The 56,370-nt window shown below is 58.5% G+C and carries 55 protein-coding genes (2 of these 55 only partly in view); 25 read left to right on the top strand and 30 right to left on the bottom strand.

Annotated elements, in window-relative coordinates; genetic code table 11:
* The 7 genes from ABLN87_RS08015 to ABLN87_RS07985 form a co-directional block, all read right to left on the bottom strand.
* A protein-coding gene (locus tag ABLN87_RS08015; protein ID WP_353008852.1) for an adenylate/guanylate cyclase domain-containing protein crosses the window boundary here: on the bottom strand, nt 1–983 show its 5' portion. It extends 322 nt beyond the left edge of the window; 983 of the gene's 1,305 nt are visible here — the first part of the coding sequence; the start codon lies at nt 981–983; its stop codon lies off the left edge, out of view.
* 50 nt (nt 984–1,033) lie between these two features.
* A complete protein-coding gene (locus tag ABLN87_RS08010) occupies nt 1,034–2,263 on the bottom strand; it encodes a DNA recombination protein RmuC (RefSeq protein ID WP_353008849.1) in 1,230 nt (409 codons plus the stop codon).
* 57 nt (nt 2,264–2,320) lie between these two features.
* Nucleotides 2,321–4,177 carry a DNA mismatch repair endonuclease MutL gene (mutL, locus tag ABLN87_RS08005; protein ID WP_353008848.1) on the bottom strand — a complete coding sequence of 619 codons (1,857 nt, stop codon included), beginning with the start codon at nt 4,175–4,177 and terminating at the stop codon, nt 2,321–2,323.
* 290 nt (nt 4,178–4,467) lie between these two features.
* Nucleotides 4,468–5,397, bottom strand: a complete 930-nt coding sequence (locus ABLN87_RS08000; RefSeq protein ID WP_353008846.1) for a metal ABC transporter permease — start codon at nt 5,395–5,397, stop codon at nt 4,468–4,470.
* A complete protein-coding gene (locus tag ABLN87_RS07995) occupies nt 5,394–6,599 on the bottom strand; it encodes a metal ABC transporter permease (protein ID WP_353008843.1) in 1,206 nt (401 codons plus the stop codon). The genes ABLN87_RS08000 and ABLN87_RS07995 overlap by 4 nt, the downstream gene beginning before the upstream one ends.
* Nucleotides 6,600–6,602: 3 nt before the next feature.
* Nucleotides 6,603–7,406, bottom strand: a complete 804-nt coding sequence (locus ABLN87_RS07990; RefSeq protein WP_353008840.1) for a metal ABC transporter ATP-binding protein — start codon at nt 7,404–7,406, stop codon at nt 6,603–6,605.
* 3 nt (nt 7,407–7,409) lie between these two features.
* Nucleotides 7,410–8,363, bottom strand: a complete 954-nt coding sequence (locus ABLN87_RS07985) for a metal ABC transporter solute-binding protein, Zn/Mn family (protein WP_353008838.1) — start codon at nt 8,361–8,363, stop codon at nt 7,410–7,412.
* Nucleotides 8,364–8,565: 202 nt separating this feature from the next.
* Here ABLN87_RS07985 and deoC point away from each other — a divergent pair, with 202 nt between their 5' ends.
* From deoC to ABLN87_RS07965, 4 genes are all read left to right on the top strand, one after another.
* Nucleotides 8,566–9,564, top strand: coding sequence for a deoxyribose-phosphate aldolase (deoC, locus tag ABLN87_RS07980; RefSeq protein WP_353008835.1), 999 nt, complete (start codon nt 8,566–8,568; stop codon nt 9,562–9,564).
* A gap of 10 nt (nt 9,565–9,574) precedes the next feature.
* On the top strand, nt 9,575–11,908 hold the full coding sequence (locus tag ABLN87_RS07975) for an aldehyde dehydrogenase family protein (RefSeq protein WP_353008833.1): 2,334 nt from the start codon (nt 9,575–9,577) through the stop codon (nt 11,906–11,908).
* A 24-nt stretch (nt 11,909–11,932) separates the two neighbouring features.
* Nucleotides 11,933–12,748, top strand: coding sequence for an SDR family oxidoreductase (locus tag ABLN87_RS07970; protein WP_353008830.1), 816 nt, complete (start codon nt 11,933–11,935; stop codon nt 12,746–12,748).
* Between the two features lie 88 nt (nt 12,749–12,836).
* A complete protein-coding gene (locus ABLN87_RS07965) occupies nt 12,837–13,571 on the top strand; it encodes a Crp/Fnr family transcriptional regulator (protein WP_353008828.1) in 735 nt (244 codons plus the stop codon).
* A gap of 3 nt (nt 13,572–13,574) precedes the next feature.
* Here ABLN87_RS07965 and ABLN87_RS07960 read toward each other — a convergent pair whose 3' ends face one another.
* The 7 genes from ABLN87_RS07960 to ABLN87_RS07930 all read right to left on the bottom strand — a co-directional run bounded on the left by ABLN87_RS07960 (nt 13,575) and on the right by ABLN87_RS07930 (nt 22,038).
* Nucleotides 13,575–14,879 (bottom strand): M16 family metallopeptidase, encoded by a 1,305-nt coding sequence (locus ABLN87_RS07960; RefSeq protein ID WP_353008826.1) that lies wholly within the window; start codon nt 14,877–14,879, stop codon nt 13,575–13,577.
* Nucleotides 14,876–16,216 carry a M16 family metallopeptidase gene (locus ABLN87_RS07955; RefSeq protein ID WP_353008824.1) on the bottom strand — a complete coding sequence of 447 codons (1,341 nt, stop codon included), beginning with the start codon at nt 16,214–16,216 and terminating at the stop codon, nt 14,876–14,878. The genes ABLN87_RS07960 and ABLN87_RS07955 overlap by 4 nt, the downstream gene beginning before the upstream one ends.
* 79 nt (nt 16,217–16,295) lie before the next feature.
* Nucleotides 16,296–16,811 carry a DUF3035 domain-containing protein gene (locus ABLN87_RS07950; RefSeq protein WP_353008821.1) on the bottom strand — a complete coding sequence of 172 codons (516 nt, stop codon included), beginning with the start codon at nt 16,809–16,811 and terminating at the stop codon, nt 16,296–16,298.
* Nucleotides 16,812–16,860: 49 nt separating this feature from the next.
* Nucleotides 16,861–17,337 (bottom strand): signal peptidase II, encoded by a 477-nt coding sequence (gene lspA, locus ABLN87_RS07945; RefSeq protein ID WP_353008819.1) that lies wholly within the window; start codon nt 17,335–17,337, stop codon nt 16,861–16,863.
* On the bottom strand, nt 17,337–18,926 hold the full coding sequence (purH, locus tag ABLN87_RS07940; protein ID WP_353008817.1) for a bifunctional phosphoribosylaminoimidazolecarboxamide formyltransferase/IMP cyclohydrolase: 1,590 nt from the start codon (nt 18,924–18,926) through the stop codon (nt 17,337–17,339). The genes lspA and purH overlap by 1 nt, the downstream gene beginning before the upstream one ends.
* Nucleotides 18,927–18,948: 22 nt before the next feature.
* Nucleotides 18,949–20,688 carry a heparinase II/III family protein gene (locus tag ABLN87_RS07935; protein WP_353008814.1) on the bottom strand — a complete coding sequence of 580 codons (1,740 nt, stop codon included), beginning with the start codon at nt 20,686–20,688 and terminating at the stop codon, nt 18,949–18,951.
* Nucleotides 20,689–20,778: 90 nt separating this feature from the next.
* Nucleotides 20,779–22,038 (bottom strand): RsmB/NOP family class I SAM-dependent RNA methyltransferase, encoded by a 1,260-nt coding sequence (locus ABLN87_RS07930; RefSeq protein ID WP_353008813.1) that lies wholly within the window; start codon nt 22,036–22,038, stop codon nt 20,779–20,781.
* 88 nt (nt 22,039–22,126) lie between these two features.
* Here ABLN87_RS07930 and ABLN87_RS07925 point away from each other — a divergent pair, with 88 nt between their 5' ends.
* Nucleotides 22,127–22,309: a DUF1674 domain-containing protein gene (locus tag ABLN87_RS07925; RefSeq protein ID WP_353008810.1), complete on the top strand. Its 183-nt coding sequence runs from the start codon at nt 22,127–22,129 to the stop codon at nt 22,307–22,309.
* 4 nt (nt 22,310–22,313) lie between these two features.
* Here ABLN87_RS07925 and ABLN87_RS07920 read toward each other — a convergent pair whose 3' ends face one another.
* Complete coding sequence (locus ABLN87_RS07920; RefSeq protein WP_353008808.1) at nt 22,314–23,168, bottom strand: LysR family transcriptional regulator; 855 nt, start codon at nt 23,166–23,168, stop codon at nt 22,314–22,316.
* Nucleotides 23,169–23,267: 99 nt separating this feature from the next.
* Between ABLN87_RS07920 and tmpA the strand changes: the two genes are divergently transcribed.
* Nucleotides 23,268–24,404 carry a 2-trimethylaminoethylphosphonate dioxygenase gene (gene tmpA / locus ABLN87_RS07915; protein ID WP_353008807.1) on the top strand — a complete coding sequence of 379 codons (1,137 nt, stop codon included), beginning with the start codon at nt 23,268–23,270 and terminating at the stop codon, nt 24,402–24,404.
* Nucleotides 24,401–24,991 (top strand): (R)-1-hydroxy-2-trimethylaminoethylphosphonate oxygenase, encoded by a 591-nt coding sequence (tmpB, locus tag ABLN87_RS07910; RefSeq protein WP_353008806.1) that lies wholly within the window; start codon nt 24,401–24,403, stop codon nt 24,989–24,991. The genes tmpA and tmpB overlap by 4 nt, the downstream gene beginning before the upstream one ends.
* 60 nt (nt 24,992–25,051) lie before the next feature.
* Here tmpB and dapB read toward each other — a convergent pair whose 3' ends face one another.
* Complete coding sequence (dapB, locus tag ABLN87_RS07905; protein ID WP_353008805.1) at nt 25,052–25,861, bottom strand: 4-hydroxy-tetrahydrodipicolinate reductase; 810 nt, start codon at nt 25,859–25,861, stop codon at nt 25,052–25,054.
* A 91-nt stretch (nt 25,862–25,952) separates the two neighbouring features.
* Here dapB and rbfA point away from each other — a divergent pair, with 91 nt between their 5' ends.
* The 7 genes from rbfA to ABLN87_RS07870 all read left to right on the top strand — a co-directional run bounded on the left by rbfA (nt 25,953) and on the right by ABLN87_RS07870 (nt 31,269).
* Nucleotides 25,953–26,348, top strand: coding sequence for a 30S ribosome-binding factor RbfA (gene rbfA / locus ABLN87_RS07900; RefSeq protein WP_170453633.1), 396 nt, complete (start codon nt 25,953–25,955; stop codon nt 26,346–26,348).
* Nucleotides 26,345–27,088: a phosphodiester glycosidase family protein gene (locus tag ABLN87_RS07895; protein WP_353008802.1), complete on the top strand. Its 744-nt coding sequence runs from the start codon at nt 26,345–26,347 to the stop codon at nt 27,086–27,088. Before rbfA ends, ABLN87_RS07895 begins: the two co-directional genes overlap by 4 nt.
* 54 nt (nt 27,089–27,142) lie before the next feature.
* On the top strand, nt 27,143–28,048 hold the full coding sequence (gene truB, locus ABLN87_RS07890; RefSeq protein ID WP_353008800.1) for a tRNA pseudouridine(55) synthase TruB: 906 nt from the start codon (nt 27,143–27,145) through the stop codon (nt 28,046–28,048).
* A 21-nt stretch (nt 28,049–28,069) separates the two neighbouring features.
* On the top strand, nt 28,070–28,573 hold the full coding sequence (locus ABLN87_RS07885) for a DUF1643 domain-containing protein (RefSeq protein WP_353008799.1): 504 nt from the start codon (nt 28,070–28,072) through the stop codon (nt 28,571–28,573).
* Between the two features lie 95 nt (nt 28,574–28,668).
* The gene (locus ABLN87_RS07880; RefSeq protein WP_353008797.1) at nt 28,669–29,688 is read left to right on the top strand and encodes a calcium-binding protein; all 1,020 of its coding nucleotides are present in this window, start codon (nt 28,669–28,671) and stop codon (nt 29,686–29,688) included.
* A gap of 143 nt (nt 29,689–29,831) precedes the next feature.
* Nucleotides 29,832–30,101, top strand: coding sequence for a 30S ribosomal protein S15 (rpsO, locus tag ABLN87_RS07875; protein ID WP_170428415.1), 270 nt, complete (start codon nt 29,832–29,834; stop codon nt 30,099–30,101).
* A gap of 433 nt (nt 30,102–30,534) precedes the next feature.
* Entirely contained in the window at nt 30,535–31,269 is a 735-nt protein-coding gene (locus ABLN87_RS07870; protein WP_353008793.1) for an N-acetylmuramoyl-L-alanine amidase, read from the top strand.
* Nucleotides 31,270–31,436: 167 nt separating this feature from the next.
* On the opposite strand, the gene ABLN87_RS07865 is transcribed toward ABLN87_RS07870, so the two are convergent.
* A complete protein-coding gene (locus ABLN87_RS07865; RefSeq protein ID WP_353008790.1) occupies nt 31,437–33,038 on the bottom strand; it encodes a BCCT family transporter in 1,602 nt (533 codons plus the stop codon).
* A gap of 189 nt (nt 33,039–33,227) precedes the next feature.
* Nucleotides 33,228–33,992, bottom strand: a complete 765-nt coding sequence (locus ABLN87_RS07860; RefSeq protein WP_353008788.1) for a DUF3299 domain-containing protein — start codon at nt 33,990–33,992, stop codon at nt 33,228–33,230.
* Nucleotides 33,993–34,274: 282 nt separating this feature from the next.
* Between ABLN87_RS07860 and pnp the strand changes: the two genes are divergently transcribed.
* The 4 genes from pnp (at nt 34,275) to ABLN87_RS07840 (ending at nt 39,646) form a co-directional block, all read left to right on the top strand.
* A complete protein-coding gene (gene pnp / locus ABLN87_RS07855; RefSeq protein WP_353008786.1) occupies nt 34,275–36,422 on the top strand; it encodes a polyribonucleotide nucleotidyltransferase in 2,148 nt (715 codons plus the stop codon).
* 228 nt (nt 36,423–36,650) lie between these two features.
* The gene (locus tag ABLN87_RS07850) at nt 36,651–37,541 is read left to right on the top strand and encodes a DMT family transporter (protein ID WP_353008785.1); all 891 of its coding nucleotides are present in this window, start codon (nt 36,651–36,653) and stop codon (nt 37,539–37,541) included.
* A 211-nt stretch (nt 37,542–37,752) separates the two neighbouring features.
* Nucleotides 37,753–38,757, top strand: coding sequence for a Hint domain-containing protein (locus ABLN87_RS07845; protein ID WP_353008783.1), 1,005 nt, complete (start codon nt 37,753–37,755; stop codon nt 38,755–38,757).
* A 199-nt stretch (nt 38,758–38,956) separates the two neighbouring features.
* Complete coding sequence (locus ABLN87_RS07840; protein ID WP_353008781.1) at nt 38,957–39,646, top strand: outer membrane protein; 690 nt, start codon at nt 38,957–38,959, stop codon at nt 39,644–39,646.
* 137 nt (nt 39,647–39,783) lie between these two features.
* On the opposite strand, the gene ABLN87_RS07835 is transcribed toward ABLN87_RS07840, so the two are convergent.
* A complete protein-coding gene (locus ABLN87_RS07835) occupies nt 39,784–40,434 on the bottom strand; it encodes a peroxiredoxin (RefSeq protein ID WP_353008779.1) in 651 nt (216 codons plus the stop codon).
* Nucleotides 40,435–40,647: 213 nt separating this feature from the next.
* On the opposite strand from ABLN87_RS07835, the gene ABLN87_RS07830 reads away from it, so the two are divergent.
* On the top strand, nt 40,648–42,087 hold the full coding sequence (locus tag ABLN87_RS07830; RefSeq protein ID WP_353008777.1) for an aldehyde dehydrogenase family protein: 1,440 nt from the start codon (nt 40,648–40,650) through the stop codon (nt 42,085–42,087).
* 55 nt (nt 42,088–42,142) lie between these two features.
* Here the strand turns inward: ABLN87_RS07830 and ABLN87_RS07825 are convergent, their stop codons facing one another.
* Nucleotides 42,143–42,577, bottom strand: coding sequence for a glyoxalase superfamily protein (locus tag ABLN87_RS07825; protein WP_353008776.1), 435 nt, complete (start codon nt 42,575–42,577; stop codon nt 42,143–42,145).
* Nucleotides 42,578–42,754: 177 nt separating this feature from the next.
* Nucleotides 42,755–43,606, bottom strand: coding sequence for a bifunctional helix-turn-helix domain-containing protein/methylated-DNA--[protein]-cysteine S-methyltransferase (locus ABLN87_RS07820; protein WP_353008774.1), 852 nt, complete (start codon nt 43,604–43,606; stop codon nt 42,755–42,757).
* Between the two features lie 118 nt (nt 43,607–43,724).
* Here ABLN87_RS07820 and nth point away from each other — a divergent pair, with 118 nt between their 5' ends.
* Both nth and ABLN87_RS07810 read left to right on the top strand, forming a co-directional pair.
* A complete protein-coding gene (gene nth, locus ABLN87_RS07815; RefSeq protein WP_353008773.1) occupies nt 43,725–44,369 on the top strand; it encodes an endonuclease III in 645 nt (214 codons plus the stop codon).
* The gene (locus tag ABLN87_RS07810) at nt 44,366–45,355 is read left to right on the top strand and encodes an adenosine kinase (protein WP_353008772.1); all 990 of its coding nucleotides are present in this window, start codon (nt 44,366–44,368) and stop codon (nt 45,353–45,355) included. The genes nth and ABLN87_RS07810 overlap by 4 nt, the downstream gene beginning before the upstream one ends.
* Nucleotides 45,356–45,405: 50 nt before the next feature.
* Here the strand turns inward: ABLN87_RS07810 and trhA are convergent, their stop codons facing one another.
* Together trhA and ABLN87_RS07800 are read right to left on the bottom strand one after the other, a co-directional pair.
* Nucleotides 45,406–46,053, bottom strand: coding sequence for a PAQR family membrane homeostasis protein TrhA (trhA, locus tag ABLN87_RS07805; RefSeq protein WP_353008770.1), 648 nt, complete (start codon nt 46,051–46,053; stop codon nt 45,406–45,408).
* Between the two features lie 90 nt (nt 46,054–46,143).
* The gene (locus ABLN87_RS07800; RefSeq protein ID WP_353008769.1) at nt 46,144–46,629 is read right to left on the bottom strand and encodes an RNA pyrophosphohydrolase; all 486 of its coding nucleotides are present in this window, start codon (nt 46,627–46,629) and stop codon (nt 46,144–46,146) included.
* A gap of 136 nt (nt 46,630–46,765) precedes the next feature.
* Here ABLN87_RS07800 and ABLN87_RS07795 point away from each other — a divergent pair, with 136 nt between their 5' ends.
* Nucleotides 46,766–48,793, top strand: coding sequence for an NADPH-dependent 2,4-dienoyl-CoA reductase (locus tag ABLN87_RS07795; protein WP_353008768.1), 2,028 nt, complete (start codon nt 46,766–46,768; stop codon nt 48,791–48,793).
* 6 nt (nt 48,794–48,799) lie between these two features.
* Here ABLN87_RS07795 and ABLN87_RS07790 read toward each other — a convergent pair whose 3' ends face one another.
* Nucleotides 48,800–49,408: a LysE family translocator gene (locus tag ABLN87_RS07790; RefSeq protein WP_353008767.1), complete on the bottom strand. Its 609-nt coding sequence runs from the start codon at nt 49,406–49,408 to the stop codon at nt 48,800–48,802.
* A gap of 73 nt (nt 49,409–49,481) precedes the next feature.
* Nucleotides 49,482–49,922 carry a DUF4399 domain-containing protein gene (locus ABLN87_RS07785; protein ID WP_353008766.1) on the bottom strand — a complete coding sequence of 147 codons (441 nt, stop codon included), beginning with the start codon at nt 49,920–49,922 and terminating at the stop codon, nt 49,482–49,484.
* A gap of 226 nt (nt 49,923–50,148) precedes the next feature.
* On the opposite strand from ABLN87_RS07785, the gene ABLN87_RS07780 reads away from it, so the two are divergent.
* Nucleotides 50,149–51,054 (top strand): LysR family transcriptional regulator, encoded by a 906-nt coding sequence (locus ABLN87_RS07780; protein ID WP_170533810.1) that lies wholly within the window; start codon nt 50,149–50,151, stop codon nt 51,052–51,054.
* A 51-nt stretch (nt 51,055–51,105) separates the two neighbouring features.
* Here ABLN87_RS07780 and ABLN87_RS07775 read toward each other — a convergent pair whose 3' ends face one another.
* On the bottom strand, nt 51,106–52,023 hold the full coding sequence (locus ABLN87_RS07775) for a LysR substrate-binding domain-containing protein (RefSeq protein WP_353008765.1): 918 nt from the start codon (nt 52,021–52,023) through the stop codon (nt 51,106–51,108).
* 99 nt (nt 52,024–52,122) lie between these two features.
* Between ABLN87_RS07775 and ABLN87_RS07770 the strand changes: the two genes are divergently transcribed.
* Entirely contained in the window at nt 52,123–53,085 is a 963-nt protein-coding gene (locus ABLN87_RS07770) for a sodium-dependent bicarbonate transport family permease (protein WP_353008764.1), read from the top strand.
* Here ABLN87_RS07770 and ABLN87_RS07765 read toward each other — a convergent pair.
* The 4 genes from ABLN87_RS07765 to ABLN87_RS07750 are packed head-to-tail and all read right to left on the bottom strand — an operon-like array spanning nt 53,078 to nt 55,995.
* Nucleotides 53,078–53,980 (bottom strand): OmpA family protein, encoded by a 903-nt coding sequence (locus ABLN87_RS07765; RefSeq protein WP_353008762.1) that lies wholly within the window; start codon nt 53,978–53,980, stop codon nt 53,078–53,080. The two genes, ABLN87_RS07770 and ABLN87_RS07765, sit on opposite strands and share 8 nt — an antisense overlap.
* Nucleotides 53,977–54,549, bottom strand: a complete 573-nt coding sequence (locus tag ABLN87_RS07760) for a peroxidase-related enzyme (RefSeq protein WP_353008760.1) — start codon at nt 54,547–54,549, stop codon at nt 53,977–53,979. The genes ABLN87_RS07765 and ABLN87_RS07760 overlap by 4 nt, the downstream gene beginning before the upstream one ends.
* A gap of 16 nt (nt 54,550–54,565) precedes the next feature.
* Nucleotides 54,566–55,276, bottom strand: coding sequence for a GNAT family N-acetyltransferase (locus ABLN87_RS07755; RefSeq protein WP_353008758.1), 711 nt, complete (start codon nt 55,274–55,276; stop codon nt 54,566–54,568).
* Nucleotides 55,273–55,995 (bottom strand): competence/damage-inducible protein A, encoded by a 723-nt coding sequence (locus ABLN87_RS07750; RefSeq protein WP_353008757.1) that lies wholly within the window; start codon nt 55,993–55,995, stop codon nt 55,273–55,275. Before ABLN87_RS07750 ends, ABLN87_RS07755 begins: the two co-directional genes overlap by 4 nt.
* A gap of 49 nt (nt 55,996–56,044) precedes the next feature.
* Between ABLN87_RS07750 and sfsA the strand changes: the two genes are divergently transcribed.
* A protein-coding gene (sfsA, locus tag ABLN87_RS07745) for a DNA/RNA nuclease SfsA (RefSeq protein ID WP_353008756.1) crosses the window boundary here: on the top strand, nt 56,045–56,370 show its beginning. 391 nt of this gene lie beyond the right edge of the window; the window shows 326 of its 717 coding nt (coding positions 1–326); its start codon is at nt 56,045–56,047; its stop codon lies off the right edge, out of view.

The following is a 56,370-nucleotide window of genomic DNA, read 5'->3' as shown; positions in this document are numbered from 1 at the left end:
CAATCGCGCATCTCGTGTGATAGCCCCAGCCCGCATCGCAAACACCGTTCAGCCGCGCGATGGCCCTCAAAAACGATCATGACCGCATCCCCGATGAATTTGTCGATGATGCCATTCTCTTGCCGAACCACCTTTGAGACACGGCTGCGATAAGAAGTAATTAGCTCGGACACCTGCTCGGGCTGCAAGTTTTGCGATAAGGTCGTAAAGCCGCGCAGGTCTATGAAAATCACGCCGGCCAGCTGCCGCCGCCCCTGTTTCAGCGCTGACAAACCGCTTTCGCCCAGATCTCCGACCACTTGCGCAGGCAGATATCGAGTCAGGTTCGCGCGGCGTTGCGCTTCGGTCACCGACTGAAACAGCAGGGCATTTACGCGATAGGCGGCAACGATCAGAACCACACCCGCAAGCGTGATCATGAACAGACGGATCAGGTTGGGTGGCGGCGACAGGAACAGCCAGATGGGATTTGTATCTTGCCCCCGCGAGAGCCCCGCATCCTGACCGATCAAATATAATAGCCCCAGAACAAGCAGCGCAACTTGCAGCGCCATGACCTTGGGGTTGCCGCGCAAAACGCCAAAGGCCAGCACGACAGGCACCAGCCACACCGCTGGCAGCACAAAAATCACGTCCCCTGACAGGCCGACATTGCGCATGCCCACCCAGACATTGAAAACCAGAAAAAGCGCATCTGCTGCGGAAACCGGCCAAGCCATCCAACCGGCAAAGCGCTGTTGTCGTGCAACAGTCCATGTGACCAGGCCCAGCGCAAAATAGGCAAACATCGTGCCAAGGGCGGATACCCATTGCCGTTCCAACACGGCATGACCCGTATTCTGAACCGGTTGCACGGTGACCAGAAAGAACACGCCTAGGCCAAAGGCCACCAGCATACGCAACAGACCAACGATCTGTTCGGCATCCTGCTCAGCTTTGCCCAGCAACTCGGCAATCTCTGACGGCGGAGTGTCTTGTGCCATATCTCTGCCAGTGCGCCCCTTGATCTTGCGACGCCGATTCAGGCGCAGGCTTAGCCTTCTTGGCGCGCCAGTGGAACAACGTCATGCGAGTCGTCCGGAGCTAACTCCTCAAAGTCGAAATTGTCCAGTCGGCGTGCCCTGCGCCCGGCCTTGTCAGCACTGATCTTGATCTCCGAGATATCCTTGGCTGCCTGTCCGAAATGACGATCCAGATTGGTCACCCGATCGCCCAGACGTTCGACATCCTTGTGTAGCGCACCCAGTTCCTTGCGGATTGCCCCGGCCTGTTCGCGCATGCGGGCATCCTTCAGGATCGCGCGCATCGTGTTCAGCGTCGCCATGCAGGTGGTGGGTGAAACGATCCAGACACGCTTGTTAAAGCTTTCCTGCACCAGTTCGGGGAACTTGGCGTGTAGCTCGGCATAGACGGCCTCGGACGGCAGGAACATCAGCGCGCCATCGGCGGTTTCGCCATCCAGAATGTATTTCTCGGCAATGTCGTTTATGTGCTTGCGTACGGTGCTGCGGAACATCTGCAGCGCCGCTTTCAGCTCCATATCATTGGTCGAGCCAATAAGCGCTTCGTAGGCCTCCAACGGGAATTTGCTATCGATCACGATGGGGCCCGGCGGGTTCGGCAGATGGATCAGGCAGTCGGCGCGCCGCCCGTTCGACAGCGTTGCCTGCAACTGAAAGCTGTCTGACGGCAGCGCCTTAGAGACGATGTCATTCAACTGAATTTCACCAAACGCGCCGCGCGTCTGTTTGTTCGACAGGATATCCTGCAGCGAAAGTACATCACCAGACAGTTTGGTGATATTGTCCTGCGCCTTGTCGATGGCCGACAGACGTTCCTGCAATTGGGTCAGCGAGGTTGCCGTCTGTTTCGACGAGCCATGCAGCGATTCCTTCATCCGTTCCTGCATCTCGGCCAGCGCACGCGCCGATTTCATCGCGTTATCGGCCAGCCGATCGTTCATTTGCTGCTGGACCGAGGACAGGCGCGCCTCGACCGTCTGAATCACCTGCACCTGCGCATTGGCCTGCGTGTCCGAAACATGCTGCAATCCACCGCGCAACTGTTCCTGCCCCTGCCCCAACTGCTGCACATGCTGACCCAGATGCGCCATCTGCCGCGCCAGCGGTTCTGTCATCCGGGCCGAGCGATTGGCCGCGCGCAGCGACAGGAACAACATCAGCACGATCAGCAGGATAACCCCACCAACGGTCAGAAGAACCGGGTCATTTATTGGGATCTGTACGCCTGCGATCTGGATCATGTGATTCAATATGTTCTCGTTTTGTTTCGATCTTTTTAACGGGTCTGGAGCATCGGATCAACTACGCCCGAACAGCCGCTCGATATCGCTCAGTTTCAATTCCACGTAAGTGGGCCGACCGTGGTTGCATTGGCCGGAATGGGGTGTCGCCTCCATCTCGCGCAGCAGGGCGTTCATCTCTTCTGCGCGCATCCGGCGACCCGAGCGGATCGAGCCGTGGCAGGCCACCCGGCTCAGGATCGCCTCGATCTTGGCCTGCACCATCTGGCTTTCACCCTGATCGGCCAGTTCGTCGAGGATATCCAGTATCATCTCGCGGGCATTGACCTCACCCAAAATGGCCGGGGTCTCGCGCACGGCGATGGCCCCGCCACCGAACGGTTCAAGCGTCAACCCAAAGCGCGACAGGTCATCGGCAACGGCCATTAGGCGGGCGCAGTCGCCCTCGGACAGTTCCACGATCTCGGGGATCAACAGCGCCTGCGCAACGACACCGTTCTCGGCCATCTGAGCCTTGAGTTTCTCGTAGACCAGCCGTTCATGCGCAGCGTGCTGGTCGACAATCACCATGCCATCGGCGGTCTGAGCAATGATGTAATTCTCATGAACCTGTCCGCGAGCCGCACCCAGAGGCAGGTCCTGCGCCGGTGGTTCTTCGGCGACAGGTTCGGCACGGGTCGTCTCGACAATACTGCCAGTGTAATCATTGGCCAGCTCGGCAAAGCCCGGTGACTGCGCCCGGTACGCGGCCTGGCGCGCCGCAGGGGAAGGCCGATCCATCTGATAGACCCGCGCCGGGGTCGCCTGTGCCGGTTCCGGACGCATCGCCCCAAGCGTTGCATTGGCCACGGTCGAGGACGCACGATGACCCGCCTCAGCCAGCGCATGGCGCAGGCTGGACACGATCAGCCCGCGCGCAAGGCCCGGATCCCGGAACCTCACTTCGGACTTGGCCGGATGGACATTCACATCCACCAGTGTTGGATCGCAATCAATGAACAACGCCGCCGCCGGATGGCGATCCCGGCTGAGGAAATCGAAATAGGCCGCGCGCAAGGCACCTGACAGCATCTTGTCCCGAACCGGGCGGCCATTGACGAACAGATACTGCGCCACCGCCGCGCCACGGGAATAGGTCGGCAGGGCAGCGTAGCCATAAAGCCGGATACCTTCACGCGTGGCATCGATGCGCAGGGCGTTTTCGGCAAACTCACGGCCAATGACGCGGGCCAGACGGGCGTGCAGCGCATCAAACAGATCGCCATTCTCGCGGTCAGCACGGAACGTCACACGCCCCTCGCCGCCGCCTGAAACATCGCGAAGGGTAAACGTCACCGAAGGTTCCGCCATTGCCAGCCGTTTCACCGTATCGGTGATCGCCTGCCCCTCGGCCCGATCGGTGCGCATGAACTTCAACCGGGCGGGCGTGGCGTAGAACAGATCGCGCAGCTCAACCACCGTGCCCACGCGCAGGGCTGCAGGTTTCACCGCCTCCATCTTGCCGCCAGCCACGTGGATTTGAGCGGCCTCGGCACCGGGCGCTCGGCTGGTGATCGTCAAACGCCCTACAGCGCCGAGCGAGGGCAGAGCCTCGCCTCGGAACCCGAATGTATGGATGTTCAGCAGGTCCGACCCGTCAATTTTCGAGGTCGCATGCCGCGACAAGGCCAGCGGCAAATCCTGGGCGGAGATACCGCAGCCATCATCCGTGACCCGGATCAGGGTCTTGCCACCGTCCGAGATATCTATGGCCACCCGGCTGGCGCCAGCATCAATGGCATTCTCGACCAGTTCCTTCACAGCCGACGCCGGGCGTTCCACCACCTCGCCTGCTGCGATCCGATTGATCGCCGCATCGTCGAGTTGCCGAATAACCGGGCGAATGTCGCTGATATTGGGGCTTGCATGCGCCATACCACCACACCTAGCACAGGGCACTACGATTCCGCCACCGATTTTGGCATCGGTTTCGATTTGATTTTATACTTGGGAGAGGGGGCGTCCGGGCAGTTGCGGGCGGGTTCCAAATAAGGGGCCGCTTGTCCCCAACCACCCGGACGTTCTGAAGTGAGTGGTAGGTAACGAGATCTTACCGTCACGGGTACCATGCGCATTTTCAGAAGGCTCATTAAGAGTCACATTCTAACAATCTGGGCAGAGTCCAGCCGATGACCTGCAGAAAGCACTGGCAGGAAAGCGCCAATTCACGCAGACGTGTGCGCCCCAACCCTGACTCGGCAAGGGCCGAACATCGCGCTCAGCGCCAGAATCACACCCGACATTGTGGCAATCATACCGGCCGCGCTGACCGCATCCGCCGCGCCCAGCCAAAGCGGTCCGTAACCGGCCAGCACATATCCCGACACAGCAGAGATCACGGCGAACACAACGCTCCAGGCGACCTGAGCCTCAAGCCGGTTGGTCATCATCCGCGCCGCAGCGGGCGGGCAAATGAACATGGCGATCACTATGATCGAGCCGACCGCATCAAACGCCGCCACAGCAGCAATTGCAGCCACAATCACCAGCGCCAGACCCAATGCATTGGTGCGAATTCCCAAGGTGCGCGCAAAGCCTTCGTCGAAGGTTGAGATTTTCAGCGGGCGCCAGAACAGCCAGGTGAACAGCAGAACCCACAGCAATGTGATCGCGATCCGAGGCAGTTCAGGCGGCAAACCGGCCAGCGCTTCGACATCCCAAAGCGAGGACCAACCTGTGGCATCCAGCCAGATCAGGCTTTCCAGATTGCCATAGAGCGCGTGTTCCACGTCCAAATGCACGGTCGAAGTATCGGTCTGTTCCAGAAGCAGTACACCGCCTGCGAACATGGTGGTGAAGACAACGCCCATCGCTGCACCGGGTTCGATCTGACCCAACCGCCGGATCGCCTCGATCAGAACCACGGCCACAACTGCTGCGCCCGCCGCGCCCAGCATCATGGGCCAGGTTGAGATTGCGCCGGTGACCAAAAAGGCCACTACGATACCCGGCAACACGACATGGCTGATCGCATCACCGATCAGCGCCTGTTTGCGCAACACCAAAAAGTTGCCGGGCAGCGCGCAGGCAATGGCGGCAAAGGTGCCAATCAGCAAGGGCGTCAGGGACAAGGGAACGAATTCTTCACCACTCATGCCGGAACCTCCTGAGGGCCACCGATCTGGCGGTCGATCTCGGCAATCTGGTCGCGGGTCAGCACGGTTTCGATGTCCCGCAGCCCGTCATACAAGGCCGCCGTCGCTTCATGCGCCTGATCCGCGCGCAAAACTTCCCATCGCTTCTCATCGCGCAGCGCCTTGGCGGCGCGCGCCTTTCCGGCCTCGGTTGCCACCCCATCGGCGCGGACCAGATCGGCGCGGCGCAGCAGGCGCAGGGTCAGCGGCTCATATATCTTTTGATCTTGCGCCAAGGCCAGCAGCCCTTGCCGGATATGCACACGGCGCTGAAACCGCAGATGGCGCAGAACAGCGGCCAGAACACCTCGGATCGGCGCAAAGAACAGCGACAGGACAAAGAAACCAAAGCTGACCAGAACGATGATTGGCCCGGTGGGCAGGTTCGGCGCGGTGGCAGACAACGCGGCCCCGATGTAACCTGCCAGACCACCGGCCAGACCGGCAAGGATAACCACACGATCAGAGCGGTCGGACCAGAAACGCGCCGTAACAGGCGGGATGATCAGCAAGGCGACAATAAGGATCAGGCCAACGATCTTCAGCCCGACCACGGTGACGGCCATCACTAGCCCCATCATCGCCAGATCAGTCCGATGCACCGGCAGCCCCTGGGCCGTCGCATAATCCGGATCAAAGGCCACCATCGTCATCGGACGACGCAGGATCATGACCAGCACCAGGGTGGCCGCGCCACCAATCGCGATGATCATCGCATCCGCCCAGAGCATACCGGCGGTGGAGCCCAGCAGGAAACCTTCGAGCCCCGCCTGACGACCAACACCCATGGTCTGAATGACAGTCAGCAGGACGATGCCAAAGCCAAAAAATACTGACAGGACTGCACCAATCGCGGCATCTTCAGCCAGCCGCGTGTGGAGTGTTAGCCAGTTCATGCACAGAAGCCCAATCCAGGCCGAAACCGCCGATCCGGCCAGTAGGCCCAACAGATTGCGCCCATCCCCGCCGAACGCGACCAGCACCATGAAGGCAAGGCACACACCGGGCAGGGTTGCATGGCTGATCGCATCGCTGACCAGCGCGCGTTTGCGCAGAAAAAGAAAGGTGCCAGTGACACCCGCCGACACCCCCAGCAACGTCGCACCTATGGCAACCAGCGTGGCGTTATAGCCAAGCTGCAGGCTAAGCGCATCCCAAAGCATGTGTTACCCGACTGCGCGCGAAATCTGATCGATCTGCGCGGTGGCCAGACGCCCGCCATATGCGGATTGCAGAGTTTCAGCCGTGAACGCCTCGGACACCGAACCTTCGGCAATCTTACGGGTGTTGATCAGGAAGACATGGTCGAAATAGTCAGTGACGGTTGCCAGATCGTGATGCACGACGACCACGGTCTTGCCCGCCTCTTTCAGCGATTTCAGCACTGCGATGATGGCCTTTTCAGTGGCCGCATCGACCCCAGCAAAGGGTTCGTCCAACAGATACAGGTCGGCATCCTGCGCCAGAGCGCGAGCCAGAAATACCCGCTGCTGTTGTCCACCCGAAAGCTGGCCGATCTGGCGATCTGCGAAATCACGCATGCCAACGCGGTTCAGGCAATCCATCGCGCGGGCCATATGGCGCGCGCGAATCCGGCCCAACAGGCCCAGCTGCCGCGACAGACCCATCAGGACCACGTCGATCACGCGGGTCGGGAAATCCCAATCCACACTGGCACGCTGCGGCACATAGGCAATCCGGGCGCGCTGATCCTCCAGCGATTTCCCGAATACGGTTACCCGACCTGACAGAGGGTTCACGATCCCAAGCGCCGCTTTCAACAGGGTCGATTTCCCCGCGCCGTTCGGACCAATGATCGCTGTCATGGCACCGGGTTGAACGGTCATATCGACCGAGAACACAGCCGGTTTCTGACCATAAGAAACGGTCAGACCCCGCACAGCCAACGGGCTGGTTTCAACGCTCTGATCTTCGATCGAAACACCTTGAGAAGCGGCCAGTTCCAGCATCGTTTAGAACCCCGCCGACAGTTTGCCATTCAAGCCGCGCTCGGGCACGTTTGCGCCCAAAGCACCTGCGATCACGGTGATATTGTGGTCCAGCATTCCTACATACGTACCTTCATAGGTGCTATCGACACCCATCGCGTCCGAAAACAGCTCGCCCCCAACCGAAACCTCGTGCCCCTTGGCCGCAGCCCCTTCGATCAGTGCGCGCATCGAACGGTCAGAGACCGAGCTTTCCACGAAGACAGCGGTCAGTTGACGGTCGACCAAAGTATCGACGAGCTCTCCGATCCGGTTCAAGCCGGCTTCGGATTGAGTTGAGATCCCCTGAACGCCCATGACCTCATAACCATAGGCCGCCCCGAAATATCCAAAAGCATCATGGGCGGTCAGCAACACACGGCTTTCTTCCGGCACCGCTGTCAAAGATTGTTCTGCATAGGCTGTCAAAGCGTCCAACTCAGCCAGATGAGCCTTTGCATTTGCCGCGAATAAGTCCGCTGATTCAGGGCGAGCTTCGGTCAGCGTGGCCTGAATCTCGGTGACAACCTCGCCCCACAAGGCTGGGCTCATCCAGATATGCGGGTCATATTTGTCGGCATAGTCGTCATGGGCGCGCAGCTTAGACTTATCGACGCTTTCTGCCACTGCAACCACGGTTTGTTTGCGCGAAAGGTCTTCAAAGAAGTCCTCCATCTGCGCTTCCAGATACAGGCCATGCCACAGAACCAGATCCGCACGGGTCATCGCGACGATATCAGTGCGAGTCTGGCGATACGCATGCGGGTCAATGCCTGGACCCATCAGGCCCTTCACCTCAACTTGATCCCCACCAACCTGACGCACCGCATCTGCGATCATGCCGGTTGTTGCGACGATTTTGAGAGGGGCTTCCGCCCAAGCGGCAAGCGGTAGCGTTGCAGCAACAGCCAATGCGGCAAGGAGACGACGGCGAATCATATTCAGACCTCAGAACTCAGGCTCAGTTGAGATTGAATATGAGAACCATTCGCAACTAAGTCAATGCTATTGAGAATTATTCGCAACAAAATCCACATTATTTGTCCAAATGGTCAAATAATTCCGTGCCACGCGGTTCTGATGCCTTCCATTTAGCCTCAGCCCGTGCGATTTTGGCGCAAACCTCCCAAAGGACGTGACGATGGAAACGCAGAGCTCAGACAGCCCCGTGCGCACCGCGCATCTGCCGCAAGTGACCGAACCCCGCAACCCCGGTATGGACCTTGACTTGGACTGGGTGCGCGCCGTGCAGGTCAACACCTCAGCTGTTGAACGCCGCGCTACCACCCTGCCGGGTCGGCGGTCGGTGAAGAAAGACTATCAAGCCGCCTGGCTGCTGAAAGCGATCACGATGATCGACCTGACCACCCTGTCGGGTGACGATACTGTGGGACGGGTGCGCCGTTTGTGTGCCAAGGCGCGTCAGCCTGTTGCATCCGCCACCTTACAGGCGCTGGATATGCCTGCGATCACCACAGGCGCGGTTTGTGTGTATCACGACATGATCGAAACTGCCGTTGATGCACTAAAGGGCACCGGCATTCCTGTGGCCGCGGTCTCCACCGGCTTCCCTGCCGGCTTGTCCCCGTTTCACCTGCGTGTGGCCGAGATCGAAGAAAGCGTGAAGGCAGGTGCCGAAGAGATCGACATCGTCATCTCGCGCCGCCACGTGCTGTCGGGCGATTGGCAAGCATTGTACGACGAAATGAAAGCCTTCCGCGTCGCTTGCGGCGATGCCCACGTGAAGGCGATCCTGGCGACCGGAGAACTGGGCAGCCTGCGCAACGTCGCGCGCGCTTCATTGGTGTGCATGATGGCGGGGGCGGATTTCATCAAAACCTCGACCGGGAAGGAAAGCGTCAACGCCACCCTGCCCGTTTCTCTGGTGATGATCCGCGCGATCCGCGACTATTATGACCGCACGGGGTATAGGGTCGGCTACAAGCCTGCGGGTGGGATTTCCAAGGCCAAGGATGCCTTGGTCTATCTGTCACTGATCAAGGATGAACTGGGCGACCGCTGGCTGGAGCCGGACCTGTTCCGCTTTGGCGCATCTTCTCTGCTGGGCGATATCGAGCGGCAGTTGGAACATTATGTCACGGGCGCGTATTCCGCCGGCTATCGTCACTCCATGGGCTGAGGACAAAACAATGACAGTCAAAGAGATTTTCGAAACCATGGATTACGGCCCTGCCCCCGAAAGCGCTGCCGAGGCACTGGCCTGGCTGGTCGATCAGGGCGACAAGTTCGGCCACTACATCGACGGGGCCTTTACCAAACCCGGCAAGGGGTTCGACAGCCGCAACCCTGCGACCGGAGAGGTTCTGGCCAAGCTGACTCAGGCCAAGCAAGCTGATGTGGACGCTGCCGTCGCCGCTGCCCGCAAGGCGCAACCCAGGTGGGAGAAACTGGGTGGCGCGGGTCGTGCGCGGTATCTCTATGCCATTGCACGTCTGTTGCAGAAGCATTCCCGCCTCTTTGCCGTGCTGGAGAGCATGGATAACGGCAAGCCGATCCGTGAATCGCGTGACATCGACATCCCTCTGGCGCTACGCCATTTCTACTATCACGCCGGTATGGCGCAATTGATGGAGAGCGAGCTGCCCGATGCTGAGGCCTTGGGCGTGTGTGGCCAGATCATCCCGTGGAACTTCCCGCTGCTGATGCTGGCCTGGAAAATCGCGCCCGCGCTGGCGATGGGGAATACGGTGGTTCTAAAACCGGCCGAATATACCTCGCTGACCGCACTTCTATTCGCTGATATCTGTTCACAGGCCGGGCTACCCAAAGGCGTCGTCAATATCGTGACCGGAGACGGCGCGGTGGGTGAGATGATCGTGAACGCGGACGTGGACAAGATCGCGTTTACCGGCTCGACCGTTGTGGGGCGGCGTATCCGCGAGGCGACTGCGGGTTCGGGTAAGGAGCTGACCTTGGAGCTGGGCGGCAAGTCCGCTTACATCGTATTCGACGACGCCGATATTGATTCAGCCATCGAAGGTCTGGTCGATGCGATCTGGTTCAATCAGGGACAGGTTTGCTGTGCAGGGTCCCGCCTGCTGGTGCAAGAGGGCATTGCCGACCGTTTCCACGACAAGCTGCGCGCCCGGATGGACGGCTTGCGCATCGGTGATCCGCTGGACAAATGCATCGACGTCGGCGCGGTCGTGGACCCGGTTCAGCTGCAGACCATCAAATCCATGGTCGACAGCAACACCGCAGGCCATGTTCACCACGCCGCCTGTGAGTTGCCGGAAAACGGCTGCTACTACCCTCCGACACTGATCTCGGGTCTCGAAACTTCGGACCCGCTGATGCAGGAGGAAATCTTCGGCCCGGTACTGGTCTCGTCCACTTTCCGCACGCCGGAAGAGGCGGTCGAGCTGGCCAACAACACGCGTTACGGTCTGGCCGCAACGGTCTGGACCGAGAATGTGAACCTCGCGCTGGATATCGCGCCCAAGCTGGTTGCGGGCGTGGTCTGGGTGAACGCCACCAACCTGTTCGACGCTGCCGCAGGCTTTGGCGGCGTACGCGAAAGCGGTTTTGGACGGGAAGGTGGCTGGGAGGGGCTGACGGCCTATACCAAATCCAAAGGCAAGGCTAAGCCGCTGGCCAAGGTCGAAGCGACCATGGGCGAAGGGGCTCCGGTCGATCCCATCGACCGCACCGCCAAGATGTATATCGGCGGCAAGCAAGCGCGGCCTGACAGCGGCTATTCGAAACCCGTTTGGGGCAAATCCGGGCTGCTGGGCCATGTGGGTCTGGCTAATCGCAAGGACGTGCGCAACGCGGTTGAGGCTGCGGCGGGCGCCAAAGGCTGGTCCAAGACCACCGGCCACCTGCGCGCGCAGATCCTGTATTACATCGGCGAGAACCTGTCGGCCCGCGCAGGTGAGTTCGCCGCCCGTATCGACGCCATGACCGGCAAGAAGGATGGCGCGAAAGAGGTCGAAGCCTCGATCCAGCGCTTGTTCACCGCTGCTGCCTGGGCCGACAAATACGACGGTCAGGTGCATGGCGTACCGATCCGGGGCGTGGCCATCGCCATGAAAGAACCCGTTGGCGTGATCGGCGCGCTCTGCGCGGATGAGGCCCCGCTGCTGGGCCTAGTCTCGACCATGGCCCCGGCGATTGCGATGGGCAACCGGGTGGTGCTGGCGGCGTCTGAGCCCTACCCGCTGGCGGCGACGGATTTCTATCAGATCCTCGAAACCTCGGACGTGCCCGCCGGTGTGGTCAACATCCTGACCGGCAGCCACGCGGAACTGGCGAAACCGCTCGCCTCGCATCTGAACGTAGACGCGGTCTGGTCGTTCTCATCCACCGAACTGTCAAAAGAGATCGAAGCCGTCTCAGCCGGGAACCTGAAACGGACCTGGGTCAATAACGCGACGGCAATCGATTGGAGCGTGGACCATTCCCGCCGCTTCCTGCAAGCTGCGACCGAAGTCAAAAACATCTGGGTGCCCTACGGAGAGTAGGGCTCCCGACCATGGGAGGCCCATATGGATTTTTCAGGAAAAACCGTCATCGTCATTGGCGGAACCAGCGGTATCAATCGTGGTATTGCCGAGGCCTTTGCAGCCTCGGGCGCGAAACTTGCAGTGGCCAGCCGGTCGCAGGAAAAAGTGGATGATACCGTTGCAGCTCTGAAAGAAGCGGGCGCTGAGCAGGCCATCGGAGTAGCCTTTGATGTGCGCGATCCCGAGGCCGTTGCAGAAGGTCTGAAACAGTTCCACGAAGCGTTCGGTGATTTCGACGTTCTGGTTTCCGGTGCAGCAGGCAACTTTCCTGCGTTGGCGGCTGAGATGTCGGTCAACGCTTTCAAAACCGTGATCGATATCGACCTGATGGGCACAATCCACGTGATGAAAGGGGCCTACCCCTACCTCAAACGTCCCGGTGCAAGCATCATCAACATCTCAGCCCCACAATCCTACCTGCCCTACGAAGGCCAATCCCATGTCTGCGCCGCCAAAGCCGGGGTCGATCAGATCACGCGCACGCTGTCGATGGAGTGGGGGATCGAAGGGATCCGGGTGAACTCGGTCGTGCCCGGCTTCATTGAAGGAACCGAGGGCGCGAAACGTCTCACGCCTTCGGAAGGCGCCCATGAAGAAATACGCAAGGACATCCCATTGGGCCGCTGGGGGCAGCCGCAGGATGTGGCCAATGCCTGCCTGTTCCTCAGCTCGGACCTCGCCAGTTACATTAGTGGAACGGTTATGGCCGTGGACGGCGCACTCTATCAGCGCGGCTCGGGAAAGTTCGGGCAGATGATGGGGAGTATGCTGCGCGCGCAGGCAAAAGCACGGACATAATCGTTAATAGCTTGTGAAGCTGTTCATATACAGCATCCAGTTTTGAAGACAGCCTTTGGCCTATCACATCGCAAGGGTGGGCCTGAAGATGCTAACACTGCCGACGGACGTCACAGACATTGCACAGCTGATCGTTATGATCGGCGTATTTGGTGCCGGGCTCTACATTCTCAACTACTTTCTGTTGCAAATGGGGATCGTGCGCGGGTCAGGCGTTCTGTATCCCGTTCTGGTCATCGTTGCGGCAAGTTGCGTGCTGATCAGCATGGCGGAAGAGTTCAATCTGGCAGGATCAATTATCCAACTGGCTTACATCCTGATCTCGGTGCTGGGTCTGTTGCGCGGATATCTCTCACACCATCTGGTGCGTTTTTCCGAACCCGAGCAGCAGTTTGTTGACAACTACCTTGAAACGCTCAAACCCCATCACGCGCGCAAGCTGCTGAATACCGCAAAGCTTATCACATTCGAACCCGGCGTTACCTTGATCGAGGAAGGCATGACCAGTGACTTTCTCGCTTATGTCCTGTCAGGCCGAACCACGATCCTGAAGAACAGTCAGGTGATTAATCAATGCGGCCCAGATCAGATATTGGGAGAGTTGACCTTCGGCATCGGTCTGCCCGCAACAGCCACGGTGCGCACCGATGAGCCGACCGTCTGCCTGGTCTTTGACAGCCAGCGTCTGGCCCGGGTGTTGCGGCGCAACCGCCAGATCGACGATGCGCTCAAGGCCGCGCATTTCCGGCATGCGCGCCAGAAACTGCTGAGCAGCAACAATCACACGGTCAAGGCGCGCACGATGTTGGCGGCGGCGGCCTGAACGTTATCCGTCCAGACCTACCGGCTGACCCACGACGGTGAAATGCAAGCCTTCTGGGTCTAGCAACTCGCTCGCAACTCGGTTTACATCCTCCAGTGTCACGGCATTCACCTGATCATTGCGGGTTGCGATATAGTCGATGGGCAGACCTTCCATCTGCATTCCAACCATGATCCCGGCGATCTGACCATTGCCGTCAAAGCGCAGAGGATAAGCCCCCGTCAGATAGGTCTTGGCATCGTCCAGTTCTTTCTGGGTTACGCCCTCATCCGCCGCACGCGCCCATTCGCTGCGAATAACCTCAACCGCTTCGGCGATGCGATCATTGGACGATGAGACCGACCCGATATAGACCGAGGCCAAATCCTTGGGCACAAGATAGGTGCCGACACCGTAGGTCAGGCCGCGCTTTTCGCGCACCTCCTGCATCAGGCGGCTTTCAAACCCGCCGCCGCCAAGGATGTGGTTCAGGATATAGGCCGCGAAGAAATCCGGATCGTCCCGGTCGATACCTTTCTGGGCAAACAAGGCAACCGATTGCGGCGTGTCAAAGTCGACAACGGTGACCCCGCCTTCGATCGACACTTCTGCCTTGCCCGGAATTGGCTTTGTGCTGTCAGGCAGATCAGCCAGCAATTTGTCCAGAAGCACGCCCAGTTCTTCGGCCGTGATGTCGCCCACCGCACCGACATAGAGCCGGTCTTTGGCGAAGACATTGTCATACGCCTCGACCACGTCATCGCGAGTCAGGGCCGATACGCTATCAATGGTACCTTTGCCTTCGGACCCATAGGGATGATCGCCATAGGCCATGGCCGAAAAGCTAAGGCCAGCAATGTCATTGGGGTCGTTGGCATCTGATTTGAGTCCAGATAGGATTTGCGCCTTCACCCGCTCGACTGCGTCCTGATCGAACCTGGGTTCGTGAATCGTGGTGCGCAGAAGATCCGTCACCTCATCGCGATTCTCGGTCAGAAAGCGCGCCGAGATCGAGACAGTGTCATCGCTCGCGTTGTAACTGAATGACGCAGCCAGCGCTTCGAGTTCACGAGCATAGCTGCGAGCATCCATGTCGCCCGCGCCTTCTTCGATCAAACCGCTCATCAGATAGACCGCACCGCGTTTTTCGGGGTCATCCAGTGATGTCCCGCCACGGAACCGCAATTCCAGCGCAGTGAACGGGATCGCGTGATCCTCGACCAGCCAGGCGGTGATACCGCCGGGCGATGTCACCTCTTTGATCTCAATCTCTGCCCATGCTGGCAATGCGACCAGAAGGGCGATCAGAGTTGTAAAAAGCCGTTTCATTGCGTCACCTCATCGTCGCGCATCAGCCAGCCGGTCACCGAGGTCTCGCGTTGCAGAACATCGCGCGCGGCCGCAATGATCTGATCACCCGTAACCTCCTGCAGAATGTCGGGCCAGGCCTGTACGTCTTCGACCGTCAGACCGCTGGCCAAGGCACGACCGTAGCGGTTGCCGATCCCATCCACATTATCACGGGCATAGATCTGCGAGGCGCGCAGCTGCATCTTGATCCGGTCCAGATCCTCTTGGTTCACGCCTTCAGCGATGAAGTCTGCTACGGCCTGATCCATAGCATCTTCGGCCTCTTGCAACGTTACACCTTGCGCTGGGACAACCAGCAGATCAAAGGTCGTGTCATCCAGCGATACGCCGCGATAGAATGCACCGGTATAGACGGCGATCTGCTGATCGAATTGCAGTTCTTCATTCAAATAAGATGTGGTGCTGCCCCCCAACAACTCGGCCAGCAGGAACAGGGCGGCGGCCTTCTCCTGTTCGCCCGGGTCACGTTCGGGCGCCAGATAGGTGCGATGCACATAGGGTTGCGCCACGCGCGGGTCCTTGTAGGTCAGGCGACGCTCCGCTGTCTGCGGAGGTTCCTGTGGGCGCACGCGCTCGGCAATCTCGGGATTTGACGGGATGACGCCATAATACTGATCGGCCAGCGCGCGCACCTCTTCAGGATCCACATCCCCGGTGACAACAAGGATAGCGTTGTTAGGTGCGTAGTGGTCCGCGTAGAAGGACAGGGCGTCGTCCATGTCCAGCGCCTCCATCTCATGCATCCAGCCGATGATCGGCACGCCGTAGCCATGGTTGAGATACTGTGCTGCGCTCAGCTGTTCGCCAAATAAGGCACGTGGGTTGTTCTCCGTGCGCTGGTTCCGCTCTTCCAAAATCACGCCGCGTTCAGCGGTGATGTCATTTTCGGTCAGGCGCAGATTGCGCATCCGGTCGGATTCCATCTGCATCATCAGCTCGAGCCGATCCGCAGCGACGCGCTGGAAATAGGCGGTGTAGTCGTAGGAGGTGAAGGCGTTGTCATCGCCGCCATTGGCTGCAACGGTCGCTGAAAACTCCCCCTGTTTCAGGGTGTCCGTTCCTTTGAACATCAGATGTTCCAGGAAATGCGCGATACCTGATACACCCGCAGGCTCATCCGCCGACCCCGCCCGATACCAGACCATATGCTGCACGACAGGCGCGCGGTGGTCTTCGACCACGACCACTTCCATTCCGTTATCAAGCGTAAATGTCGTGACCGCTTCTTGACCATCCTCGGCAAAAACCGGGGTCGCGGCAATCAGGGCGGCAGAAAGTGCCAAGGCCCGAACCATGGGGCATCCTCCGTTTCGTTATGAGCATAAACTACGGTGGTGCGCGGCAGGTTCAAGTCAGATGACAAAAAGTGAAAATTTATTCATCTGGCGGTGACGAGGGCGTTTCGAGCCCGGCACGGCGGGCAGCTTCCGTCTGCGCAAAGGGATCCAACGCCTGACGTTCATAGACCTGCTGATAGCGATCCACCGGGAACAGGCGCAGGCCGGTCCACCGGCCACGGCGCTGGCGGAACTCATCGTCTTCGGCCTGAACGATCTGGCGCGTGTTCGCCGGCACACCATAGCGGCTAGACGCGGTCACCAGCGCGGAATCCGAGGCCGGGATCGCCCCGTTCGGATTCGTCGCTGCCGGGTTACCGCCCAGTGCAAGAACCGCATCTGCCTTGGGATTCGGATCTGTCAGATTACTACCACCCGGGGTTGGGGCGGGCAGAAATGCATAATCCTTGGGTTCTGTCAGCGGTTTAACCGGTAGCACCGAGAACTCATCGGGGCCATCCCCAGGAGGCGTCAGTTCGCGCAAACCGGGGTTCGAGCACGCAGCAACCGCAGCGGAAAAGATCAAAACATAGGGTGCGCGCGACAACCGCATCAGAGTCTCCAACCAGTTTCGGACGTTTTATCGCATATCCTTCGGCGCGTCACGAGGGCTTTTTCCCATCAAACAGAACAAGCCCAATGGCCCCTGCAAAGACAAAAACATCCGCCAGATTAAACACATACGGGTTGTTGATACCGCAGCATGACATGTTGAGGAAATCCAGTACAAAACCATAAAGCACCCGGTCGACCACATTGCCCAGCGCTCCGCCGATCAATAAACCGCCGCAGATCAGCATCAGTTTGGACGGTGTTGAACGGCGCAGCCAGATAAAGACGGCGACACAAATCGCAACGGAAATCGCGACCAGAACCCAGCGTGCGGCATCAGAATTGCCCTGAAACAGGCCGAAGTTGATACCGCGGTTTTCACCGTATTTGAACACGACCAAAGGTGGCAAAACGTCGATACCGCCGGGCTGATCCGCAACGCGCATGACCCGAACGACCAGATATTTGCTGATCTGGTCGATCAGAATGGCCACCAGCGCAGCCCAATAGAGCAGCCGATACGACATCAGTGCCGGAAGTGCCGCATGCCGGTGAAGACCATCGCGAGACCGGCCTCATCCGCCGCTGCGATCACCTCATCATCGCGCATTGAGCCGCCTGGTTGGATCACGCAGGTAGCACCGGCCTGCGCCGCTTCCATCAAACCGTCGGGGAAGGGGAAGAACGCGTCCGACGCCACGGCCGAGCCGATGGTCAGCGGTTCGGCCAAGCCTAGCGCGTCGGCCATGCGTTCGGCCTTTTTGGCTGCAATGAGCGCCGAGTCCACACGGCTCATCTGCCCTGCGCCGACGCCTACGGTTGCACCGTCTTTGACGTAGACGATGGCGTTGGATTTGACGTGCTTGGCGACTTTCCATGCAAATAACAAATCGCGCATTTGTTCATCGGTCGGGGCCTTCTTGGTGACCACTTTCAGGTCATCCATGCCAACAAAGCCATTATCCTTGTCCTGAACCAGCAGGCCGCCAGCCACCTGACGCACGGTTTTGCCGCCAGCGGTCACGTCCGGCAGACCTTCGGTGGTCAGCAAGCGCAGGTTCTTCTTGGCCGCAAAGATCGCTTTGGCCTCATCTGACGCACCCGGCGCGATCACCACCTCGGTGAAGATGCCCGTAATCTCTTGCGCGGTTTCTGCGTCCAACGGCTGGTTCAGCGCCACGATGCCGCCAAAGGCTGAGGTCCGATCGCAATCGAAGGCCGATTTGTAAGCCTCCAGCAAGGTCTCACCTGTCGCAACACCACAGGGGTTGGCGTGCTTGATGATGGCACAGGCCGCGCCCTGTGCCGGATCAAACTCCGCCACCAACTCAAACGCCGCGTCAGTGTCGTTGATGTTGTTATAGCTCAGTTCCTTGCCCTGATGCTGAACAGCTGTCGCCACACCAGGACGGTTCGTCCCATCGGTATAGAACGCTGCCTGCTGATGGCTGTTTTCGCCATAGCGCAGGGTCTGTTTCAGTTCGCCGGCAAAGGCACGGCGTTTCGGCGCCTCAAGCTGCAAGGCATCCGCCATCCAGTTCGACACAGCCGTGTCATAGGCCGCCGTGCGGGCATAGGCCTTTTGCGCCAGCCACTGGCGGAAGCCATATGACGTCTTGCCATAGTTCTCTTCCAACTGATCCAGCAGGGAAGAGTAATCTTCGACATCCACAACAACATTCACAAAGGCATGGTTCTTCGAGGCTGCGCGGATCATCGCAGGCCCGCCAATGTCGATATTCTCGATGCATTCATCATAGCCCGCACCTTTGGCAACGGTCGCTTCGAACGGGTAGAGGTTCACGACCAGCAGGTCGATTGCACCAATACCATGCTCGTCCATCGCGGCGACATGGGTGTCGTTGTCACGCAGGGCCAGCAGCCCGCCGTGCACCATCGGGTGCAAGGTCTTGACGCGGCCATCCATCATCTCGGGGAAGCCGGTCACATCGCTGACATCCCGAACCTCAAGCCCCGCATTACGCAGCGCTTTGGCAGTACCACCGGTCGACAACAGCTCGACCCCGCGCTCGGCCAGTGCCTTTCCCAGTTCGATCAGTCCGGTCTTGTCGGAAACGGAAAACAACGCGCGGCGCACGGGGTGAAGATCAGTCATGGGTCCAAAGGTCCTTTTGGCGTCAGTCGAATTCTGGCTCGTCCCGGTGCAGGTCACGCACGGCATAGGCAGTATCCTGCGCCTTGCTTAACGTCCACTGGATGCGCGTCGCATACTCCATTGCGCGGCCAGATAGAACGATCTGTTTTGTCGCGCGGGGCTTTAGGCGCCCTTTTTCAAGGTAAACGCTTGGCTGGACGTCTAATTTTCCCACGCCATCGTGGCGGAAAACCCAGATCTCACCGCTTTTGAGCGCCATCGACACCGCCGCCCCGCCCAGATCAACGGCCGTATCGACATCCGGATGCAGGTGAAAACGAATGTCAAAAGGGATGCCCGACAGGCCCGAGGCATCCATCGCCTTGTCAAACTGCCGCTTGGCTTTGTCGGTTGCGGTCAGAAGGATATCCTCGACAGTCAATTTGCGTCCGTCAAAACGCAACTCGAATGTGCGTGCATGGGTCAGGCCAAACACTTTGGCGTAACCGTCATGCCCGGACATAAAGCGAATGCCTTCGATCGCGTCCTCAAAATCAAATGGAACACCGCGCGGCGCATCGACAAGCGCCTGCTGCTCACTACCTTGAACCGGCTGGGCCAGCCGGGCGCTGGAATAGCCATCAAGGCACAAAGTGGAATGAGACGGCGTTGCCCGGCCTGCCCGCCGCCAATCCAGCCCGAAACTGGCCCCGGACCCGCAATTGACGATCAGAGGACGACGGCCCGACGTTAGTTCAAATGCCAAGGTCGAGGCATGCGCGTTGAACGAGGCCGCACCCGAGGGCGGCGGGCTGGCATCGACAACAACCGTGGTCCGACCGGCAGAGAGGCAAGAATACCCCATCGGCAACTCGGTCGCCGCTTTGTGTTTGACCCCGCTTTGGGCCAGCGCCTGTTCCAAGCGTCCCTCGACCCCGCGACCACCACCATGGAACCGGGCCAAAGCCCCATCCGCGTGGCGCAAACTGCGCAAGGTAGGTGCAATCCGCTTAATCGCGTTGGCCTGCGCCACGGGTGTGCCGCGGCCCACATCGTTCAGGGCGGCGGCGGTCCAGCTGAGCAAGGTGAAAACCTCCAGCAACTCCTCGGGGTTGCGGGTTGGGATACCACCTTGTGCATCCACCTGTCGTTCGCATTCCCGCGCCAAGGCACGGACCGCGGGGTCGGCCATCGCCTCCAGCCCCTCAAGGGCAAGGCCCGATTGCACCAGTCCGGCCAATGCTTCGAACCGCGGCAGGCCCGGCGTAGCCGCATGCCAACGCTTAGACAGGAACCAAGTTTGCTGGGCCAGAGACCGAAAGAAAAGCTTGCTTTGGGCATCATCGACGCCGCGCAGCAAGAACAGCGCGTGGTTGATCCAGCGCATGACCCGTCGGCCCGTCAGATCGGGCACCCATCCGGGCCCGCGACCGCGCCCATGGGCCGCGATCCAGCCCCAGACCCAGCGCTGCGCCTTTTCCCGCGCGCGACTGTCTCCAACCGCAGCCAGATCATCCAGCCAGGCAAAGCCGTGGCGTTCATCATCGAAACCCACACTGGGGGCCGCGACCTCCCACAAACCAGTGTCTTGCGCCTCGACCAGATAGCCGGAGAACAGCAGGTTTCCGGCGACCAGCTGACGCCCCCGCGCATAAGACCCAACGGTGCGCGGTTCAGGCTGTGAAACAAACCCGGTCACCGCCCGCTGTCTTTGACTTAGACGCGCATAAAACCGGTTCTGAAACCGCATCCACCGGCTGGTCATGGTGTCCGTTTCTGACATGACGCGTTTTACTCTGCCCCTTGCGCTCTGCTGGCGCTTGCGACCCAACGATAGACCGGGCTGATCGTCAAGTCATCGAAAAGCGTGACCTCAGGCGGATTTACTCAAGCAAGCGATGTAGAACCCATCCATGCCGCCCCGATCCGCCCAATAATCCGGCCGCAGGCGCAAGCCGCCTTCTTCGGTGATCCAGTTATCGTCCACGCCCGGCAGGTTCAGCGCCAAGCGATCCCCTACCATATCCGGATGGCTTTCCAGCGCCTCTTCGATCTGCACCTCGCCTTCGTCTGGCAACAAAGAACAGGTGCAATAAACCAACCGCCCGCCGGGTTTTAGCAGACCCCAGGCATGAGCCAGCATCTGCGCCTGAAGATCGATCAGACCGCCGAATTCGGACCCGTCCTTGGCAAAAGGCAGATCGGGATGCCTGCGGATTGTGCCCGTGGCCGAACAGGGCGCATCCAGAAGGATCGCGTCATATTGGCCCTGATGTTCGAGCGCGTCGCCGACAACAACCGTTGCAGTCAAGCCGGTCCGTGCGAGGTTCTCTCGTACCCGCTCCATACGCGCCTCTGAGATATCCAGCGCCGTAACATCCACACCGGCAGCGGCCAGTTGCATCGTCTTCCCGCCCGGCGCGGCGCAGAGGTCCAGCACCTGTTCACCCGGCTTCGGGGACAGAACGCGCACCGGCAGAGCAGCCGCCGCATCCTGCACCCACCAATCCCCGGCCTTATATCCAGGCAAGGTCGAAACCTGACCTGCATCTTTGATACGCACCGACCCGGTTGGCAGCGTTTCATCCGACGGGGCAGATGCCCTCGGCTTCACGGTCAAATCCAGCGGAGCCCCGGCAAAATGGGCCTGTTCCATGCCAATAACAGCATCCGCGCCCCATGCGGCAATCAGGGGATCGCGCAACCACTCGGGCAGACGCGGGACACGCATCTTGGGCCAGGCCTCGGGCCCTTCGGCAGCGACCTTGCGTAGAACCGCGTTCACCAAACCCTTCAGGCGGCCGTGCTTGCGTGACCGGCTGACGATCTCGACCATGGAATTCACCACCCCATGTGCAGCTTCGCCATTGCACAGCTCGACCGCTCCAAGACGCAAAGCGTTATGAACCGTCAGCGTAGGTGTTCGGTTCAGATGGTTGTCGAGCAGCCGGTCGGCGCGCTCCAGCCCACGCAGCGTTTCAACGGCCAGGCGCTGCGCACGCGCGCGATCCTCGGGGCCCAGCCGGTCCAGCGCACCTGCGGCCAGGCACTCGGACAGCAACCTGCCCTCACCCAGCACCTGATCCAACAGATAGATTGCGCTGCGCCGTGCTGCTGTTGCGCTGTTTGACATGATCCCGCCTTCATATGATCTGCGCCCGCATTGCCATTGGCGGACGCGGGCGTATATCAAGGCTGTGCCCGGAAAGGAACCCGATGTCATGAGTGACGACCGCAAAGACCTGCCCCCCGCTGCTCAGCGCGCGCTGGCCGAAGCGGAAGAACGCCGCCGTAAGGCCGAAGCGAAAGCACAGGCATTGCCCAAAGAACTGGGCGGTCGTGACGGGCCGGACCCCGCCCGCTATGGCGATTGGGAGAAAAAGGGCATCGCCATCGATTTCTAGGCAATCAGCCGCGCATCGCCTGCAGAAAATCCTCGATCAACGCGCGCTGTTGCTTGGATTTCGCACGCTCCTCGGGCCATGTCAGCCAATAGCAATCCTTGGTCCGCAATTCCGGAAAATCGAGCCTGCGCAATCGCCCCGACTGCAAATCCGCTTGCGCCAAAGGCACCGAGCCCAGAGCAACGCCCAACCCCTGGCGGGCTGCGGAAATGGCATGTTCCATCGAATCAAAGCTCACCTTTGCTGGAGGCAAATCCACCACCCCCGTTTTATTCGCCCAATCCCGCCAGCCCGGGCGTTCACCGCGCAGATCAATCAGCGGCGCGCCCCAGTCCACACCGGGTGCAGCCATTGGCACCAGAACCTCAGGCGCGATCAGCGCAGCATCGCGCCCTGGCCACGCCCCACGCCCATAGCGGATTTGCAGCCACGTGCGCTCCTCATCCAAGGACGAGCGGCGCGCAACAGAATCCGTCATCACCCGCACCTTAGGGCGTATGTCCTGAAACCGATCCAGACTGGGCAGAACAAGCGCATGAATGCTCGACGACAACCCGGCCACGCGCAGCTCGCGCGGGGATTTACCAAACAAATCCTCGGTATTGCGTTCCAGCGCCTGCAAACTGTCCTGTACCAAAGGCAGATAGCTTTCGCCCTCGACCGTCAGTGAAACGCCCCGCGCTTCACGCACGAACAAGGAGCGGCCCAGCCAGGATTCGAGGTTGGCAATCCGCTGACTGACCGCCGCCTGGGTCAGCCCGAACTCCTTGGCCGCCGCTGAAAACCCGCCCAGCCGGCCCGCAGCTTCGAATACGCGCAACCAGTCCAAGGGCGGCAATCCGATCTTTTTCTTAGCCATAAGTTTTTCCAAGCCTCAGCCGAAAGAAGGATTAATTGTCGTAATGCCATGAACATCGTATCTGCTCAACCAAAGCTAGCGCCGAACAGGAGGCCCCCCATGCTGCGCACCGCCACTCACACCGCCTCTATCGTTACTGTTGTGTTCGACAGCGGAGCCGAGGCTCGCTTTCACGCCATCTGGCTGCGCGACAACGCGCTGGACCCGGACACCCGTGCCCCCGGCAACGGCCAGCGCCTGATCACCATCGGCGACATTCCCGCTGATGTTTCGGTCAGCGCCGCACAGGTTGTTGCGGGCGATCTGCAGGTCACGTTCCAGCCCGAAGACAAGACGGTTACCTTCCCCTCCGACTGGCTGGCTGAACATTGCTATGACCGCGATCACGATGCTGCACTGGGCCGTGTCGCGCCCGGCATTACCACCTGGGAACGTGGCATTGATGCGCCCAGCGGCGACTGGTCCGAGGTTCACGCCACCCCCGCAGCCAAGCGCAACTGGCTGGCAGCGGTGGCCGAATACGGCTTTGCCAAGCTGACCGGCGGCCCGACCGAGGCGGAATCGCTGCTGAAAGTGGCTGATCTGTTCGGCTATGTGCGCGAAACCAACTATGGCCCTTATTTTGAGGTCCGGACCGAGGTGAACCCGACAAACCTCGCCTATACCGGGCTGGGTTTGCAGGCGCATACCGACAACCCCTACCGTGACCCGGTGCCAACGCTGCAGATCCTCTACTGTCTGGAAAACTCGGCCGAAGGTGGCGACTCCATCGTGGTCGACGGGTTCCGCGCGGCTGAAAAGCTGCGCAATCAGAACCCCGAAGGCTTTGCCCTGCTGGCAGGTCACCCAGCCCGGTTTGAATACAAAGGCTCTGACGGGGTCTGCCTGCGGTCACGCCGCCCGATGATCGAACTCTCCCCGGATGGTGAGTTGATTGGCATCCGCTTCAACAACCGCTCCTCGGCCCCGTTTGTTGACGTGCCATTTGACAAGATGGAGGCCTACTACGCTGCTTACCGCCAACTGGCCGAAATCATCGATGACCCGGCGATGGGCGTGGCGTTCAAGCTGGAACCGGGTGAAAGCTTCATCGTCGACAACACCCGCGTGCTGCACGCGCGGCTTGGCTATTCCGGTGCAGGATCGCGCTGGTTACAAGGGTGCTATGCCGACAAGGACGGCTTGCTGTCGACCTTGGCCGCGATGGAAATGGCACAGCCGGAGGCCGCGGAATGAAGCCGGATTTCACGACCCTGAACCGGGACAATATCGTGGCCTTCATTGGGGACATCTTTGAACGTCGCGGAGATGAGGAGTATCTGGGTGAGCCCGTCACCATGGCCGAGCACATGTTACAGGGCGCCACGATTGCCGAACAAAACGGAATGGCAGAAGAGATCATCGTGGGCGCGTTGCTGCACGATATCGGCCATTTCACGTCAGAGTTCGGCACCTATCACCCCGACGACACCGAAGACCGGCACCACGAGGATGCCGGAGCCGAGGTGCTGGAGCAGTTCTTCCCCTCGGTCATCACCGATTGCTGCCGCTATCACGTGGCAGCCAAGCGGTATCTCTGCGCCACCAAGCCGGAATACTTCAACCGGCTGTCAGCCGCGTCCATCCATACGCTTGAACTGCAAGGCGGCCCGATGAGCACCGAGGAAGTGGCAGAATTCGAGGCCAATCCGAACTTGAAAGAGATCATTCAGGTTCGTTACCTCGACGAAGCAGGTAAGCGCGCGGATATGGATACACCCGATTTCGCCCATTTCGCGCCGATGGTGCAGCGCATGGTCGATCGTTATCTGAAGACCGATTGACGCAATCATAAGCGACCACCGAGGGCAACAAACACTTGTCCTCACTGGCGCTGCGCAGGGCTACAGGCCCAGAACATCCACCATGTCATACTGACCCGGCGATTTGCCCTGCCCCCACAGCGCGGCTTTCAATGCGCCTCTGGCAAAGATTGCGCGGTCGGTGGCCAGATGGCGCAGAACAATGCGCTCGCCCGGCGCGGCAAACAGCACGTCATGTTCGCCCACGATGTCACCACCACGAATGGCGTGGAACCCGATATCACCGCGTTTGCGCGCGCCGGTGATACCGTCGCGGCCCCGATCCGAGACATCAGCCAGCGTGACTCCGCGCCCTGCGGCGGCGGCTTCACCCAGCATCAGCGCGGTGCCCGAGGGCGCATCGACCTTGTGGTGGTGGTGGCCTTCGATCACCTCGATATCGAAATCTTCATCCAGCGCGGCGGCGACTTTTTTGGTCAGTTGCACCAGCAGGTTGACGCCGAGGCTCATGTTGCCCGCCCGCACGATGACCGCATGGCGCGAGGCAGGTTCCAGCGCGGCAATCTGTTCGTCGCTCATGCCGGTGGTACCGATCACGTGGACACAGCGCGCCTGTGCCGCCAATGCTGCGAATTCCAACGTCGCCTCGGGCGCGGTGAAATCGATCACGGCCTGCGCCTGCGCAAAGGCTTCCAACGGGTCATCAGTGACCGTGACACCCAGCGCGGGGCCGCCCATGGCCTCACCCACATCCTGACCGATCCAATCATGGCCCGTACGCTCGACCACACCGACCAGACGCGCCTGATCGCTGTCGGTCACGGTCTTGATCAGCATCTGCCCCATACGGCCCGAAGCCCCTGTGATAACGATCCCCGGAATATGGGTCATTGCTTTGTTCCCTTGTTGCAGTCGGCTCAAAGCCTCCTACCCGGTTCGCGCCCGCTTGGCAAAGCCCTGCTTTGCGCTTAGATCGGGGTTTATGGCAAAGAACAAATTCCACGATGGCCCCGGCCCGTCCCAACGACAGCTGCGCGTCGGCGAACTGATCCGCCGCACCCTGTCCGAGGTTCTGGCGCGCGGAGATGTCCACGACCCGGACCTGAACCGCATGTCGATCACTGTGGGTGAGGTGCGCACCTCACCCGATCTGAAGATCGCCACCGCCTATGTGCTTCCACTCGGCGGCAAGGGGCAGGAGGACGTGATCGAACTGCTCGCCCGTAACAAAGGTGAACTGCGGCGCGTGATCGGTAAGAAACTGAACCTGAAATTTTCGCCCGATCTGCGATTCCGTCTGGATGATACGTTTGACCGTCTGGACGACACCCGTCGCATGTTCGAACAGGACGCGGTGCGCCGCGATCTGGACGAGTGATCCGGTCACTGACCATTTTGGGCGCGATTCTCTGGGCCGTGCAAGCCAGCGCGGTGACCTGTGAGAAGGTCACACATGAGGACAAGCGCTATACGATCTGCGAGGTAGATGCCGCCAGCGAAGACCTGCGCCTGTTTCTGAACGACGAAAATGGCGATCTGCTGGGCCATTTTTCGTCGGTGAACGAGGCGCTGGAGCCGCAGGGCAAGCGGCTTGCTTTTGCGATGAACGCGGGGATGTACCATGACGACCGCGCGCCCGTTGGCCATTATGTCGAAGACGGGCAGGAACAGATGCGCGTGATTCCGAATGCTGGGCCAGGCAATTTCGGCCTGCTGCCCAATGGCGTGTTCTGTATTCGTGAAACCCGTGCAGATGTGTTTGAGACTTTGGAATTCGTCGAGCAGGCACCCCAGTGCCGCTTTGCCACGCAATCCGGCCCCATGTTGGTAATAAACGGCGAGTTACATCCGCGCTTTCTGCCCGATTCAACCTCGCGCTATATCCGGAACGGGGTGGGTACCAGCGCTGATGGCACACGAGCGGTATTTGTCATCTCCGAAGACTCTGTAACATTCCACGAATTCGGCAGGTTGTTCCGCGATGCGCTTGAGATGCCAAATGCGCTGTTTCTCGATGGCAATATCTCGCGCATGTACGAACGCGCCAGCAATCGGTCGGATATCGGGTTTTCTCTGGGTCCCATCGTGGGCGTTGTTGAGGACGTACCGGCAAATTGACAGCGGCTGGGCGATCCGCTAACTCGCGCGCCTCGATAAGATTCAGGATGTAAGATGGGACGCAAACGCAAGGGCCGCGACATTTCAGGCTGGCTGGTGGTGGATAAGCCCGCGGGCATGACCTCGACTGCCGTGGTCAACAAGGTGCGTTGGGCGATGGACGCCAAGAAAGCGGGCCATGCGGGCACGCTGGACCCCGATGCAACTGGCGTTCTGGCGGTTGCATTGGGTGAGGCGACCAAGACCGTTCCTTATATTACTGATGCTTTGAAAGCCTACACTTTCACCGTGCGTCTGGGACTGGCCACCAATACCGACGATGCCGAGGGTGAGGTGATTGCACAAAGCGATGCGCGTCCCTCGGATGAGGATATCAAACAGGCGCTTAGCCCGTTTCTGGGCGATATCATGCAGGTCCCGCCCAAGTTTTCGGCCGTGAAGATCGATGGCCAGCGCGCCTATAAGCTGGCCCGCGATGGTGAGGATGTCGAACTTAGCGCTCGCCCCCTTTGGGTCGAAGAACTCATACTGGTTGATCGCCCCGACGATGACCATGTGGTGCTGGAGATGACTTGCGGCAAAGGGGGCTACGTCCGCTCCATCGCCCGCGATCTTGGCGCGGCGTTGGGGTGCCACGGCCACGTCAAAGAACTGCGCCGCATCTGGTCCGGCCCGTTTGAGGCCGAGGATGGCTTGTCCATCGAACAGATCGACGAGATGGCCAAGACTACAGCGCTGGACGAGTATCTGCATCCGCTGGAAACCGGCCTGTCGGACCTGCCCGAATTGAAATGCACCCCTGAGGGCGCCACCCGCCTGCGCAATGGCAATCCGGGCATGGTGCTGACCTCGGACGTCGAATATGGCGATGAGGCCTGGGCTTCGCTGGATGGCAAGGCCGTGGCCGTAGGCATCTACAAATCCGGCGAATTGCATCCAAGCCGGGTGTTCGTTACCTGAACGCCGTGTTAGGCGATGGGCATGATCACTCGAACCCACACCAAGGGCGATGCGCCCTCAACCGCCGTTTATTCCGATTGCGAAAGCTATCGCTATAGCCTCACCCGTATCTGGGATCCCGAGGGTCGCAAAGCTTTGTTTGTCATGCTGAATCCGTCGACCGCGACTGAGGTGCAGAACGATCCCACGGTTGAACGCTGTGAACGCCGCGCGCGCGCGTTGGGCTTTGGGGCGTTTCAAGTGACCAACATCTTTGCCTGGCGCGACACCGATCCGCGCAAGATGCGTGCTGCTGTCGATCCGGTAGGCCCCGAGAACGACGCGGCCATTCTGGAAGGCGTTCAGTGGGCCGATCAGGTCATCGCCGCCTGGGGCACCCATGGCGCGCATCTGCAGCGCGGACCAACAGTGGAAACCCTGTTGCGGAACACCGGGCAGCCTCTGTTCCATTTGGGGCTGACGAAAGACGGCCACCCGAAACATCCGCTGTACATCGCATACACCCAACAGCCCGAAGCCTGGTGACAAAGGGTTAACCACGCCTCCAGCTTGGCTTTGACCAACCGACAGGCCGGATGGGATAGTCCACCCTCGGAGCAGTTTGCTTTCGGAGGGTTCCCATGTTTCTGGCCGGACTAATTGGATTGGCAGCCGTTGGTGGCGCAGCATATGCGATGAGCGATGTTCTGACCTCGGAAGAAGACGAGCGGGACGAAGACGAACCGCAGGACAATATTGCCGATGACATCTCGGAAGGTGAGTTTCTGGAGGTCGGCGAAAATGTCGATCCGCCTGCGACAGAAGACATCCCCGACATTTCAATAGGTACCGTGATTTCCGAACATCTGGGCGATCTGGTGATCGCCGGAACGGACGGTGTGGATGAGATCAACGGGCAGGACGGGAACGACCAGATCAATGGCTATGGCGATGATGACCTGATCAATGGCGGATGTGGCGATGACGTTCTGCACGGCGGCGATGGGCAGGACGTGATCTCGGGCGGTCATGGAGAGGACACGCTGCACGGCGAAGACGGTGACGACCTACTGTTCGGCAATCAGGGCGACGACCTACTTGCGGGTCATTTCGGTGACGATGACCTGGACGGGGGCGCAGGCGACGATACGCTCTACGGTGGTCACGGCGATGACTCTCTAGCGGGCGACAAAGGCGATGACGCGCTGCATGGCGGATATGGCGATGACAGGCTGACGGGGGGCGCGGGCCAGGACACGCTGTTCGGGGGCGATGGCGATGATCTGCTGCTTGGCCGTGACGACGGAGGGTTCGACCAGACCGACTTTCTGAACGGAGGTGATGGCGAAGATACCATCGTGGCCCATACATCAGATGTGGCCAATGGGGGCAACGGGGCCGATGACATTGTCTTGAGCTCGGAGGCCGAGGATGTCACTATCATGGGCTTTGAACCGGGTGAGGACAAATTGTTTATCACCTGGGAAGACCAGACCAATCCCGACATTCAGATCGAACAGAATGAGGACACTCCCAACCTGACCCGTATCGTGGTCGACGGAGAAGAGGTTGCCCAGGTCTTTGGCGCTAAAGGCATCAGCCTTGATGATATTCAGCTGATCACCGAGGCCGAACTGGCCCAATATGGATCGATGGGCTAGAGCCCCAGAAACCCTTTGCCATTCCTTTCAAAAGCGCCTATACGCGCCCATCCGCATCGGAATCGGTGCGGTTTTCTCCATGGGCCTGTGCTGGACGACATCCCGGCCTGCGCCATTAACTCTAACCTTTGAAGGAGACCCCGATGTCGATCACTGCCGCTGAAAAAACACGCGTCATGAAAGAATTCGCAACCAAGGACGGCGACACCGGCTCGCCAGAAGTCCAGGTTGCAATCCTGACCTCGCGCATCAACACCCTCACCGAGCACTTCAAGACCCACAAGAAAGACAACCACGGTCGTCGCGGTCTGCTGAAAATGGTCGCCCAGCGCCGCAAGCTGCTGGACTACCTGAAGGGCAAAGAAGAAGCGCGTTATCAGGACCTGATCAAAAAGCTGGGCATCCGCCGCTAAACGCGTTTTGTACATGCATTAAGATACGTTTTGTACAATTGGTACATCTTTACGCTCGCCTTTTTTGGCGGGCGTATTTTGTTTTCGCCTCATGCTGAGTTGGGGAAGCAGTGCCGTCATACTGAAGCTGCGACCCCAGAATTAAACAGTAGTTCACAGCGATTGCAGAAACTGCCATCGTAAACCTAAGCTTTGCGTAACTGACCGACAGTCCAAGCGAAGTATTACGGGTTTGTCGGTCCCCGCGGCTCGGCGACTCTTAACCTGCCATTGGTAGGTTGCACAGCATTCCCAAAGGGGCTGCCCCGATCTCTCCATGATTGACCCGGCGAACCGGGTGGCTTTAAGATCAAATCATTGAAGGGCAGACATTGCGGGAGATGCACCCGAACAATCCGCGGATAAAAGGATATAATTTACAAGGACTTACTTCATGCCAGTCGTTCAAGAAATTATCGCGAAAGAAGAAAATGAAATTTCGTTTTTGCGTTCTCGAGGAGAAATAGAGGACGCCACCTACAAAGGATTGGATGTACTATATTTCAAGCCCAGCTCTCGGGATGGGTATTTCTATAAATCAATAGTCCCAAAAGAGAAAATCGCTCTGCACTATACTGCGGGTTACCTTGGCGGGGATTTAGGCAACCTCACGAGAGACAATTATCACGTCAGCGTTCCGTTCGTTATCGCCGCATCTGGTAAGATTGTGCAGCTTTTCGATCCCAGTTACTGGTCATATCACCTTACACCAGGTGCCGTTGGGGGAAACGAGCGCAATTCCAGCCGCTCGGTTGCCATCGAAATGAGCAATCTTGGTCCACTTGAGCGAAGCGGGTCGTGGATGTGGAACTATGTCGGGTCAAAGTACTGTAGAGCGTCTGAGACAGACTTCTTTGTCGATCTAAACGAATCTTATCGCGGCTATCGCTACTACGCCTACTTCACGGACGAACAATATCAATCTCTCAACCGGCTTTTGGATGTGCTTTGCGCCGAGTTCGGAATTCCGAGAACCTTTTTACCGGAAGCCAACCGCTATGATCTGTTTCCAACTGCCAGTGCAGCTCGCAACTATCGGGGGATTTGTTCCCACGTGAATTTCCAACCTCCCTCAGTGAAGCAAGATATCGGGCCTGCTTTTAGATGGGATATTATAGGTGCCCTGTGAATGCGGAGCAGATTATGCTGCTGATAAAAGGCACTAACCCTCAAGCCGATTACTGATCTGATGGAATGTGCAGTTTTGATGGGAGTACGGTCGAGGCCCTCTCCCTGTATTCATCACTCAAAAACGCCCGCCAACGGGCGGGCGTTTTGGTTTGGTAAAGACAAAACTTACATCTTCGCCTTCTCTGATTTCAGCGCCAGCCACAAGCAGTAGCACATAATTAGAACCACCAGCGTGAACGGTATGCCCGTAGACACAGCCGCGCCCTGCAAGGCGGACAATCCGCCGCCCAGCAACAGCGCGATAGCAACCAGACCTTCCAACGTGCACCAGAAGACCCGCTGAACAACCGGCGCGTCCATCTTGCCGCCTGCGGTGATTGTGTCGATCACCAGCGAGCCGGAATCCGACGAGGTGACAAAGAACACCACGATCAGGACCAACGCGATGGGCGCGACGATCCCGTAAAGCGGCAGCTCTTTCAGGAAGCCGAACAAGGCACCTTCGGGCGCATAGCTGTCGATCACCGTGGCGCGCACGCCTTCGGCTCCGCCTGCGTTCAGCATGTCGATGGCGGCACCACCAAAGGTTGACATCCAAAGCGCGCAGACGGCGGTCGGGGCCAGCAGCGCGCACAGGATAAACTCACGCACCGTGCGACCTTTTGAGATGCGGGCGATGAACATGCCCACAAAGGGCGACCACGCGATCCACCAGGCCCAGTAGAAGGTCGTCCAGCCGTGGAAATAGCTGGTGTCCTCACGCCCGAACGGGTTGGACAACGCGGGCAGATGGGTCACGTAATCCACCATGACGTTGAAGTACCGCGCGATGGCTGTGCCGACGCCGGTCACGACGATCACAAAGATGAACAAGCCAACGGCCATGATCATATTGATCTCGCTCAGCCGTTTGACACCTGCATCCATGCCCATCAGAACCGACCCCAAGGCGATCAGCGTGATCCCGATGATCAACAGAACCGTCACGGTTGGGCTGGGTTCGATACCAAACACCTCGTTCAGTCCAGCCGCAACCTGTTGCGCGCCCAGACCCAGAGATGTGGTCAGGCCGAACAATGTGGCAAATACCGCCAGCGTGTCGATAAGGTGACCCCACCAGCCCCAAACGCGCTCGCCCAGGATCGGGTAGAAAGCCGACCGCAGAGTCAGCGGCAGGTCCAGGTTATAGGCAAAGATCGCAAGGCTCAGACCAACGGCGGCGTAAACCGCCCAACCCTCCAGGCCCCAATGGTGGATCGTGCCCACAATACCGGCGTATTCATTGCCTGGAACCGCGATGTCGATACCCAATGGCACAGCGTTACCGCCTTCGGCAAAGTTGTAATAAACCGGTTCCATCACGCCAAAGAACAACAGACCGATGCCAATACCGGCCGCGAACATCATCGCAATCCATCCGGCATAGGAATAGTCAGGTTTGGCATCCTTGCCCCCGATCCGCACCTTGCCAACCGGCAGGACGATCAGAACAAGGCAGAACAGAGTGATTGCATCGACTGAAAGCACCAGGAACCAGTCAAACGTACTGGTCAGCCAGGGACGCAGCCAGCCAAAAAACGTAGCAGCGGATTCCTGATTGGCCAAAGCGATCAGAACGAACGCAAAGATCAGGATACTTGAGATCAAAAAGACAGGATTGTGGATGTCCAGACCGAAGGGCCGGACATTATCCTGCCCCAGCTCGTATTCGGTCTCAAAATCATAGATCCGTGGATCCGGATCCAGCATTTTCTTGGTTTGTGCCATTCGACTTACCCTCAGTTTGCTAGGTGCAAACGCCAAGGTCTTCGATCAGAGGCGGCATCTGTTTTTGTGTTACCTTGGCGCGTTACCGTCCTCACGACCACAGGTCTTGTGGCCCAAGCCTACACTGTCACTAGATTTACACAAAACTATTCTGCTTTTCGAATATATCTTTTTCCTCATAGTGTCGGGCTAAGGGCTATCGGCGGGATCACTGGATTTGGATCGAAGCGCTGCGCGCAGACGATCATGCAACGTTAGAAACTCATTGAATTGGTCCTCCCCGCTGCCCAGAAGCTCGACCTGCTGAACCTCCATGCTGAAGGTTGCACGCATCGGGGCCTGCCCATCGATGACAAACGTCTCGTACTCAGTTGGTTCAATCGCCAGACGACCCGTCAGACTCACATGATCATAATAGCTGTCCGGGGCCCAGTGATCTGAAAGCAGAAGGCGGATCATCTGGTTGGGCGGCGGAGGCGGCAGATGGCTGCACATACCGGGTTGTGGAACCAGATAGGCAACCGCGCGACCCTGCTCATCAGGCGCTACCGGGATCACGTAGCCCACGATCGAAACGATCTGATCGTCGATCACAGGGTTGCCTGTGGTATTGGCAATCTCACGCCGCTGGATCACCGCCTCGCGCTGAGACATGAGCCAGTCGATATCGATTTGATCAGCGGCCAGTGCGGCTTCGGTTTCATCTAACATCTCTTGCCATTTCTGCCGTTCTTCCGCGCTGCCGACATCCTGTTGCAACCGGCCACGCAACCGCAGCGCAAACCTGATGTCATCGGCCTGCTCATCATTCAGATCACGAAAAGGATCTTCGAAGACCTGCGCTGCGGGGTTAGGCAGAGTGGACCACTCAATAGGTTGGACTGGCGCTGCCAGTGATGGAGCGCCTGGAAGGGCCAATATGATGACGGTTAGAAACCGCTGGCAAAAGGTCATCGCATCGTCAGTTATCAGATATGTATGACCAAGTATGCAATCCTACGCCGTTTGCCATGGTGTTCATTTGGGTGGGCCAATAGATGCAGGATGGCGACCCACCGCCGCTTTGTTCGGTTTCGCTTCCCTTCGGCCCCAATCTCCTGTATGCGCGCGCTATCTGAGACGTTGTGCCCTGACCCCGGCACTCGAATGGAAGATAAAGTGGGGTCGGCGGCAATGGGGCCGCCATGCAAACCGGAGACCCGCAGGGGCGGGAGTGCTCCGTTCTAGGATACGCATATGTTTGATGTAACGAAGAAATCAATGCAGTGGGGCGAGGAAACGCTGACACTGGAAACCGGCAAGGTTGCCCGTCAGGCCGACGGCAGCGTGATTGCCACGCTGGGCGAAACCAGCGTCATGGCAAACGTGACCTTTGCACGGGCGCAAAAACCGGGTCAGGACTTTTTCCCACTGACCGTCCACTATCAGGAAAAATACTATGCCGCCGGTAAAGTTCCGGGTGGCTTCTTCAAGCGCGAGGCGCGCCCGACTGAGAAAGAGACCCTGACCGCGCGTCTGATCGACCGTCCGATCCGCCCGCTGTTCGTTGACGGCTTCAAAAACGAAGTTCTGGTGATGTGCACCGTGCTGTCCCACGATCTGGTCAACGACCCCGATATCGTGGCGATGATCGCCGCCTCTGCTGCGCTGACCATTTCCGGCGCGCCGTTCCGCGGCCCGATCGCCGGTGCCCGCGTTGGGTTTGAGGATGGTGAATACGTTCTGAACCCGACCGTCGATGACATGCAGGACCTGCGCCTGAACCCTGAACAGCGTCTGGACCTGGTTGTTGCCGGCACCAAAGACGCCGTGATGATGGTGGAATCGGAAGCTTACGAACTGTCTGAGGCGGAAATGCTGGGCGCGGTCAACTTCGCGCATGAGCAGATTCAGCCGGTGATCGATCTGATCATCTCGCTGGCCGAAGACGCCGCGAAAGAGCCGTTCGAGTTTGAAGCGCCGGATTACTCGGAACTGTATGCTGCTGTTAAGGCCGCAGGTGAAGAGCAGATGCGCGCCGCCTTCGCGATCACCGACAAGCAAGAGCGCACTGCCGCTGTTGCCGCTGCCCGCGAAGCGATCAAGGAAGCGCTGACCGAAGAACAGCTGGAAGACGGCAACCTCGGTTCCGCGATGAAAAAGCTGGAAGCAGGCATTCTGCGCGGTGACGTCGTCAAAGGCGGCAAGCGCATCGACGGTCGTTCGACCACCGATATCCGTTCGATTGTTGCAGAAACCTCGATGCTACCGCGGACCCACGGTTCCGCCCTATTCACCCGTGGTGAGACTCAGGCGCTGGCCGTGACCACGCTGGGCACCGGCGACGATGAGCAGTTCATCGACGCGCTGCATGGCAACTTCAAATCGAACTTCCTGCTGCATTATAACTTCCCTCCCTATTCGGTTGGTGAAGTTGGCCGCGTGGGTGGCCCGGGCCGTCGTGAGATCGGCCACGGTAAGCTGGCATGGCGCGCCCTGCAGGCGGTTCTGCCTGCGGCGACCGACTTCCCCTACACGATCCGAATCGTGTCGGAGATCACTGAATCCAACGGCTCGTCCTCGATGGCGTCGGTCTGCGGCGGTTCGCTGTCGATGATGGATGCGGGCGTTCCGCTGAAAGCACCGGTTGCTGGCGTGGCCATGGGTCTGATCCTGGAAGATGACGGCGAATACGCTATCCTGTCGGACATTCTGGGTGACGAAGATCACCTGGGCGACATGGATTTCAAAGTGGCAGGTACCGAAAACGGCATCACCTCGCTGCAGATGGACATCAAGGTTGCGGGCATCACGCCCGAGATCATGGAGAAAGCCCTGGCACAAGCCAAGGACGGCCGGATGCACATCCTGGGTGAGATGGGCAAAGCGCTGTCCGAGACCAACGAGTTCTCGGTACACGCCCCGCGCATCGAAACCATGAACATCCCGACCGACAAGATCCGTGAAGTGATCGGCTCGGGCGGTAAGGTCATCCGCGAGATCGTCGAAGTTTCGGGTGCCAAGGTCGACATCAACGACGACGGCGTCATCAAGATCGCCTCGCCCGATGGTGAATCGATCAAGAAGGCCTATGAGATGATCCACTCGATCGTCGCCGAGCCGGAAGAAGGTCAGGTTTACACCGGCAAAGTGGTCAAGATCGTCGATTTCGGTGCCTTCGTGAACTTCTTTGGCAAGCGCGACGGTCTGGTGCACGTGTCCCAGATCGAAAACCGCCGCCTGAACCATCCGTCGGATGTTCTGAAGGAAGGTCAGGAAGTGAAGGTCAAGCTGCTGGGCTTTGACGATCGCGGCAAGGTGCGCCTGTCGATGAAAGTGGTCGATCAGGAAACCGGCGAAGAGATCGTTCCCGAGAAGAAAGAAAAGAAAGAAGACGCAGAGTAAACTGCCCTTTCTTTCGATATAAAAGGCCCCGGTTTCGACCGGGGCCTTTTTACATGGTGGGTAATAGTTGGGCACTTCTCTAAATGTGCTCCGTTCATTCCCAATGTCGGCTTCGAGCCCACTTCGACCGATGCTGCGAAGTGCGTGGATGTCGGCTTTTTTCTAGAGCCTCCTTAAAACTAAAAAAAGCAAATTGCAGTTGCCATGGACTTCTGAAACATCTCGATCATGGCTTCTAACAAACAGTTTCTCGAAGGCATTGGTCTTAGACTTCTTGCCGCATTTCTGATGACAGCAATGTCGGCTGCAGTACATGGTGCCGCTGAAACTGTGCCAGTTGGGCAAATCATGTTTTGGCGATCCGCTTTGGCAATTATCCCTGTCTGCCTATATATGATATGGCTGAAAGAGCTCCCGAAAGGTCTAAAGACAAAGCATCCGCGCCTTCATGTGACGCGAAGCCTATTTGGCGCGTTTACAATGGCCATGTCCTTTGTATCTCTTGCTTACTTACCCGTCGCCAATGCTCAGGCCCTTGCCTACCTCGCGCCGGTTCTCGTCCTGCCTTTGGCCGCCATTATGCTCAAAGAAAGACTGACTCCGGCTGTTTTTGTTGCAATCTCACTTGGTTTTGTGGGCGTTATTCTACTGTTGTGGGAAGCTTTTGAACTGCCCGGCGATGGCGCATTGATCGGGGTGGCCGCAGGACTGGCCTATGCGTTCACAATGGCATTCGTGCGCGTACACACTAAAACCATGACCCTGACAGAAAGCTCGTCCTGCATCGCGTTTTACTTTGCCGTAGTCTCCGCAGCAATTGGGCTCGTAACTTTCCCCTTTGGCTGGGTTGCTTTGAGTTGGTCTATTTTCGGGTGGCTTGCCTTCGCAGGATTTATAGGCGGCATCGGCCACATTGTTGCCAACGAAGCTGTCGCACGAGCACCTGTCAGCGCGCTCGCTCCATTTGATTTTACCGGGCTCATCTGGGCTTTGGGCTTCGATTTGATCCTTTTTTCGACCGTCCCCGGACCTTTGGGCTATCTTGGTGTCTTTGCTATTACTAGCGCCGCGTTGATTGTCACGTTTTCCAAATCGCGATCCCGTGATGACAATGCATAGCCACCCATTCAGACATTGGCGCAATCGCAGCGAATTACCGTTTTGTCCGCACCTCTGCATCGAACGCAACACTAGACGATACGAATTTCCCTCGCGGTCCTACCTACGAAACAACCGCACCGCGGATTGGTAAATCAATTGTTAACTCTTATCGCGTGTATTTGCTCAACCTTAAGGTTTGTTTTGTCGTTTCCAAGGATGCCTTTCGATCGTGGCCTCAGTTACCGTATTCGAAATCAGCGCGGATCCGTTCAGCAATAGCAATGTTGACATCACGCAGGCGTATTCGGTTGAGATCATCGACAATGATGCCTTCCTCCAAAACCCTGACCCAGACAGTGCCCAACTTGATCTGACATCCCTGCCCGGATTTTCGGGCTCATCCCAGAATTTCAGCACGTTCGAAAGCTATACGGGCACGGTCAACGGGGCGCCGGTGCGCTTTACCCTGATCCAGTTCAGTAACCCGCGATACATCATCGTCACCTCGGGGCAGGCTGCGCTGGGTGACACAATCTCGGATACGGGCTTTGCTGGAACCGCTCAGTCGGCGGCGTATCAATCCCTGCCCTCCTTCGTGTGTTTCACGTCGGGGTCTCTAATCCTGACACCCAATGGCCTCCGCAAGGTTGAGACGTTGCAACCCGGCGATCCGGCCTGCGTTGCCCAAGGTCAAACCAGCACCATCCGCTGGATCGGCCGACGTCGCCTAAGCCGCCTCGATTTGCAGGCCAACCCCCATTTATGCCCGGTTCGGATCAAGGCAGACAATTTTGGCCACGGTTGCCCGCGCCGCGATTTGCTGGTCTCTCCACAACACCGGATCGCCGTCACGTCCCCCGTGATGGAGTTGACACATTGCGAACCGCTCATGCTGGCCACGGCCAAAGCGCTGATCAATCAGGACACCATAACGCAGGAAACACCCGAGAACGGTATTGAATACATCCACATCCTGTTCGACCAGCATGAGCTGGTGAATGTTGAAGGGCTATGGTCAGAATCCTTTTTCCCCGGCGATACAACCGTCAATGCAATGGCCCCAGCAGCCCGCCGAGAATTGTTCGAACTGTTTCCAGAGCTTTCGAACGGGGCAGTAGGATACGGATCAACAGTGCTACCTGTGTTAAAAAACTACGAGGCGCGAGCGCTACAATCCGTTCTGGCCGCGCCGCAGTGGGAGGCGCAATACCCCGCCCAAGAGAAAGCGGCGTAACGCAGACGACACCAATTGCAATGCACCGCGGAATCGATACGCCTTCAATCGATGGATGCAGGAACAACTTTGAACACAGATTTATTCCCTCACTAACTCCCAATTTAGAGTGATCCAACGTGAAGGCCTGCTGCCTTTTCTTCTGATCTGGCCCGCTCATATTGCTGCGAGAAACCAATCGGAACAAAGGACAACGATCATGGTCATTCGCGGTATTTTGGCATCGGCAACCCTGGCCCTTGCCGCAACGCATGCCTCAGCTCAAAGCCTGACTGATGGTGCATATATACAGGGGTTTCTGGGCTATAGTCAGCTTCAGGACAGCGACTTCTCCGGCACGATCGGAGGCGCAACACAATCTGTCGATACCGATTTCGATGCAGGATATGGTATTGGTATCGCGATCGGTAAAGAAATTCCGCAATGGTCAAATGACCGGATCGGCACTCGCCTGGAACTGGAACTTTCCTATCGCGACAATGATGTCGATGGCGTAAACTTCTCGGGCAACGGGCCAGCGCCAGAAGGCAATATCTCGGGCGATATCGCGCAAACCTCTTTGTTTGCCAATGTTCTGTTTGATTTCAAACAGTCCGGTAAGGTTACCCCGTTTGCTGGCTTTGGTCTGGGCGCTACCTATTCTGACATCGACTTTGCCTACGGCCCGGGCGTCGCTCTTGATGACAGCGATACCAACTTCGCTGCTCAGTTGATCGCGGGTGTGGCCTATGAAATCAACGCTGCCACCGCCTTCACGGTTGATGCCCGTTATTCACGCGCTTTCGATGTGTCGTCGGCCCGCTTGGCCCCGAACGGCGCGCTGACCGGCACAGTCGAAGATGATCTGGATACGTTCAGTGTGAACTTCGGGCTGCGCTACAGCTTCTGATCTGCAAAAGCTCTGCGGCAGCGTGTACCCCTGAGGGCCCGAAGCCACTTGCTTCATCTGGCCACAAATATCCTCGGGGGGAGTCGCGCCACTAGGCGCGACGGGGGGCAGACAGCCCCCCCTGACCCGGTCCCGCCTTACGACGGGGCTTTGGTCTTACGCAGATAGGGAAAGATCGTTTCAAACTCACCAAATTTCGCCTTGGCATCTTCGTTTGAAACGCTCGGCGGGATAATCACATCCTCGCCCGGGATCCAGTTCGCGGGCGTCGCCACACCTTTGGCCGACATCTGCAACCCATCCAACGCCCGCAGGATTTCGGCAAAGTTCCGGCCCACGGTCATCGGGTAGGTCATTGACAGTTTTAGCTGCTTGTCGGGCCCGATGATAAAGACAGACCGTACTGTGGCACTGTCTGCCGGCGTGCGACCATCGGGCAGGTAGGCTTCGGCAGGCAGCATATCAAAGGCTTTTGAGACGGCCAGACCATCGTCGGCAATAATCGGAAAGCCGGGATTGGCCTTGCCGTATTCCTCGATATCCTTCTTCCATTTCTTGTGGTCTTCGATCCCATCGACCGAGACACCAATCACCTTGGTGTTGCGTGCAGCCCATTCGTCGTTCAGCTGAGCCACGGCCGAGAACTCGGTCGTGCAAACCGGGGTAAAGTCCTTGGGGTGTGAAAACAGGATCGCCCAGCTGTCACCAATCCAATCGTGAAATTGAATGGTACCCTGATCTGTTTCTGCAGTAAAATTCGGGACCGTGTCGTTGATGCGCAAACCCATGGGGCATCTCCTTCTTTGGTTACTGACCGAGTCGAATGCTGTGAACCTAACCACTTTGCGCCAGAGTTAAACCTTCCGCAAATCTAGCTTTGCTTTTTTCTGAGTACGCACCCGTAGGAAATTTGATCAAATTCTCCTCTTGTCGCGCGCCGGGGTCGGTGACAGTGTGTGCGCAACCCCAGTTTAGGACATCACGATCCAGGAGGATTCGCCATGATCGAAAAGCGTAATTTCTATGTCAACGGTGAATGGGTTGCCCCGTCCCAAACCCATGATTTTGAGGTGATCAACCCATCGACCGAAGACCCCTGTGCAGTGATTTCTCTGGGGTCCGAGGCGGATACAAACGCCGCCGTGGCAGCAGCCAAATCCGCGCTGCCGGGATGGATGGCCACTCCGGTCGAACAGCGGATCGCGCTGGTCGAGAAACTGATCGAGATTTACCAGACGCGCAGCGAAGATCTGGCCCAAGCCATGTCGCTTGAGATGGGCGCGCCCATCGATATGGCCCGCTCGCAACAGGCCGGTGCAGGAACATGGCATCTGCAAAACTTCATCAAAGCCGCCAAGGCGTTTTCGTTTGAAAAGCCTCTGGGTGATCACGCGCCAAATGACCGCATTATCTACGAGGCGGTTGGTGTCGCCGCGCTGATAACCCCTTGGAACTGGCCGATGAACCAAATCACGCTCAAGGTGGGTGCGGCGGCAATTGCGGGATGCACCATGGTGCTTAAACCCTCAGAACAAAGCCCGCTGAACGCCATGATCTTTGCCGAAATGATGGATGAGGCAGGTTTCCCGCCCGGCGTATTCAACCTTGTGAACGGTGACGGGGTCGGGGTTGGCTCGCAACTGTCGGCACATCCCGATGTGGATATGGTCAGCTTCACCGGCTCGACCCGCGCCGGGACGGCCATTTCCAAGAATGCGGCAGATACCCTGAAAAAGGTGCATCTGGAGCTTGGAGGCAAAGGCGCGAACCTGGTCTTCGCCGATGCGGATGAGAAAGCCATCAAGCGCGGCGTGCTGCATATGATGAACAACACGGGCCAAAGCTGTAATGCCCCCAGCCGAATGCTGGTGCAGCGCCCGATTTACGATCAGGCCGTTGAGACGGCTGCCGAAGTGGCCAACTCTGTCTCAGTCGCCAGCGCTGCGGAAGAAGGCCGCCATATCGGACCCGTGGTGAACGAACTTCAGTGGACCAAGATTCAGGATCTGATCCAGAAAGGCATCGACGAGGGCGCGCGCCTTGTCGCCGGTGGTACCGGGCGGCCCGACGGGCTGAACAAGGGCTACTATGTGCGCCCCACGGTCTTTGCCGACGCCAACAATCAGATGACCATCGCGCGCGAGGAAATCTTTGGCCCGGTTCTGACCATGATCCCCTTCGACACCGAAGAAGAAGCAGTCGAGATCGCCAATGACACACCCTATGGTCTGACCAACTATGTCCAGACACAAGACGGCGCGCGCGCCAACCGCATGGCGCGGGTATTGCGGTCGGGCATGGTTGAAATGAACGGCAAATCACGCAGCGCTGGGTCGCCGTTCGGCGGCATGAAGCAATCCGGAAACGGGCGCGAAGGCGGCGTCTGGGGGTTGGAGGACTTTCTGGAAGTCAAAGCAGTAGGTGGCTGGGCGACCGAGTAACTCAACGCGAAGTTAATCATGAAAAGGCGAGGCGCATCCAGTGCCTCGCCCTTTTTTATGCCGGTTGAACAACAAGCTGAGGCTCGCCGTCCGAGGTGCACCGGGTGGATCGGCCATCCCAACCGATCACACCTGTAACGCGCTGCCGGATCGCCGAGAAACTGTCGAACCGGACCACATCCACCGGCGCGTCGAATTGCAGGGTCAACCTACGTTGCGCACCATCACCCAGAACGGTCAATCCGCGTATCTGCGCAGTGAATGGCTGACCCAGATATCGGCCCTTTACCCGGTCACCCACGCTCAGATGCATTCGGCTTCCGGCGATTGCCGTCAGCGTGTTCCAATCCCGCACGCCATGCTGTCGGGCCAGAAGTTCCAGCGCCGCGCTGTGCGATACGAAAACCCCGGTGGTTTTCAAAGCCTCCCGCAGGCGTTTCGCTTGTGATTTTAGCTCCGTCACCGGAGCGATTGAGTCAGATCGTGTCATCATGTGCCTCGTTTTCTGTAACGGGCGCGAAGTCAGAACGGGGTTCGCATTTCCATCCACGCGCCAGAAAAGGGCAACAGATGTTCATTCAAACGGGTTTCACCAAAGCCAAGGGCCGCGAACGGCAGGAGACCCGAACCTGCCGCGCCTTTTGGCGATGTTTGGATGGCTTGTCAATCAGGCGTCAGCTTGCGCCGCCTCGTAGGCCAGCATCGCGCGCTTGACGGGCAGACCCCAGTGATACCCACCAAGGCCGCCTGATTTGCGTAGCGCCCGGTGGCAGGGGATCAACCAACTGACCGGGTTGCGCCCGACGGCCGTACCCACGGCGCGGACAGCCTGAGGGGACCCCACCCGTTGCGCGATCTCAGAATAGGTGGTGACTTGACCCGAAGGGATGTGCATCAGCGCCTCCCAAACCTTGATCTGCAGAGGTGAGCCGATCAGGTACAAAGGCGTCGGCTGCAAACGGTCGCTGACCGACCCAAAGGCACTCAGAACCCAGGGCCGCAGGTGCATCGGGTCTTCGACGAACTCGGCCAAAGGCCAGCGCGACAGCATATCCTCCATCGCCTCTTCCTCGCCGGTCTCGGCCCCGAAAGCCATGCCGCAGATGCCCTTGTCGGTGCCCATGACCAGCGCAGGGCCAAAGGGACTTTCGAACCAGCCCCAATAGATCGTCAGATCCGCGCCTTTGCGGGCGTATTCGCCGGGGCTCATGGATTCCCATTTCAGGAACAGGTCGTGCAGGCGACCGCTACCGGACAGGCCCACATTATGGGCGGTTTCCAGTGTCGTGAACCGCTCGCGCAGCAATGCCTTGGCATGGCCCAGCGTCAGGTATTGCTGGTAGCGTTTCGGTGATACGCCAGTCCAACGCGAGAACAAACGTTGGAAATGGGCCGGGCTCATATCCATCTGCTGCGCCAGTTCGTCGAGGCTGAGGGTTTCTCCGCCCTGATCAATCAGCTCGATCGCGCGTCGCATGACGTTGTAGTGATAGCCGCTTTCCTGGGTCTGGATGTTCATGGGTCTCACCTCATTCTGTGGCCTAAACCATAGCGCGCGGGACACGTCCAAGCGACCCGGAACTTGCGCATTGGCTTTGGGCTTGTGTCATTGACCCTTGGGCGGCATTAAGGCTCGGATGGCAAAGCAACTCGATTACCACACGATCCGCGAGATCTTTACGCGCTTTCAAGAGGCCGACCCCGAGCCCAAGGGCGAGCTGGAGCATGTGAACGTCTACACTCTGGTCGTCGCCGTGGCGCTGTCGGCGCAAGCGACCGATGCGGGCGTCAACAAAGCCACGCGCGAGCTGTTCAAGATCGCAGATACTCCGCAAAAGATGCTGGATCTGGGCGAAGAGGGCCTGATCGAGCATATCAAAACCATCGGACTGTTCCGCCAGAAGGCGAAGAACGTCATCAAGCTCAGCCGCATTCTGGTCGAAGACTATGACGGCGAGGTCCCCAATTCCCGCGCTGCGCTGCAATCGCTGCCCGGTGTCGGGCGCAAGACGGCCAATGTGGTTCTGAACATGTGGTGGCGGCAACCGGCGCAAGCGGTGGATACGCATATCTTCCGTGTCGGCAACCGCACTGGTATTTGCCCCGGCAAGGACGTAGACGCCGTCGAGCGCGCCATCGAGGACAATATTCCAGCCGACTTTCAACTCCATGCACATCACTGGCTGATCCTGCACGGGCGCTATCACTGCAAAGCGCGCAAGCCGCAATGCCCGACCTGTATCATCCGTGATCTCTGTCAATTCGAGGACAAGACCCTATGAAAACCTACCAACTGACCGGCATCGGAAATGCCGTTGTGGATGTCATTTCCCAGGCCGACGACAGTTTCCTGGAACTGATGGGCATTGAAAAAGGCATCATGCAACTGATCGAGCAGGAGCGCGGCGAAGTGCTCTATGCCTCGATGGAGGGTCGGGTGCAGACACCGGGCGGCTCGGTCGCGAACACCATTGCGGGCGCGGGTGCGCTGGGTCTGGATGCTGCCTTTATTGGCCGCGTGCATGATGACGCGCTAGGTCGCTTCTACGCCGATGCGATGAACGAAGACGGCGTGGATTTCGTGAACCCGCCTGTGCCGGGTGGCGAGCTGCCGACCTCGCGCTCGATGATCTTTGTCTCACCTGATGGTGAGCGGTCGATGAACACCTATTTGGGTATTTCCTCGGAACTGTCGTCTCAGGACGTCTCGGATGAGGTTGCCGGAAACAGCCAGATCATGTTCCTCGAAGGGTATCTGTTCGACAAGGAGAAGGGCAAAGCTGCGTTTCTTGAGGCCGCGCGCGCCTGCCACAAGGGCGGTGGCAAGGCCGGTATCGCCATTTCCGATCCTTTCTGCGTCGAGCGTCACCGGGTCGATTTCCTGCTGCTTATCGAGAATGAGCTAGACTTCGTGATTGGCAATGAGGCTGAGATCAAATCTCTGTTCGAGACCGACGATCTGGAAGAAGCACTGGCCAAAACGGCCGAGATTTGCCCGCTGGTCGTATGTACCCGGTCGGGCGACGGTGTGACCGTACTGCACGAGGGTCAGCGCGTGGATGTGGCGGTCGAAAAGGTGGTTCCGGTGGATGCAACCGGCGCGGGCGATCAGTTCGCGGCCGGTTTCCTTTTCGGCATGGCCACAGGTCGGGATTTTGAGACATGCGCCAAGATTGGTAATGTCTGTGCTCGCGAAGTGATCAGCCATATCGGCCCGCGCCCCGAGGCGAATATGGTTGAACTGCTAAAAAGCGAAAGCCTGCTTTAATCGGGTCTTCTGGTCGAATTTAAAAAGGCCGGAGTGCGCGCCGGCCTTTTTTAGTTGTCCGAGAACAGCGCGAGCCAAATACCGGCGAACATGAAGATCCCGCCGATGTTCACACAGGAATGCCAAATCGCATAACGAAACGGCATGGTTTTTCGCGCGTAGAAAACCGTACCGATTACATAGCTCGCAGCCCCGGCCACGATGCACCACAGGGTCGCCACCGGTACAGTCGTCATATCGGGCATCGCGCTTAGCCCAATACCCCCGAGCCCAAGATAAGAAGCGGTCGACCATTTGGATTTGATGGTTTCATTTGCGATCTTGTTCCAGACCGCCACAATGGTCAGACCCCAGCACAGCCAAAGCAAGGTCATGGTCCACGTCGTACCCGCCTGAACGAAGAACGGCGTAAACGTCCCGCAGATACTGGGGTAGATTGCTGCATGATCGATCCGGCGCAGCACCATGCGACGATCATGCCAGGGGGCGAAGTGATAGGCCCAGGACGCCAGGTTCGAGACCAACGCGCACAGAACATAGACCACCACCGCAAGAAACAAAGCCGTCTCAAGTCGGGCATAGGCATTGATCAAAAGAACGCTGCCCGCTGACAGGATCAGCAGCAACCCGACCGCATGAACGGCCATGTCTGCACTACGGTGTGCCTGAGCGGTGCTTGGAAAGGTCGTATATGTCATGAGAAGCCCGAAAATACCATCTCCGCGCTATCCATCAGCCCAGGAAATGTCCAACCTTCCCTAACGTTAGGCCTCGCGCAAAGGGTGCGTTCAGGACAGATGCGCTTTGAACGCGCTCAGAACCTGTTCATAGACATCACGTTTGAATGGCACGATCTCATTCACCAGTTGGTTGGGCTCTTGCCATTTCCACTGGGTGAATTCGGGATGATCCGTGGCGATATTGATCTGATCATCGGTCCCGATGAAACGCAGCAGGAACCACTTCTGCTCCTGCCCGCGATAGCGGCCTTTCCAGATGTTCGGCACAATCTCGTGCGGCAGATCATAAGGCAGCCAGCCGTCGGTTTCGGCGATGATCTCGACCAGATCAGCGGTCACCCCGGTTTCTTCCCAAAGCTCGCGCAGGGCCGCGTCGCGCGGATCTTCACCCTTGTCCATCCCACCCTGCGGCATCTGCCAGGCATCCTTGTGGCGGTCATTGCGCTGGCCCACAAAGATCTTGCCCTCGGCATTCATCAGCATCAGCCCGACGCAGGGGCGATAGGGCAGTTTGGCAATCTCTTCAGGGGTCATATGCGGCCTCGTCACTTGTACGGGCAACCTCTAGCAAGGGTGAAAGCGCCCGCAAAGGGGGTGACGTTAGGTTTCGCGTGACAAAGGTGACGCGCACGTCAATTTAGACCGCAACTTCGGGAGGGAGAGTTTTGCCATGACTGCGTACCCAAACATGCTGGCCCCGCTGGATCTGGGCTTTACCACCTTAAAAAACCGCGTGCTGATGGGCTCAATGCATACCGGCCTTGAGGAAACCGGTGACTGGAACCGGGTGGCTGAATTCTATGCGGATCGGGCGCGTGGCGGCGTGGCGTTGATGGTAACAGGTGGCATTGGTCCGAACCTCGAAGGCTCGGTTCTGCCCGGCGCATCGATGATGACCAATGATAAGGAAGTGGCGAACCATTCCATCGTGACACAGCGTGTACATGAAGCAGGTGGCAAGATCGCAATGCAGATTCTGCACGCCGGGCGCTATGCCTATGGCCCGAAATGCGTTGCCCCCAGCCCGGTGAAATCCCCGATTTCTCCTTTCCCCCCTCATGAGCTGGACGAAGACGGCATTGAGAAGCAGATCAGCGATATCGTCAACGCGGCCCGCTTGGCCCAGCAGGCAGGTTATGACGGGGTCGAGATCATGGGGTCCGAAGGGTACTTTCTGAACCAGTTCCTGGTAACGCACACCAATAAGCGCGAGGATCGCTGGGGCGGTTCTTATGAAAACCGCATGCGCCTGCCGATTGAGGTAGTGCGCCGCACGCGCGAGGCTGTGGGCACGGATTTCATCATCATCTACCGCCTGTCGATGATCGATCTAGTTCCCAATGGCTCGACCCATGACGAGGTTGTGCAACTGGCGCAAGAGATTGAAAAGGCCGGGGCCACGATCATCAACACCGGTATCGGTTGGCATGAGGCGCGCATACCAACCATCGCAACCAGCGTCCCCCGCGCGGCCTTCGCCTGGGTGACCAAGAAGCTGATGGGTAAGGTATCGATCCCGATCATCACCTCGAACCGGATCAACACGCCTGAAGTGGCCGAAGAGGTGCTGGCCACCGGCTGCGCCGACATGGTGTCGCTGGCCCGGCCCATGCTGGCGGATGCGGATTTTGTGAACAAGGCCATCGCGGGGCAGTCGGCGCAAATCGCGCCCTGCATTGCCTGCAATCAGGCCTGTCTGGATCACACGTTCAGCGGCAAGCTGACCTCGTGCCTGGTCAACCCGCGCGCCTGCCACGAGACCGAATTGGTGATCGAGAAAGCCGAAGCACCGAAATCCGTAGCCGTCGTAGGCGCTGGCCCCGCAGGTCTGTCCACTGCGATGACCGCGGCCCAACGCGGACACAGCGTTACCCTGTTCGACCGCGCGCCTGAGGTTGGCGGGCAACTCAACATGGCCAAGCAGGTTCCGGGGAAAGAGGAGTTCTGGGGCCTTGTCGACTGGTACCGCACCATGATGGATGATCTGGGTGTAAACGTGGAACTAAACCGCGAAGTCGGCGTGGATGACCTGACAGGCTTTGATGAAGTGGTCATCGCCACCGGCGTTACCCCTCGCGATCCGGAAATCCCCGGTCAGGATCGGGACAATGTGCTCAGCTATATCGAAGTGTTGCGCGACAAGGCCGATGTCGGGAAATCAGCGGCTGTGATTGGCGCAGGCGGCATCGGGTTTGATGTTTCTGAATTCCTGCTGGAGGACGGGCACAGTGCCACCACCGACCTACCGCAGTGGATGAAGGAATGGGGTGTGACGGACCCTGCCGAACACCGCTCGGGCCTTGCGCCCGAAGGACCGCAGCCCGAAGCGCCAGCCCGTCAGATCACCCTGCTGCAACGCAAGAAGCAGGCGCATGGTAAAGGGTTGGGCAAGACTACGGGTTGGATTCACCGCGCGACTCTGAAGATGAAGGATGTCAACTTTGTCGGTGGCGTGAACTACGAGCGGGTCGACGAAGATGGCCTACATGTCAGCTTTGGCGAAGAGCGCGCCGATCCCACGGTGATTGCAGCGGACACGATTGTCCTGTGTGCAGGTCAGGTCTCGGACCGCAGCCTCGCCGACGCGCTGATTGATCGCGGGATCACCCCGCATGTGATCGGTGGCGCCGATGTGGCGGCCGAACTGGATGCCAAACGGGCAATCAACCAGGGGACAAGGTTGGCGGCAGCGCTTTAGGCGCTGTCAGTCAGACAGGGCAAGCTTGACCCCAAGCGCACCAAAGGTGGTGGCAAAGCAGCGTTTGATCCATGCCATGACCGATGGTCGTTGGACGATATAGTCACGCGCGAACGCAGCGCACGCGCCATACATAACGAAGACAACAAACGTCATTACCATAAAGACAGCAGCAAGTTGAACCAGCGCCAGACCCGCATGGGCTGTGTCTGCGGGTAAGAATTGAGGCAGGAAGGCTAGAAAGAACAGCGACAGTTTGGGATTCAACACGTTGATCAACGTGCCGGTCACGGCGATCTTAAGGTAGCTTCGGGTGGATTTATCCGCATTCACTTCCATCGCGCCGCCATCGCGAAGAATACCCCAAGCCATATAGAACAGGTACAACACTCCAAGGTATTTGAGCACCTGAAAGGCCAAAGCGCTTGTATGTAACAGTGCCGCCAGACCAACGATGCTTGCCAAAGCTGCTGGAAGAATACCAATGGTACACCCAACCGCTGCCGCGACGCTGGCGCGGAACCCACGCCCGAGGCCAATCGCCAACGTGTAGATCACACCCGTACCGGGCAATAGCACAATGATCAAAGACGTGAATAGAAACTCAAGCGACATGGTCCCCTCCGACTAATCCGCGCAGAGTTCATCACTTCTGATGGGATGTAAACAGTGGCCGCGAACGCGCCGCTTATTCCACGGTAATCGTGATCACCTCGGACACCACAGGTGGACTATGCGGCACGTGGCCCGCATCCCCCAGCACCAGTTGCAGCGTATGCTGTCCGGCAGGCAGGTCCAATGTCACCTCGGTCTGGCCGCCGCCAAAATGGATATGATTGTCGTCGGCGGGCAGGCCATAGGCCAACTCATCCGCGCCGTCTTCGCCCTCACCAATCGGTGGGCGGTTGATCAGCAGGTGGTGATGGCCTGTGTTCTCGGCCTCAGTTCCCGCAGGCGCGACACCCATTCCGCTGAGGCCAAAGACGACAGTGACCGGAGATTTAACACTGTCGCCATCCGCAAGATTCACAAAATAGACCTTGGCATCGGGATTCGACGCGGTCTCGCCTCCAGCCCAGACAAAACTTGCGCTCAGACAGAACGCGGCGGTGAATAGAAACGATTTCATTAACTCCTCCCAGGTCACAAAATTGCCATTCTGACCATAGCATAAACGCGAAATTATGTAGAATTCGGTGCTTATCGCCGCTGCTGACGGATCGGAAACCACTGTTTCCGCGTTTCTGAACTGCAAACGATCCGATTCAAAACCCTGATATTATCCCATGTCTGCCCCGTTTCCGCCCAGATTCGGAACCAATATCACCTTCGAGAGCAAGACCTGGGGAACGAGTATGGATCGACTGACCGAAATGGAAGCCTTCGCCAACGTGGTGGACCAAGGTGGCTTCACCGATGCGGCCAAGAAGATGGGTATCTCCAAATCGGCAGTGTCGAAACACGTGTCGAGCCTTGAGGCGCGGCTGGGTGCACGGCTGTTGAACCGCACGACGCGCCGGGTTTCACCAACCGAGATCGGGCTGGCCTATTATGACCGCGCGCGCCGCGTCCTTAATGATGCGGGCGAGGCGGATGCGCTGGTCACTTCGATGCAATCGGCGCCATCAGGCCTGCTGCGCATCAGCGTTGCGACCGATTTTGGCGTCAATCACCTGTCGCCCGTGCTGTCCGAATTTCTGTCAGCCTATCCCGACATCACCGTGAACATGGTTTTGAACAACCGATATGTTGAGCTGATATCCGAAGGCTTTGACGTGGCGGTCCGCATTGGAGAGCTGGAAGACAGCACCCTGCGCGCCCGCAAGTTGACAGAAACCGTCAAACGCATGGTCGCGGCGCCCAGCTACATCGAAAAGTTCGGACGCCCGCAAAAGATCGACGATCTGAACGAACACAAACTGCTGCACTACTCCAGCCAATCCTCGGGCAGTGTGTGGAAACTGACCGCACCTTCGGGTGAAAAACGGCAAGTCCGCACCGCCGGCTGGCTAAGTGTGAATGACGGACAGTCCCTTTTGAATGCCGCAATTTCGGGCTTGGGCATCGCCCACCTGCCCAGTTACCTGTATGCGGATGCGTTAAAATCTGGCCTTGTGCTGGATGCCATGCCATCGCTACCGGATGAGGTGCAGGGGGTATATGCGGTCTATCCTCCCGGCCGCTTTACCCAGCCGAAAGTGCGCGCATTCATTGATTTTCTGGTCGAATCCTTCAACGAGAAGGGTCCGATGGATTGGTAAGTTTCTCCCTGTGAACTGGAACGGCCCGTGCAGAAATGTGCGGGTCTTTTTTTATGGTTCGATGATCGACAACCCCATGGACCGAGCGGAAGAGCGCAACGCCTCTGTCAGCACATTTTGACCCAGCGGTGGGTTTTCAGAGTTGCGCGCCAGCAGGGCGATATCGCGATTGGCATTGGGAATGGACAACGGACGCAACCGCACTTCGTCACGGTAAATCCCCTGTCTGCGGGCGAAAAGGTCAGGCAGGATAGCAACGCCTACACCCGACGCCGCCATAAGGACAATGGAATCGAGGGTCGTGCCCTCATATTCATCCGAAACGACTCCTCCACATTCTGCTGCCAATCCGTAGACGATGCGCGATAAGCGATGACTCTGATCAAGGGTCAGGAACAATCGGTTCTGCAAATCTGCGGCGCTGACACCATGGATATCTTGTGCCAACACGTCATCAACTGCCACGGCGATCCAAAGCGTTTCGTTGAACAAACGGTGTTGCAGGGTGTTGGCATGGTCTTCGGGCGTTGACAGGATCAGATCAAATCGACCGGATTTCAGGCCCTGCTCCAGATCCAACGTGTTTTCCTCACGTACGACAATGCGCAGCCCGGGGCGCTGCCGATGCACCTCTTTGATCGCTTGTGGCAACAAATATGGCCCAATCGAAGGCAGGACGCCCAGTCTCAACCTTCCCCCAACGGGCATATCATTGGTCATCGCGTGGCGCAGGTCTTTTACGTCTGCAAGGATCTTCTGCGCGCGCGAGATAAACTCTTCCCCTTTTGTTGTGACCTGAATTCCACCACGGTTGCGGTCGAAGATGCGAATGCCAAGCTCTTGTTCTACCGTCGCAATTTGCGTTGACATGCTGGGTTGACTGACATTCAGCACCTCAGCCGCCAGGCTGAACCGCCCAAGGCGGCTGACCGTGACGATGTACTCCAGCTGACGCAAGGTTGGGCGCATTATATAGCCTAAAACTATCTATAATTTAGTAAGATAGTATTTGGCGAAAAAGAATTTGCAAGGCACCTAACCCCAAACCGAGGGAACAGGAGCTACAAAATGCCCGGAGTGATCGAAACGCTATCCAGCAACCTGCTGGTGCCCACCATATTATTCTTCGCCCTCGGGCTTTTGGCGGCCTTCGTGCGCAGCGATCTATCGATACCGGCGGGCGCGGCCAAATTCATGTCGCTTTATCTATTGCTGGCAATCGGTTTCAAAGGCGGTGCCAGCTTGGCGGCACACGGTATTCACCTGCAACTGTTCCTGACCTTGCTTGGCGGGGTTGCCTTGTCATTCGTGATCCCTTTCGTCGCATTTGGCATGCTCAGGGTCATGACACGGCTAGACCCGCTTAACGCTGCTGCGGTGGCGGGGCACTATGGTTCCATCTCGATTGTGACATTTGTCACCGCAACCAGCTTGCTGGATTTGGTGGGCCTGGCTCATGACGGGTTCATGGTGGCCGTTGCAGCAGCGATGGAAGTCCCGGCTATTCTGTCGGCGCTGTGGCTCGCTCATAAGGCCGGCAACAATGGTGTCAAGAATGACAAACTTTGGCGGGACCTGCTGGCCAATGGCTCGATTGTGCTGCTCACCGGTGCGTTTCTGATCGGCGCCATTACGGGTGGTGAAGGAATGCAGATGATCGCACCCTTCATTGTCACACCTTTTACCGGCATCCTGTGCCTGTTTCTGCTGGATATGGGTCTGTCGGCTGGACGCAGCCTAGTCAACAATCGGGACAAACTGTCGGTCGGTCTGTTCGCCTTTGGTGTTCTGATGCCTCTGATCGGCGCAATGATGGCTTGGGCGGTCGGAGCCATGATCGGTTTGCCACAGGGCAGCTTGTTCCTGTTCATGGTGCTGTCGGCTTCAGCCTCATACATCGCGGTTCCGGCTGCCATGAAAATCGCGCTACCGAAGGCCGAATCCGGGATTTACCTGACGCTTTCGTTGGGTGTCTCGTTCCCGTTCAACATCACCGTCGGCTTGCCGCTTTACCTGTGGTGGGTCAGTTGACCAGCAAAACAGCCTCGACCCGGCGGTTCAGGTCTCGCCCTTCGGGCGTCGCGTTCGTGGTTATCGGGGCAAGATAACCCACGCCCTGCGCTTCAATCCGGTCAGCTGCGACGCCATAAGCTTCGATCAACCTGCTACGAACCGCCTCGGCCCGGCGTGTGCTGACCCGAATGTTGGCAACTAGATCACCAGTGTCATCGGTGTTGCCAACCAGCGCCAAACGCAGGCCTGGATTATCTGTCAAAAATCCGGCCAGCAGGGCAAGCGAGGCAAACGGACCGTCGCCCAGCGCCACCTCACCGGTGCGGAAATGCAGGTCGTCCAGAATGACGTGCCCGTTTTGCTGTAGCTCGGCCAAGAGGCCTTGGCCCCCATCGACGGATTGTTCGACAACGATTGGCGCGGGTGCGGGCGCGTCAAAAGGGGTGACGCGGATCATTTGCACATAGCCGTCGGGCGTGTCCCGGCTGACCAGCAGGCTCAGCACGGTTTGCCCTTTCTGTGCTGCCAGAAACCGGTAGTCCTGAATCGCAACATACATGTCGGGTGTGGGGACGACCTCGGTTCCAAACCGAAAGTCAAAACCGCCACAGACGCGCGCCTCGCATTCGAAAAGGATCTCATATCCTTGCGCTTCGATTTGATCCCGCAACGGGGCCAGCAACTGCAGGGTCGTGCTTGACCCGGCCTGCAGACGCCATGTGTATCGCTCAACCTGCCCTTCAACGGTCCGTGATGGCACAGCCCCATCTGCAAACGGCCCGGTCGGCAGATCATAGCTGTCCAGGGTCGAACTGCGGTCGCTGATCTGCTGTGCCGTCTGCGGCAAGGTCAGTTCTTGCGCCGCCAACGGTCCGGCGAGGGCCAAAAAGACAGATATAAGCGCTCGGATCATCGAAATTGCGCGTGATATTCTGGGTTTGGTGCCATGGCGGTGGCGCTGGCGACCCTGTTGGACATGTTGAAGAAACCGGCCACATTGGCGATGTCCCAGATGTCTCGGTCGCTAAACCCCACATCGCGCAGATGCTGGCGGTCAGGCTCTTCAATCTCGGCGCTGGCCTTGGTCATTTTAGCCGCAAAATCCAGCATGGCACGCTGACGCGTATCCAGAGGCGCAACGCGATAGTTCATCGCCAGCATCTCTCCCAACTGCGGATCGCCCGACAATTGCCGCACCGCCGCACCATGGGCAACGAGGCAATAGAAGCATTTGTTGATTGACGAGACGACAACCGCGATCATCTCACGTTCCAGCTTGGACAGCCCGCTATCGGCCAGCATCAGGTCATTATACATGGTGGTAAAGGCGTTCAGCTTATCGATATCGAACGCATAGGCCCTTAGCACATTCGGCACCATGCCCAGTTTCTCGACACAGATATCAAAGTATTTCTGCGTCTCGGGCGGCAGCGGATCGACCATCGGCAGGTCCAGCGCTGTGGGCATATCTGGTTGTGTCACGGGGTGCCTCTCTTCGTCAGATAAGCTGACGGTAATGGTATTCGCCCACGATCTCCATCCCAAGCGCGCGGTAGAGACCATTTGCCCCTTGGTTCGCCTTGGTACAGATCACGCTGAGCGTTTGCGCACCGTTGTCGCGCCCCCAGATCGCAGCGGCCCGCATCGTCCATTCGCCCATACCCTGCCGTCGGTGATCTGGCAGAATCTCAAGCGCGTGCAGCATGGCGATGTCCTCGTGCATCGCAACAAATGCAGCTCCGCAAGGTTGATCCGAATGACGCAAGAGCAGGCTGGTTTTGGGACCTTTGGCACGTTCCATCACCGCCACCCGTTCGGGGCCGATGCCGCCGGTTGCCCAAATTTCCCGCATGATCGCCAAAGGTTCCCAAATCTGGAAAACCGTGACCAGAGGGATCGGCCTGTCCGTCAGATGTGAGACGGGGCAGGCATAAATGTTAACCGGGTCCAGCACCTGATAGCCGCGCACTGCAAGTTGCGCATCCAGCGCCTCATCACCCGGACGCAGGCAAAAGATGCTCTTTTGCCCCATGGCCAGCATCGCCTGTTCTGCTGCATCAATATCCGCTTCGCTGACCGGACCTATGACGCTGGCTGCCGAAACCCGCGACCCACCGCCCTGCCCTTGGCGCAGTTGAAATGGACCTGACTGCTTATAGCTGGCAGCAGGCCATGTGCCATCGACAACCTCAGCCCAATTGACGCTCACAAGTCCAGCTCTTTTGCCAGTTGGGTCATGGCAGCGTCGATGCGCGTGCCCTCGGCGCCTCGGATCACGACATTTGCACCGAAAGCCCCGTTGATCTGGAACGGGTAGCAACCGATCGACAGGTCATCATAAGCATCCGCCAAAGAGGCCAAAGTCGCCGCGATGTCACCCTCCCCGCGGTCCACACGCAGGGTCTGAGACAAGAGCGGGCTGCCTCCGGTTAGCTTGGGCAAAACGCTGGCCACCATGGCCTGAAACACCGACGGCACCCCGGCCATGACATGGACGTTTCCAATGGTAAAGCCCGGCGCGGTTGAGACCGGGTTGTCGATCAAAACCGCCCCGTCCGGGATGCGGGCCATACGCAGGCGGGCCTCGTTCAGCTTTAACCCCGATTTGTCATAATGTGCCTGCAACAGGGCCCTTGCATCATCCCGTACATCGATATGCGCCCCAAAGGCTCGCGCAATGCAATCGGCGGTGATGTCATCATGGGTCGGGCCGATACCGCCGCTGGTGAACACGTTGTCATAGCTGCCGGACAAAGCCTTGACAGCGGCCTCAATCGCCGAGGCATCATCGCTGACAATGCGCACCTCGTTCAAGTCGATACCGTGTTTGGTCAGTTCGCCAGCGAGGTAGTGCATATTCGCATCGCGCGTCCGGCCCGACAGAATCTCATCCCCGATCACCAGCATTGCAGCGGTTGGATTGGCCATGGAACGTCCCCTCTTGATCGACCTTTGGGGCAGGTATAGGCCCTAGGCTATGCGATTTGAAACCCCTCTTGTCCCTGCCCGCCTGATCCGCCGCTACAAACGCTTTCTGGCCGATTGCACGCTGGAGGACGGCAGCGAGGTCACCGCCCATTGCGCCAATCCCGGTTCGATGATGGGGCTGGCGGAAACCGGGCAGAAAATCTGGCTAGAGCCCAACGACGATCCCAAGAAAAAGCTGAAATACGGCTGGCGGCTGGTCGATCATGAGAACGGACATTTCACCGGGGTCGATACATCCGTGCCGAACAAGGCCCTGCGTCTGGCGTTGCAGTCGGGTGAGATTCCTGAACTGGCCGCTTATGATACCGTACGGGC

The sequence above is a fragment of the Ruegeria sp. SCP10 genome (assembly GCF_040329495.1).
Lineage (GTDB): Bacteria > Pseudomonadota > Alphaproteobacteria > Rhodobacterales > Rhodobacteraceae > Ruegeria.
Note: the sequence above shows the minus strand (reverse complement) of the source record. Positions and strands in the feature narration are given on the sequence as shown.

What these genes read in the sequence shown, in the direction of transcription:
- ABLN87_RS07765 (WP_353008762.1), bottom strand. Translation starts at nt 53,980, where the DNA reads ATGATCCGAGCGCTTATATCTGTCTTTTTGGCCCTCGCCGGACCGTTG.
- ABLN87_RS07790 (WP_353008767.1), bottom strand. Translation starts at nt 49,408, where the DNA reads ATGTCGCTTGAGTTTCTATTCACGTCTTTGATCATTGTGCTATTGCCC.
- ABLN87_RS07975 (WP_353008833.1), top strand. Translation starts at nt 9,575, where the DNA reads ATGACAGTCAAAGAGATTTTCGAAACCATGGATTACGGCCCTGCCCCC.
- ABLN87_RS07965 (WP_353008828.1), top strand. Translation starts at nt 12,837, where the DNA reads ATGCTAACACTGCCGACGGACGTCACAGACATTGCACAGCTGATCGTT.
- ABLN87_RS07960 (WP_353008826.1), bottom strand. Translation starts at nt 14,879, where the DNA reads ATGAAACGGCTTTTTACAACTCTGATCGCCCTTCTGGTCGCATTGCCA.
- ABLN87_RS07785 (WP_353008766.1), bottom strand. Translation starts at nt 49,922, where the DNA reads ATGAAATCGTTTCTATTCACCGCCGCGTTCTGTCTGAGCGCAAGTTTT.
- truB (WP_353008800.1), top strand. Translation starts at nt 27,143, where the DNA reads ATGGGACGCAAACGCAAGGGCCGCGACATTTCAGGCTGGCTGGTGGTG.
- ABLN87_RS07775 (WP_353008765.1), bottom strand. Translation starts at nt 52,023, where the DNA reads ATGCGCCCAACCTTGCGTCAGCTGGAGTACATCGTCACGGTCAGCCGC.
- tmpB (WP_353008806.1), top strand. Translation starts at nt 24,401, where the DNA reads ATGAAGCCGGATTTCACGACCCTGAACCGGGACAATATCGTGGCCTTC.
- pnp (WP_353008786.1), top strand. Translation starts at nt 34,275, where the DNA reads ATGTTTGATGTAACGAAGAAATCAATGCAGTGGGGCGAGGAAACGCTG.
- ABLN87_RS07810 (WP_353008772.1), top strand. Translation starts at nt 44,366, where the DNA reads ATGAAAACCTACCAACTGACCGGCATCGGAAATGCCGTTGTGGATGTC.
- ABLN87_RS07825 (WP_353008776.1), bottom strand. Translation starts at nt 42,577, where the DNA reads ATGACACGATCTGACTCAATCGCTCCGGTGACGGAGCTAAAATCACAA.
- ABLN87_RS07985 (WP_353008838.1), bottom strand. Translation starts at nt 8,363, where the DNA reads ATGATTCGCCGTCGTCTCCTTGCCGCATTGGCTGTTGCTGCAACGCTA.
- mutL (WP_353008848.1), bottom strand. Translation starts at nt 4,177, where the DNA reads ATGGCGCATGCAAGCCCCAATATCAGCGACATTCGCCCGGTTATTCGG.
- ABLN87_RS07840 (WP_353008781.1), top strand. Translation starts at nt 38,957, where the DNA reads ATGGTCATTCGCGGTATTTTGGCATCGGCAACCCTGGCCCTTGCCGCA.
- rpsO (WP_170428415.1), top strand. Translation starts at nt 29,832, where the DNA reads ATGTCGATCACTGCCGCTGAAAAAACACGCGTCATGAAAGAATTCGCA.
- ABLN87_RS08000 (WP_353008846.1), bottom strand. Translation starts at nt 5,397, where the DNA reads ATGAGTGGTGAAGAATTCGTTCCCTTGTCCCTGACGCCCTTGCTGATT.
- deoC (WP_353008835.1), top strand. Translation starts at nt 8,566, where the DNA reads ATGGAAACGCAGAGCTCAGACAGCCCCGTGCGCACCGCGCATCTGCCG.
- ABLN87_RS07955 (WP_353008824.1), bottom strand. Translation starts at nt 16,216, where the DNA reads ATGGTTCGGGCCTTGGCACTTTCTGCCGCCCTGATTGCCGCGACCCCG.
- ABLN87_RS07830 (WP_353008777.1), top strand. Translation starts at nt 40,648, where the DNA reads ATGATCGAAAAGCGTAATTTCTATGTCAACGGTGAATGGGTTGCCCCG.
- ABLN87_RS07970 (WP_353008830.1), top strand. Translation starts at nt 11,933, where the DNA reads ATGGATTTTTCAGGAAAAACCGTCATCGTCATTGGCGGAACCAGCGGT.
- ABLN87_RS07800 (WP_353008769.1), bottom strand. Translation starts at nt 46,629, where the DNA reads ATGACCCCTGAAGAGATTGCCAAACTGCCCTATCGCCCCTGCGTCGGG.
- ABLN87_RS07885 (WP_353008799.1), top strand. Translation starts at nt 28,070, where the DNA reads ATGATCACTCGAACCCACACCAAGGGCGATGCGCCCTCAACCGCCGTT.
- ABLN87_RS07995 (WP_353008843.1), bottom strand. Translation starts at nt 6,599, where the DNA reads ATGCTTTGGGATGCGCTTAGCCTGCAGCTTGGCTATAACGCCACGCTG.
- ABLN87_RS07860 (WP_353008788.1), bottom strand. Translation starts at nt 33,992, where the DNA reads ATGACCTTTTGCCAGCGGTTTCTAACCGTCATCATATTGGCCCTTCCA.
- ABLN87_RS07930 (WP_353008813.1), bottom strand. Translation starts at nt 22,038, where the DNA reads ATGTCAAACAGCGCAACAGCAGCACGGCGCAGCGCAATCTATCTGTTG.
- ABLN87_RS07925 (WP_353008810.1), top strand. Translation starts at nt 22,127, where the DNA reads ATGAGTGACGACCGCAAAGACCTGCCCCCCGCTGCTCAGCGCGCGCTG.
- ABLN87_RS07850 (WP_353008785.1), top strand. Translation starts at nt 36,651, where the DNA reads ATGGCTTCTAACAAACAGTTTCTCGAAGGCATTGGTCTTAGACTTCTT.
- ABLN87_RS07870 (WP_353008793.1), top strand. Translation starts at nt 30,535, where the DNA reads ATGCCAGTCGTTCAAGAAATTATCGCGAAAGAAGAAAATGAAATTTCG.
- nth (WP_353008773.1), top strand. Translation starts at nt 43,725, where the DNA reads ATGGCAAAGCAACTCGATTACCACACGATCCGCGAGATCTTTACGCGC.
- trhA (WP_353008770.1), bottom strand. Translation starts at nt 46,053, where the DNA reads ATGACATATACGACCTTTCCAAGCACCGCTCAGGCACACCGTAGTGCA.
- ABLN87_RS07950 (WP_353008821.1), bottom strand. Translation starts at nt 16,811, where the DNA reads ATGCGGTTGTCGCGCGCACCCTATGTTTTGATCTTTTCCGCTGCGGTT.
- ABLN87_RS07770 (WP_353008764.1), top strand. Translation starts at nt 52,123, where the DNA reads ATGCCCGGAGTGATCGAAACGCTATCCAGCAACCTGCTGGTGCCCACC.
- ABLN87_RS07920 (WP_353008808.1), bottom strand. Translation starts at nt 23,168, where the DNA reads ATGGCTAAGAAAAAGATCGGATTGCCGCCCTTGGACTGGTTGCGCGTA.
- rbfA (WP_170453633.1), top strand. Translation starts at nt 25,953, where the DNA reads ATGGCAAAGAACAAATTCCACGATGGCCCCGGCCCGTCCCAACGACAG.
- purH (WP_353008817.1), bottom strand. Translation starts at nt 18,926, where the DNA reads ATGACTGATCTTCACCCCGTGCGCCGCGCGTTGTTTTCCGTTTCCGAC.
- ABLN87_RS07865 (WP_353008790.1), bottom strand. Translation starts at nt 33,038, where the DNA reads ATGGCACAAACCAAGAAAATGCTGGATCCGGATCCACGGATCTATGAT.
- ABLN87_RS07990 (WP_353008840.1), bottom strand. Translation starts at nt 7,406, where the DNA reads ATGCTGGAACTGGCCGCTTCTCAAGGTGTTTCGATCGAAGATCAGAGC.
- ABLN87_RS07795 (WP_353008768.1), top strand. Translation starts at nt 46,766, where the DNA reads ATGACTGCGTACCCAAACATGCTGGCCCCGCTGGATCTGGGCTTTACC.
- ABLN87_RS07820 (WP_353008774.1), bottom strand. Translation starts at nt 43,606, where the DNA reads ATGAACATCCAGACCCAGGAAAGCGGCTATCACTACAACGTCATGCGA.
- tmpA (WP_353008807.1), top strand. Translation starts at nt 23,268, where the DNA reads ATGCTGCGCACCGCCACTCACACCGCCTCTATCGTTACTGTTGTGTTC.
- ABLN87_RS07780 (WP_170533810.1), top strand. Translation starts at nt 50,149, where the DNA reads ATGGATCGACTGACCGAAATGGAAGCCTTCGCCAACGTGGTGGACCAA.
- dapB (WP_353008805.1), bottom strand. Translation starts at nt 25,861, where the DNA reads ATGACCCATATTCCGGGGATCGTTATCACAGGGGCTTCGGGCCGTATG.
- lspA (WP_353008819.1), bottom strand. Translation starts at nt 17,337, where the DNA reads ATGTCGTATCGGCTGCTCTATTGGGCTGCGCTGGTGGCCATTCTGATC.
- ABLN87_RS07935 (WP_353008814.1), bottom strand. Translation starts at nt 20,688, where the DNA reads ATGTCAGAAACGGACACCATGACCAGCCGGTGGATGCGGTTTCAGAAC.
- ABLN87_RS07750 (WP_353008757.1), bottom strand. Translation starts at nt 55,995, where the DNA reads ATGGCCAATCCAACCGCTGCAATGCTGGTGATCGGGGATGAGATTCTG.
- ABLN87_RS08010 (WP_353008849.1), bottom strand. Translation starts at nt 2,263, where the DNA reads ATGATCCAGATCGCAGGCGTACAGATCCCAATAAATGACCCGGTTCTT.
- ABLN87_RS07835 (WP_353008779.1), bottom strand. Translation starts at nt 40,434, where the DNA reads ATGGGTTTGCGCATCAACGACACGGTCCCGAATTTTACTGCAGAAACA.
- ABLN87_RS07880 (WP_353008797.1), top strand. Translation starts at nt 28,669, where the DNA reads ATGTTTCTGGCCGGACTAATTGGATTGGCAGCCGTTGGTGGCGCAGCA.